The organism is Algoriphagus pacificus (assembly GCF_017254845.1).
Taxonomy (GTDB): Bacteria; Bacteroidota; Bacteroidia; order Cytophagales; family Cyclobacteriaceae; genus Algoriphagus; species Algoriphagus pacificus.
Window position 1 is genome coordinate 1 of sequence record NZ_JAFKCU010000008.1, and the last position, 57,671, is coordinate 57,671.

Annotated in this window: 49 protein-coding genes, 1 tRNA gene and 1 rRNA gene (1 of these 51 running past the window's edge); 31 read left to right on the plus strand and 20 right to left on the minus strand. The window is 39.8% G+C overall.

The window, feature by feature from the left end:
• Nucleotide 1 precedes the first annotated feature (1 nt).
• From rrf to J0A69_RS20945, 10 genes are all read left to right on the plus strand, one after another.
• A 5S ribosomal RNA gene (gene rrf, locus J0A69_RS20900) occupies nt 2–110 on the plus strand.
• Nucleotides 111–309: 199 nt separating this feature from the next.
• The gene (locus tag J0A69_RS20905; RefSeq protein ID WP_206588581.1) at nt 310–936 is read left to right on the plus strand and encodes a hypothetical protein; all 627 of its coding nucleotides are present in this window, start codon (nt 310–312) and stop codon (nt 934–936) included.
• Nucleotides 937–1,008: 72 nt separating this feature from the next.
• A complete protein-coding gene (locus tag J0A69_RS20910) occupies nt 1,009–3,438 on the plus strand; it encodes a heavy metal translocating P-type ATPase (protein ID WP_206588582.1) in 2,430 nt (809 codons plus the stop codon).
• A 1-nt stretch (nt 3,439) separates the two neighbouring features.
• Entirely contained in the window at nt 3,440–3,628 is a 189-nt protein-coding gene (ccoS, locus tag J0A69_RS20915; protein ID WP_206588583.1) for a cbb3-type cytochrome oxidase assembly protein CcoS, read from the plus strand.
• Nucleotides 3,621–5,753 (plus strand): cytochrome-c oxidase, cbb3-type subunit I, encoded by a 2,133-nt coding sequence (ccoN, locus tag J0A69_RS20920; protein WP_206588584.1) that lies wholly within the window; start codon nt 3,621–3,623, stop codon nt 5,751–5,753. The genes ccoS and ccoN overlap by 8 nt, the downstream gene beginning before the upstream one ends.
• A gap of 12 nt (nt 5,754–5,765) precedes the next feature.
• On the plus strand, nt 5,766–5,948 hold the full coding sequence (locus tag J0A69_RS20925) for a cbb3-type cytochrome c oxidase subunit 3 (RefSeq protein ID WP_206588585.1): 183 nt from the start codon (nt 5,766–5,768) through the stop codon (nt 5,946–5,948).
• On the plus strand, nt 5,945–6,868 hold the full coding sequence (locus tag J0A69_RS20930) for a cytochrome c (RefSeq protein ID WP_206588586.1): 924 nt from the start codon (nt 5,945–5,947) through the stop codon (nt 6,866–6,868). The genes J0A69_RS20925 and J0A69_RS20930 overlap by 4 nt, the downstream gene beginning before the upstream one ends.
• 48 nt (nt 6,869–6,916) lie before the next feature.
• Nucleotides 6,917–8,332 (plus strand): cytochrome c oxidase accessory protein CcoG, encoded by a 1,416-nt coding sequence (gene ccoG, locus J0A69_RS20935; RefSeq protein ID WP_206588587.1) that lies wholly within the window; start codon nt 6,917–6,919, stop codon nt 8,330–8,332.
• 12 nt (nt 8,333–8,344) lie between these two features.
• Nucleotides 8,345–8,773 (plus strand): FixH family protein, encoded by a 429-nt coding sequence (locus J0A69_RS20940; RefSeq protein ID WP_206588588.1) that lies wholly within the window; start codon nt 8,345–8,347, stop codon nt 8,771–8,773.
• Nucleotides 8,770–9,474 carry a sulfite exporter TauE/SafE family protein gene (locus J0A69_RS20945; protein ID WP_206588589.1) on the plus strand — a complete coding sequence of 235 codons (705 nt, stop codon included), beginning with the start codon at nt 8,770–8,772 and terminating at the stop codon, nt 9,472–9,474. Before J0A69_RS20940 ends, J0A69_RS20945 begins: the two co-directional genes overlap by 4 nt.
• On the opposite strand, the gene hemN is transcribed toward J0A69_RS20945, so the two are convergent.
• The 4 genes from hemN to J0A69_RS20965 form a co-directional block, all read right to left on the minus strand.
• Complete coding sequence (hemN, locus tag J0A69_RS20950) at nt 9,471–10,829, minus strand: oxygen-independent coproporphyrinogen III oxidase (RefSeq protein ID WP_206588590.1); 1,359 nt, start codon at nt 10,827–10,829, stop codon at nt 9,471–9,473. The two genes, J0A69_RS20945 and hemN, sit on opposite strands and share 4 nt — an antisense overlap.
• 114 nt (nt 10,830–10,943) lie before the next feature.
• Complete coding sequence (locus J0A69_RS20955) at nt 10,944–11,987, minus strand: vWA domain-containing protein (RefSeq protein WP_206588591.1); 1,044 nt, start codon at nt 11,985–11,987, stop codon at nt 10,944–10,946.
• On the minus strand, nt 11,968–12,864 hold the full coding sequence (locus J0A69_RS20960; RefSeq protein ID WP_206588592.1) for a hypothetical protein: 897 nt from the start codon (nt 12,862–12,864) through the stop codon (nt 11,968–11,970). Before J0A69_RS20960 ends, J0A69_RS20955 begins: the two co-directional genes overlap by 20 nt.
• Entirely contained in the window at nt 12,857–13,735 is an 879-nt protein-coding gene (locus tag J0A69_RS20965; RefSeq protein ID WP_206588593.1) for a DUF58 domain-containing protein, read from the minus strand. The genes J0A69_RS20960 and J0A69_RS20965 overlap by 8 nt, the downstream gene beginning before the upstream one ends.
• 106 nt (nt 13,736–13,841) lie before the next feature.
• Here J0A69_RS20965 and J0A69_RS20970 point away from each other — a divergent pair, with 106 nt between their 5' ends.
• Together J0A69_RS20970 and J0A69_RS20975 are read left to right on the plus strand one after the other, a co-directional pair.
• Entirely contained in the window at nt 13,842–14,201 is a 360-nt protein-coding gene (locus J0A69_RS20970; protein WP_317194893.1) for a DUF4296 domain-containing protein, read from the plus strand.
• The gene (locus J0A69_RS20975; protein ID WP_206588594.1) at nt 14,201–16,588 is read left to right on the plus strand and encodes an endonuclease MutS2; all 2,388 of its coding nucleotides are present in this window, start codon (nt 14,201–14,203) and stop codon (nt 16,586–16,588) included. Before J0A69_RS20970 ends, J0A69_RS20975 begins: the two co-directional genes overlap by 1 nt.
• Before the next feature lie 49 nt (nt 16,589–16,637).
• On the opposite strand, the gene J0A69_RS20980 is transcribed toward J0A69_RS20975, so the two are convergent.
• From J0A69_RS20980 to J0A69_RS21005, 6 genes are read right to left on the minus strand one after another with little or no spacing between them, the layout of a single operon-like run.
• Nucleotides 16,638–17,120, minus strand: coding sequence for a hypothetical protein (locus J0A69_RS20980; RefSeq protein ID WP_206588595.1), 483 nt, complete (start codon nt 17,118–17,120; stop codon nt 16,638–16,640).
• A gap of 57 nt (nt 17,121–17,177) precedes the next feature.
• On the minus strand, nt 17,178–17,798 hold the full coding sequence (locus J0A69_RS20985; protein ID WP_206588596.1) for an ABC transporter ATP-binding protein: 621 nt from the start codon (nt 17,796–17,798) through the stop codon (nt 17,178–17,180).
• A gap of 2 nt (nt 17,799–17,800) precedes the next feature.
• Entirely contained in the window at nt 17,801–18,580 is a 780-nt protein-coding gene (gene lpxA, locus J0A69_RS20990; protein ID WP_206588597.1) for an acyl-ACP--UDP-N-acetylglucosamine O-acyltransferase, read from the minus strand.
• A complete protein-coding gene (locus J0A69_RS20995; protein ID WP_206588598.1) occupies nt 18,577–19,971 on the minus strand; it encodes a bifunctional UDP-3-O-[3-hydroxymyristoyl] N-acetylglucosamine deacetylase/3-hydroxyacyl-ACP dehydratase in 1,395 nt (464 codons plus the stop codon). Before J0A69_RS20995 ends, lpxA begins: the two co-directional genes overlap by 4 nt.
• A 39-nt stretch (nt 19,972–20,010) precedes the next feature.
• Nucleotides 20,011–21,033: a UDP-3-O-(3-hydroxymyristoyl)glucosamine N-acyltransferase gene (lpxD, locus tag J0A69_RS21000; protein ID WP_206588599.1), complete on the minus strand. Its 1,023-nt coding sequence runs from the start codon at nt 21,031–21,033 to the stop codon at nt 20,011–20,013.
• A gap of 16 nt (nt 21,034–21,049) precedes the next feature.
• Nucleotides 21,050–22,282, minus strand: coding sequence for an HD domain-containing protein (locus J0A69_RS21005; RefSeq protein WP_206588600.1), 1,233 nt, complete (start codon nt 22,280–22,282; stop codon nt 21,050–21,052).
• A gap of 59 nt (nt 22,283–22,341) precedes the next feature.
• Here J0A69_RS21005 and porX point away from each other — a divergent pair, with 59 nt between their 5' ends.
• From porX to J0A69_RS21020, 3 genes are read left to right on the plus strand one after another with little or no spacing between them, the layout of a single operon-like run.
• Entirely contained in the window at nt 22,342–23,901 is a 1,560-nt protein-coding gene (gene porX, locus J0A69_RS21010) for a T9SS response regulator signal transducer PorX (RefSeq protein ID WP_206588601.1), read from the plus strand.
• 4 nt (nt 23,902–23,905) lie between these two features.
• Complete coding sequence (gene tsaE, locus J0A69_RS21015) at nt 23,906–24,337, plus strand: tRNA (adenosine(37)-N6)-threonylcarbamoyltransferase complex ATPase subunit type 1 TsaE (RefSeq protein ID WP_206588602.1); 432 nt, start codon at nt 23,906–23,908, stop codon at nt 24,335–24,337.
• A complete protein-coding gene (locus tag J0A69_RS21020; protein WP_206588603.1) occupies nt 24,327–25,538 on the plus strand; it encodes an alanine dehydrogenase in 1,212 nt (403 codons plus the stop codon). The genes tsaE and J0A69_RS21020 overlap by 11 nt, the downstream gene beginning before the upstream one ends.
• 1 nt (nt 25,539) lies before the next feature.
• Here the strand turns inward: J0A69_RS21020 and J0A69_RS21025 are convergent, their stop codons facing one another.
• Nucleotides 25,540–26,013 carry a response regulator gene (locus J0A69_RS21025; protein ID WP_206588604.1) on the minus strand — a complete coding sequence of 158 codons (474 nt, stop codon included), beginning with the start codon at nt 26,011–26,013 and terminating at the stop codon, nt 25,540–25,542.
• Nucleotides 26,014–26,216: 203 nt separating this feature from the next.
• Here J0A69_RS21025 and J0A69_RS21030 point away from each other — a divergent pair, with 203 nt between their 5' ends.
• The 5 genes from J0A69_RS21030 (at nt 26,217) to J0A69_RS21050 (ending at nt 33,009) form a co-directional block, all read left to right on the plus strand.
• Nucleotides 26,217–28,484 (plus strand): Rv1355c family protein, encoded by a 2,268-nt coding sequence (locus tag J0A69_RS21030; RefSeq protein WP_206588605.1) that lies wholly within the window; start codon nt 26,217–26,219, stop codon nt 28,482–28,484.
• A gap of 2 nt (nt 28,485–28,486) precedes the next feature.
• A complete protein-coding gene (locus J0A69_RS21035) occupies nt 28,487–29,191 on the plus strand; it encodes a hypothetical protein (protein WP_206588606.1) in 705 nt (234 codons plus the stop codon).
• A 1-nt stretch (nt 29,192) separates the two neighbouring features.
• Nucleotides 29,193–31,304: a sensor histidine kinase gene (locus J0A69_RS21040; protein ID WP_206588607.1), complete on the plus strand. Its 2,112-nt coding sequence runs from the start codon at nt 29,193–29,195 to the stop codon at nt 31,302–31,304.
• Nucleotides 31,297–32,382 (plus strand): hybrid sensor histidine kinase/response regulator, encoded by a 1,086-nt coding sequence (locus tag J0A69_RS21045; RefSeq protein WP_206588608.1) that lies wholly within the window; start codon nt 31,297–31,299, stop codon nt 32,380–32,382. The genes J0A69_RS21040 and J0A69_RS21045 overlap by 8 nt, the downstream gene beginning before the upstream one ends.
• An 87-nt stretch (nt 32,383–32,469) precedes the next feature.
• Complete coding sequence (locus J0A69_RS21050; RefSeq protein WP_184496148.1) at nt 32,470–33,009, plus strand: inorganic diphosphatase; 540 nt, start codon at nt 32,470–32,472, stop codon at nt 33,007–33,009.
• Nucleotides 33,010–33,030: 21 nt separating this feature from the next.
• On the opposite strand, the gene J0A69_RS21055 is transcribed toward J0A69_RS21050, so the two are convergent.
• Together J0A69_RS21055 and J0A69_RS21060 are read right to left on the minus strand one after the other, a co-directional pair.
• Nucleotides 33,031–33,489, minus strand: a complete 459-nt coding sequence (locus J0A69_RS21055; RefSeq protein ID WP_206588609.1) for a hypothetical protein — start codon at nt 33,487–33,489, stop codon at nt 33,031–33,033.
• The gene (locus tag J0A69_RS21060; RefSeq protein ID WP_206588610.1) at nt 33,476–34,081 is read right to left on the minus strand and encodes an acyl carrier protein phosphodiesterase; all 606 of its coding nucleotides are present in this window, start codon (nt 34,079–34,081) and stop codon (nt 33,476–33,478) included. Before J0A69_RS21060 ends, J0A69_RS21055 begins: the two co-directional genes overlap by 14 nt.
• A gap of 63 nt (nt 34,082–34,144) precedes the next feature.
• Between J0A69_RS21060 and J0A69_RS21065 the strand changes: the two genes are divergently transcribed.
• Nucleotides 34,145–36,073 carry an AAA domain-containing protein gene (locus tag J0A69_RS21065; protein ID WP_206588611.1) on the plus strand — a complete coding sequence of 643 codons (1,929 nt, stop codon included), beginning with the start codon at nt 34,145–34,147 and terminating at the stop codon, nt 36,071–36,073.
• A 37-nt stretch (nt 36,074–36,110) separates the two neighbouring features.
• Here J0A69_RS21065 and J0A69_RS21070 read toward each other — a convergent pair whose 3' ends face one another.
• The 5 genes from J0A69_RS21070 to J0A69_RS21090 all read right to left on the minus strand — a co-directional run bounded on the left by J0A69_RS21070 (nt 36,111) and on the right by J0A69_RS21090 (nt 43,509).
• A complete protein-coding gene (locus tag J0A69_RS21070; RefSeq protein WP_206588612.1) occupies nt 36,111–36,821 on the minus strand; it encodes an endonuclease/exonuclease/phosphatase family protein in 711 nt (236 codons plus the stop codon).
• 32 nt (nt 36,822–36,853) lie between these two features.
• A complete protein-coding gene (locus tag J0A69_RS21075) occupies nt 36,854–37,393 on the minus strand; it encodes a DUF4924 family protein (protein WP_206588613.1) in 540 nt (179 codons plus the stop codon).
• Nucleotides 37,394–37,576: 183 nt separating this feature from the next.
• Nucleotides 37,577–39,046, minus strand: a complete 1,470-nt coding sequence (locus tag J0A69_RS21080; RefSeq protein ID WP_206588614.1) for an efflux transporter outer membrane subunit — start codon at nt 39,044–39,046, stop codon at nt 37,577–37,579.
• On the minus strand, nt 39,043–42,234 hold the full coding sequence (locus tag J0A69_RS21085) for an efflux RND transporter permease subunit (RefSeq protein WP_206588615.1): 3,192 nt from the start codon (nt 42,232–42,234) through the stop codon (nt 39,043–39,045). Before J0A69_RS21085 ends, J0A69_RS21080 begins: the two co-directional genes overlap by 4 nt.
• 141 nt (nt 42,235–42,375) lie before the next feature.
• Nucleotides 42,376–43,509, minus strand: a complete 1,134-nt coding sequence (locus J0A69_RS21090) for an efflux RND transporter periplasmic adaptor subunit (RefSeq protein WP_236033061.1) — start codon at nt 43,507–43,509, stop codon at nt 42,376–42,378.
• A gap of 382 nt (nt 43,510–43,891) precedes the next feature.
• On the opposite strand from J0A69_RS21090, the gene lepA reads away from it, so the two are divergent.
• The 6 genes from lepA (at nt 43,892) to J0A69_RS21120 (ending at nt 50,686) form a co-directional block, all read left to right on the plus strand.
• Entirely contained in the window at nt 43,892–45,685 is a 1,794-nt protein-coding gene (gene lepA, locus J0A69_RS21095) for a translation elongation factor 4 (RefSeq protein WP_206588617.1), read from the plus strand.
• A 117-nt stretch (nt 45,686–45,802) separates the two neighbouring features.
• Nucleotides 45,803–46,165 (plus strand): four helix bundle protein, encoded by a 363-nt coding sequence (locus J0A69_RS21100; protein WP_206588618.1) that lies wholly within the window; start codon nt 45,803–45,805, stop codon nt 46,163–46,165.
• Nucleotides 46,166–46,232: 67 nt separating this feature from the next.
• Nucleotides 46,233–47,117: a bifunctional 5,10-methylenetetrahydrofolate dehydrogenase/5,10-methenyltetrahydrofolate cyclohydrolase gene (locus J0A69_RS21105; protein WP_206588619.1), complete on the plus strand. Its 885-nt coding sequence runs from the start codon at nt 46,233–46,235 to the stop codon at nt 47,115–47,117.
• A 79-nt stretch (nt 47,118–47,196) separates the two neighbouring features.
• Nucleotides 47,197–47,280 (plus strand) — tRNA-Leu (locus J0A69_RS21110).
• 286 nt (nt 47,281–47,566) lie between these two features.
• A complete protein-coding gene (locus tag J0A69_RS21115; RefSeq protein ID WP_206588620.1) occupies nt 47,567–48,109 on the plus strand; it encodes a DsrE family protein in 543 nt (180 codons plus the stop codon).
• 39 nt (nt 48,110–48,148) lie between these two features.
• Nucleotides 48,149–50,686 carry a hybrid sensor histidine kinase/response regulator gene (locus J0A69_RS21120; RefSeq protein ID WP_206588621.1) on the plus strand — a complete coding sequence of 846 codons (2,538 nt, stop codon included), beginning with the start codon at nt 48,149–48,151 and terminating at the stop codon, nt 50,684–50,686.
• 3 nt (nt 50,687–50,689) lie between these two features.
• Here the strand turns inward: J0A69_RS21120 and J0A69_RS21125 are convergent, their stop codons facing one another.
• The gene (locus J0A69_RS21125) at nt 50,690–52,090 is read right to left on the minus strand and encodes a sigma-54-dependent transcriptional regulator (RefSeq protein WP_206588622.1); all 1,401 of its coding nucleotides are present in this window, start codon (nt 52,088–52,090) and stop codon (nt 50,690–50,692) included.
• Nucleotides 52,091–52,176: 86 nt separating this feature from the next.
• Nucleotides 52,177–52,494 carry a hypothetical protein gene (locus J0A69_RS21130; RefSeq protein ID WP_206588623.1) on the minus strand — a complete coding sequence of 106 codons (318 nt, stop codon included), beginning with the start codon at nt 52,492–52,494 and terminating at the stop codon, nt 52,177–52,179.
• Nucleotides 52,495–52,853: 359 nt separating this feature from the next.
• Between J0A69_RS21130 and J0A69_RS21135 the strand changes: the two genes are divergently transcribed.
• The 4 genes from J0A69_RS21135 to J0A69_RS21150 form a co-directional block, all read left to right on the plus strand.
• On the plus strand, nt 52,854–54,737 hold the full coding sequence (locus J0A69_RS21135; RefSeq protein WP_206588624.1) for an amidophosphoribosyltransferase: 1,884 nt from the start codon (nt 52,854–52,856) through the stop codon (nt 54,735–54,737).
• A gap of 115 nt (nt 54,738–54,852) precedes the next feature.
• A complete protein-coding gene (locus J0A69_RS21140; protein WP_206588625.1) occupies nt 54,853–55,905 on the plus strand; it encodes a M42 family metallopeptidase in 1,053 nt (350 codons plus the stop codon).
• Between the two features lie 97 nt (nt 55,906–56,002).
• Complete coding sequence (locus J0A69_RS21145; RefSeq protein ID WP_236033063.1) at nt 56,003–56,992, plus strand: App1 family protein; 990 nt, start codon at nt 56,003–56,005, stop codon at nt 56,990–56,992.
• An 8-nt stretch (nt 56,993–57,000) separates the two neighbouring features.
• On the plus strand, nt 57,001–57,671 hold the 5' portion of the coding sequence (locus tag J0A69_RS21150; RefSeq protein WP_206588627.1) for a diacylglycerol/lipid kinase family protein. It continues 229 nt past the right edge of the window; 671 of the gene's 900 nt are visible here — the first part of the coding sequence; its start codon is at nt 57,001–57,003; its stop codon lies beyond the right edge, outside the window.

The window sequence follows — 57,671 nt, forward strand, 5'->3', positions numbered from 1 at the left end:
AGGCGGCCTAGCGCAGGGGTCCCACCTCTTCCCATCCCGAACAGAGAAGTTAAGCCCTGCAGCGCCGATGGTACTGGGGTTACACCCGGGAGAGTAGGTCGCCGCCACATTATTCTAAGCCCTTTGGAAACCCCAAAGGGCTTTTTGGTTTTAGAGGGGTTTTGATTCTATCTATATTTTTTTAATCCCATTTCCTTATATCTATTATTTTTTGGGAAATAAGCTAAGCTGATTTTTATCATATTCCTTAATGGGAATCATCATGATCTAGCATTTTTACATCCTATAGTTTTGGGAAAAGTTTTTTCCATGGAGACCAAAACTCGCTTTACAAATAAGTTTGAAATACCTGACCATTTTTTGAATGAGTTTTATAGCGAAACTCTAACTTCTTCATTTGATCCAAGATCCCAAAACATTCCTGACGGGACTGAAAATTCATTAGTTTCATTGATTGCTATAGATCTTAATCAAGTCCTAGAATGGTTGCTTGATCATCCCTTTCCCAGGGTTATGGAAAATGAACCTTGTGGGACTCCCGTATTACTTTACGTTTCTAATTTTTCTACCAAGCATATCCTATTCTATTATGATGGGACAGCTTCTTCGGTCTATCTGATTGACCATTTTTTGAAATTATTTAAAGACCTGATTAAAGAAAGTAAGGCAACCATTATTTCTCCGAGTTTTATCCCCAAATCAAGATTAAAAGAAGAGGAAGAAGTAATCTTAAAAGTAAGTCAAGCCACTAAGGAAACTTCATTTATCAAATTGAATTTTTCCAAAATAGGAGACTTCTGGTCTTATGCGACAAAGCATAAATGCACGATGCTTATCGTCAGTAAAAAGCATCAGTCTGACTTGTCAAAAATACTTTTCAATTTTTACAGCGCGGGGATTTGGGATGAAAATCTATCATTTTACTTATCTCTATAACTCATGTTATTTACTGACTTTAATCATGTTTTTATTGTAGTTAACCATTCTTTTTTATAAGAAATTTGAGTCATGATTAGCAGCCCAATACAAGACTCTATTACAAAATGCTACCACTGCGGTGAGGCATGTATTGACAATACAATCTGTTTTGATGAAAAGAAATTTTGTTGTCAAGGTTGCAAATTGGTCTATGAAGTTCTATCTGAAAATGATTTATGTAGCTATTATCAATTAGAATCTTTTCCAGGAGAGTCTCAAAAAGCAAAAAAATCCAGAAGCAATAGATTTGACTTTCTAGACGATCAAGATGTTCAAAATCAGTTGTTGGATTTTAATAGCGCTGACGAATCTCATGTTACTTTTTTGATACCCATGATTCATTGCGCTTCCTGTATCTGGTTGCTTGAAAATCTGGTTCAGATTAATTCTGGAATTATCTCCAGTAGGGTAGATTTTTTAAAGAAAAAGGTTCAAGTCAAATTTGATTCGAATAAAATATCTCTAAAAGAATTAGTTACCCTTTTATCCACAATAGGATACGAACCAAAAATTAATCTCGCAGACCAAGGAAGAAATTCAAAGAATACTTTAGATAAAAAGTTGATTACCCAATTGGCTGTTGCAGGCTTTTGTTTTGGGAATATGATGCTTTTCAGTTTGCCTGAATATTTTTCTGAAGCCCAATTACTTGGCAAAGGTTTTAAAGGATTATTCAATTATCTAAATGTAATACTGGCTTTGCCCGTTGTCTTCTATGCAGCTGGAAGCTATTATTCTTCTGCTTGGAACTCCTTAAAGCAAAGGAGAATCAATATGGATGTTCCCATTGTCCTGGGAATCATAGCACTATTTTTTTATTCCCTTTGGGAAATCTTCATTAATCAAAATGCCGGCTTTATGGATAGCCTTGGCGGCTTGATTTTCTTTTTACTCTTAGGAAAAGTCTATCAACAAAAGACCTTTTCTACCCTTGAATTTGAAAGGGATTACAAATCTTACTTTCCTATAGCAGTAACTAAGCTGGTTCAAGACCAGGAAAAAGTGGTTCCTATTTCAAAACTGGAAATAGGAGATTTGATCCTGATCAGGAACGAAGAATTAATACCTGCAGATTCTATTCTTCTGAGTCCAAGAGCAAATATTGACTACAGTTTTGTAACAGGAGAAGAGGTTCCTGTTTCTAAATCAAAGGGAGAAACCATCTACGCAGGTGGAAGACAATTAGGTGACCCCATTCTATTGTCTGTTCAAAAGATGCCTTCTCAAGGATATTTGACTGATTTATGGAATAATGATGCCTTTGATAAGGAAAAATCCGGTAATCTCGAACCTTTGGCAAATAAGATCAGTGGAGTTTTTACCTGGGCGGTTTTATCCATCGCTTTCTCAGCATTTATTTATTGGAGTCTCCAAGACTTTTCTCTAGCGGTCAAAGCTTTTTCCTCAGTTTTGATCGTTGCATGCCCCTGCGCATTGGCAATGTCTACACCTTTTACTTTAGGAAATACCTTAAGAATATTTGGAAAGGGTAAACTATACCTGAAAAATGCAAGTGTAATAGAGAAAATGGCTCAAGTAGACACGCTTGTTTTTGATAAAACAGGGACTCTCACTTCACCCGCCAACGCCAAAATAGAATTTATAGGAGAACCACTAACTCAGGAAACAAAAAGAATTCTGAAAGCAATGGTTTCAAAATCCACTCATCCTCTAAGTAATAGAATCAACCATTGGCTTGGCGGCATAGAATCAATTTCGATAGAAGATTTCAAAGAAATAAAAGGGTTTGGAATCAAGGGTATCTATCAAGGAGAACAAATAAGGCTCGGATCTTCTGAGTTTACAGGATTCCCATATCAGGTTGAATTAATAGATGGTAACCTTGTCTTTTTAACCATCGGAGAAATACCAGTAGGATATTTCCATATCCAATCAGGACTTAGACCTTGTGCTCCTAGCATTATGCAACAACTGGAGGGCGATTACAACCTTCACCTGTTGTCTGGTGACCAAAATCATGAACAGATTTCTCTGAGGGAAAAGTTAGGAGAGAAAGTTGAATTCAATTTTGATCAAAGCCCCAATGATAAGCTGGCATATCTATCTAAGCTGAAAAATCAAGGATATCACACCTTAATGGTTGGTGATGGACTGAATGATGCTGGGGCATTGCAGGCAAGTGAGGTAGGTATAGCAGTTACAGAAGAGGTAAGCCATTTTTCTCCTGCTAGTGATGCCATCCTTGATGCCTCAGTTCTGGAAAAGATCCCCGATTTCTTGGCCTTTGCCAAAGCCAATAGAACGATCATCAAAATGAGTTTCCTATTGAGTTTCGCCTACAATGTAGTAGGAGTAGGATTGGCTGTGCAAGGTCTTTTGAGCCCAATTATTTGTGCGGTGCTTATGCCATTGAGCAGTATTTCTGTTGTGGTTTTCACCACAGTCACCACCAACCTAGTGGCCCTAAAAAAAGGATTAATCAAACTAAAGCAAGACTGAAATGGAAGTGATATTTCTTTTGATAGGTGTCAGTTTGCTATTAGCAGGAGGCTTTTTATTCCTCTTTTTCAAGGCAATGAAAGGTGGCCAATTTGATGATGATTATACCCCTTCGGTGCGGATTTTATTTGATAGTCAGAAAAATAAAGTAAAAAAAGATCAACCAACAAAACCTAAGTCCTATGAATGATTCTACTTTAGAAACGTTCCACTACGACAATAAGATTGTCAAGTATTTTGGAGCAGCCACCATTATCTGGGGGCTAGTCGGGATGCTCGTAGGAGTCATTGCGGCAACGCAGTTATTCTTACCAGAAGCCAATTTAGGGAATCCATATACCACATTTGGAAGAATCAGACCACTGCATACAAATGCGGTCATCTTCGCATTCGTGGGAAATGCGATTTTCGCAGGTGTTTATTACTCCATGCCGCGATTGCTGAAGACGCCGATGTGGAATAAGTCACTCAGCTGGTTCCATTTTTATGGATGGCAACTTATCATTTTGGCAGCAGCCATCACACTTCCTTTGGGTTTGACTACTTCCAAAGAATATGCGGAGCTGGAATGGCCAATTGATATAGCTATTGCTTTGGTTTGGGTAGCTTTTGGTGCCAATATGATCGGGACTCTGATCAAAAGAAGAGAGCGACACATGTATGTGGCCATTTGGTTTTACATGGCGTCCTTCGTGACGGTTGCTGTCCTTCATATTTTCAACTCTCTAGCTTTACCAGTTTCATTCCTCAAAAGCTACTCGGCCTATGCAGGAGTTCAGGATGCGTTGGTTCAGTGGTGGTATGGACACAATGCAGTGGCATTTTTCCTGACAACCCCATTCTTGGGTTTGATGTATTATTTCCTGCCAAAAGCTGCCAATAGACCAGTTTATTCCTACAAACTTTCCATTGTCCACTTCTGGTCCTTGATCTTTATTTACATGTGGGCAGGACCTCACCATTTGCTTTACACAGCATTGCCAGAATGGGCTCAAGTCTTGGGAACAGCTTTCTCAGTCATGTTGATTGCACCCTCTTGGGGAGGTATGGTCAATGGCTTGTTGACTTTGAGAGGCGCGTGGGACAAGGTAAGTAATGAACCTGTCCTAAAGTTTATGGTTGTCGCATTGACTGCATACGGGATGTCCACTTTTGAGGGGCCGATGCTTTCTTTGAAAAACGTAAATGCGATCGCCCACTATACGGATTGGATCGTTGCTCACGTACATATTGGTGGCTTGGGATGGAATGGATTCTTGACTTTTGGGATGCTTTATTGGATGTGGCCTAGACTTTTCAAGACAAAAATTTATTCAACGAAGCTTGCGAATACCCACTTTTGGATGGGGACTTTGGGAATCATTTTCTATGCATTGCCGATGTACGTGGCAGCTCTGACTCAATTCTTGATGTTGAGAGAATTTGATGACATGGGAAGGTTAGCTTATGGAAACTTCCTCCAAACCGTTGTTGAATTAGTACCAATGTACATGCTGCGGGCATTTGGTGGTCTTTTGTATCTAAGTGGTGCTGTCATCATGGTTTACAATATGTGGAAGACAGCTAAGCAAGGAGTTTTTCAGGAAACTGAAGAAGATTCCGCACCTGCCCTTGCCAAAAATTACAAGCCTGCTGGAGAATTCTGGCACCGGGCCTGGGAAAGAAAGCCTGTGTTTTTCACAATCTTGGCAACTATCGCCATTGCAATTGGGGGTGCAATTGAAATCATCCCTACTATTCTGGTGAAGTCAAATGTACCTACCATCAGTTCTGTTAAACCTTACACTCCTTTGGAATTGGAGGGCAGAGACCTCTACATCAAAAATGGATGCGTGGGATGTCATTCACAGATGATCAGACCATTCCGGTTCGAAACCGAGCGATACGGTGAATATTCAAAAGCAGGTGAATTTGTCTATGATCGCCCATTCCTTTGGGGCTCTAAACGTACTGGACCAGATCTTCATAGAATCGGAGGAAAGTATCCTGATAGCTGGCATTATTTCCACATGATGGATCCAAGAAGCATGTCACCCGGATCTTTTATGCCTCCTTACCCTTGGATGGTAGAAAATGAAATGGATTATTCAGATTTACCGGCAAAGATCAGAACTCTTCAAAAGCTAGGAGTGCCATACCCTGAAGGATATGATCAAAAAGCTACTGAAGATCTAGAAGCGCAGGCAGCTAAAATCACTGCCAATCTAAAAGATGCCGGAGTCGAAGTCATGCCAAATACGGAAATCGTTGCCTTGATTGCCTATTTGCAGCGATTGGGTACGGATATCAAAGCTACCGCAAACAACAACCCTTAATCCTTAGCAATCATGTATAAAGAAGTTTTAAGATCAATAGAAAACATCGAAATCTACCCAGTGATTTCCTTGCTCATCTTCGTGATATTCTTTGTGGCGATGTTTTTATGGGTGGTGAAAGTGCCAAAAACCTACATAGACCACATGAAATCCTTGCCAATGGATGAGGATGAATTAACCAATAACGAGCCATGAAAAAAATATCAACCTTACTTATTGCATTTGCTTGCCTGATGGGATCAAATGCTGTTTTTGCACAAGCCGAAGAAGGTACTGTCTATAACAAACTAATGGAAATGGATGGGAATCAATTGACGCTATTGGTGATTATTGCTGTGATTTTGGGAGTAATTATTTTACTTCTGGTTTTGATGATTTACCTCATGTCATTCATTACCGCAGTATTCAAGCAGCAAAATCCTGCTTTGGCTCAGGAACCGAGCTGGTGGGAGTCTTTCAAAGAAAAATTCATCACTGGTGACGTGGAAGATGAAGCTGTTGAAAAGAAAGAGATGACAGACCATTCCTACGATGGCATCACTGAGCTCGATAATTTTATGCCTCCTTGGCTCCAATATGTGTTTTTGTTTACAGCTATTTTCGGAGTTGGTTATTTCATTAATTACTCAGTGTTGGGTTATGGAAAAACCGGCGTAGAAGAGTATGAGGAAGAACTTAAAATCGAGGCTATTGCGGCAGCTGAAAGGAAAGCGAATGCTGCCGCAGGCATTGATGAAAGTACGGTTGTTTATGATGAATCAGCGGCAGCTTTGGCTTCAGGTAAAACCATTTTTGAAGGGAATTGTGCTGCATGTCATGCTGCAGACGGAGGAGGAGGAGTTGGTCCAAATTTAACGGATGAATATTGGCTTCATGGAAATAAAATCAACGAGGTATTTTCTGTTATTAAATATGGAGTGATTTCCAAAGGGATGGTCCCATGGCAAGATCAATTGAGTCCTGAGGAAATCCAGAATGTTGCCAGCTATATCTTAAGCCTGAAAGGTACAACACCAGCAAATCCAAAAGCTCCACAAGGTGAAATCCCAGGAGCTAACTCCGAAATGGAAACTGTAGAAGTTGATAGTACTGCGGTCTTAGCAGCAATGAATTAATTACCTAGCCGGAGGGTAAAAACTCTCCGGCTGCAATTCGCCTTTCCTATGGCAAAGAAGAACCCACATCTTGCTCCAGAAAACTTTCGTGATGCTTTGGCCACAGTCCAAGAGGATGGGAAAAGAAATTGGGTCTATCCTAAGAAAGTTAAGGGGCTGTTTTATAAATATAGAACCTATTTATCCTGGGTGCTTTTAGGGATTTTGTTCGCAGGTCCTTTTATCAAAGTGGATGGAAGACCTTGGTTACTGTTTAATATTTTCGAAAGGAAGTTTATCATTTTCGGAGCAGTGTTTTGGCCGCAGGATACCTATCTATTGATTTTCCTGCTGCTGATTTTCTTCGTTTTTGTAATCCTTTTTACAGTGATTTTCGGTAGGGTATTTTGCGGTTGGGCATGTCCCCAAACGCTGTTTATGGAAATGGTATTCCGCAAAATAGAATATTGGATAGAAGGAGATGCAAATCAACAAAGAGCTTTAAATGAAGCTCCTTGGACAACTGAGAAAATCTGGAAGAAAAGCTCCAAAGCGACAATTTTTCTAGTTATTTCTCTGATGATAGGTCATCTGGTAATGGCCTATCTGATCGGGGTGGATGAGGTGATTCAGGTGGTTACTCAGCCACCATCAGCTCATATGGCAGGTTTCATTGGTTTGATTGCCTTCTCAGGGATTTTCATGTTCGTATTTTCTTGGTTCAGAGAGCAAGCCTGTTTGGTTGTTTGCCCTTATGGCAGATTGCAGGGTGTCCTTTTGGATAATAACTCCATCAATGTGATGTATGATTATGTGAGAGGAGAACCAAGATCTCCGATTCGGAAAAACCAAACAGAATTAGCCCCTAAGGGTGATTGTGTGGATTGCAGCTTATGTGTGCAGGTATGTCCGACTGGGATTGATATTCGGAACGGCATCCAGATGGAATGTGTCAATTGTACAGCTTGTATCGATGCATGCGATGAAGTAATGGTCAAAGTCGATAGACCCAAGGGTTTGATTCGGTATGCATCCCAAAACAGTATCAAAGAGGGTTTTCAAAAATTGATCACAGGAAGAGTCAAAGCCTATATATTCGTTTTAGTGATATTGATCGCAGCATTTGTCAGCCTGATTGCGACTAGAGAGCCTATAAATGGGACAATTACTAGATTTCCAGGAATGACCTATCAGATGAGGGAAGACGGTAAGGTGTCAAACCTTTATGAAATAACTTTGATCAACAAGACTTTTGAACCTCAAACAGTTCAATTAAAACCATTGACAGAAGGATTGGAATTGGAGATCGTAGGAGATACACATTGGACATTGGAGCCACAGACAAAATTTGAAGGGAGGTTTTTCTTAGTCAGAAATCAAGCGGATGTCACAGCGACACAGGAGAAGGTTGATTTGAGATTAAGTGCCGGAGGAGAAGAATTCGGTGAAATCAGGACCAATTTTATGGCACCTGTAAACAAATAAACATAAAGAACTATGAATTGGGGAAAAGGAATTTTGCTGTCAATTATCGGATTTATCCTGGTCATCATGACTATGGTAGTGATATCTGTTCGAATGGATGGGATTGAATTAGTGACTGAAGGATATTATGAAAAAGAAATAGTCTATCAAAACCAGATTGATAAAGAACAAGCCACACTAGACAATCAAAAGGATGTCATCAGTTACGATGGAATAGAAAGAGTGGTTTGGGTGGACCTACCGGGTGGTTCTAAAGGGACTTTGCATTTATTTAGGCCATCTGATGCATCGCTGGATCAAAAGGTAGAATTGGAAGGGAAATCTTCAGGGAGGATAGAAATACCTATCGGTGGCTTGAAATCAGGCTATTGGAAAGCCCAAGTAAATTGGGTGGAGAATGGAGTAGAATATTATCAGGAGAAAAAGCTAGACTTTAAATGATTTGGACTGCCTTTCTATTGGGTTTTTTAGGTTCCTTCCATTGTGTGGGAATGTGCGGACCTATTGCCTTGGCAGTAGGTGGAGCCAATAAGCAAAGATTTTTAGGGAATAAAGTCATCTATCATATCGGAAGGAGTCTAACCTATGCCTTGTTAGGCTTAATCGTTGGAAGTTTGGGCTTTTCCTTAGCCTTGGCAGGGATCCAACAAGGCATTTCCATCGCCATGGGAGTATTGATTTTAATTATGGCACTCAGCTTTAAAAAGTCAGAGAAGGTTAGCACTATCCCTGTTTTTTCAGCCTTTTTTTGCTGGATCAAAAGAATGCTTGGACAATCATTGAAATCAGGAAGGCCATCATCTTATTTTCTCACAGGCATACTCAATGGCTTGCTTCCCTGTGGGATGGTTTATATGGCTTTGGTAGCTGCTATCGGATTGCAAAGTCCTTGGCTTGGTGCTCAGTACATGTTTTTCTTTGGCATCGGAACTGTTCCTGTTTTACTAATGCTGATGATTTCAGGATCCATTCTTCAATTTCAGAAAAAATTAAAACTCCAATCACTGATCCCATATTTGGGAATTGTGATTGGAGTGCTGTTTATTTTTAGAGGACTCGGCCTTGGAATCCATGGTTTTAGCCCCGAGTTGCAGGTTTTTAACTATGGATCTCAGCGGGTGGAAATAACTATCTGCCGTTAAATAGCTTTACTGAAAATCTTGTTTTCATGTCCCGGTTGAGCAAGGCGCAAATCCAAATTTTTACACACCTGCCTGATAACTGCCATCCCTAAGTCCGTAACCTCGAGCAGTTCTTTGTCCATTTTCACCAGACCCTCCCATTCCATTTCTTTGAGGTTGAAAATCTGTTTTGAACCTAATTTCTCCCAAATCCCCGCCGGGATAAATGCCTCTTGCCGACAGATTAAATCAAGGATAATTTCACGAACCTGAATATCTTCCTGAGTCATTTTATGACCTTTTTGAATGGCTAATCCATCTTCCAAAATCTGGTTTTTATATTCCTCAATGCTTTTTTCATTTTGAGCATATCCAAAATACACTTCACTGATACTGCTGGCTCCGAGTCCTATCAAAAGCTTGGAAGGAGAAGTAGTATAACCCATGAAGTTTCGATGTAAGGTTCCATTTCTTTTGGCTTCACAAAGTGGATCTTCCGGTTTTGCAAAATGATCCATACCGATTTCTTCATAACCCATTTCCACAAGTTTTTCCCTTCCAAATTCATAAAGTGCTCTCTTTTCAAACTCATCTGGTAAGAATGCTTCAAAGCTTTTCTGAGCTGGGAAGGCGCTAGGTAAATGCGCATAAGAATAAAATGCGATTCGGTCAGGATTTAAGATTTTCACTTTCTCAAATGTCTCAGAAAGGTTTTCTTTAGTCTGATGAGGAAGCCCATAAATTAAATCAAAGTTGATAGAATGATATCCTATGTTTCTAGCATTTAAGGTAGCCTCAACAACTTTTTCGAAAGGCTGGATTCGGTGAATTGCTTTCTGCACTTGCAAATCAAAATCCTGAATCCCATAACTAACTCTATCAAAACCCAATTGATTCAATGCCTTGAGGTGATGAAAAGTGGTATTGTTGGGATGTCCTTCAAAACTGAATTCAGCATCTTCCATAACAATGGAATTTTCAAGAATTTCCGAAAGGAAATATTCTAAAGACTCTGGACTGAAAAATGTGGGAGTGCCGCCACCCAAATGGACACCTGACAATTTTGGCTTTTCTCCAAAAAGGGTCAAGTACATTTTCCATTCTGCCAAAACAGCATCTAAATATGGAATTTCAACTCCATGGTTTTTTGTAATCCGCTTATTACAGCCGCAATACGAGCACAGACTTTCGCAAAATGGCAAATGAATGTAGAGCGTGATTCCTTCTTTTTGCCCAAACTGGAGAAATGCTTTTTTTACGAGATCTTTCCAGCTTTCTGAGTTTACATTGTTTTCCCAGCCCGGTACGGTGGGATAGGATGTGTAGCGAGGTGCGGGTTTGTTATACTTTTCAATTAACTCTGCTGATAGTTTCATGCCACTTTCTTTATCCAAAAGTGAATGAATTTTCCTGGGGTTTTTGTGATCTCAATAAGTCAAAAACCTGATTAAAATCAGCTATTGAGAAATTCTTGAAACAGGATATGCGGATTAATCCAAAAGGAAGTTATTGAGGAAACTACTTTTCAAAAGCAACCAGACAAAGAACAACATCATGGCCCAGAATAAATAGATTCGGTAATAATCAGAGGTTTCTTTGTATCGGTTCTCAAGAATCTCCGCTTTTTCCATAGTGTCAATTCTCTCGAAAATACTTTCCAAAGTTCCTCCATCTGCAGCTCTAAAAAACTCACCATTTCCAATTTTTGCGATTTCTCTCAAAGTAGTTTCATCCAAGTAGCTTTCTACCATTTGAGGTCTACCAAAGAAATCAGTTCCATAAGGAACCATCCCATCTTTTCCGACTGCAATAGTGTAAATCTTGATATCCAAAGCAGAAGCAAGTTGTGCTGCGAATAAGGGATCAACATTTCCTGCGTTGCTTTCTCCGTCACTCAAGAGAATCAATACTTTTGAAGCAGACTCAGATTCTTTCATTCTATTGGTTGCCGAGGCAATGGCAGAGCCGATCGCAGTTCCTTTGGCTTCCATCATATTGAAAGATATGTCCTCTATCAAATCCGTCAATAGCTTGTAATCATTGGTTAGCGGAGCCAGCGAATATGCCTCTCCTGCAAAAACAACCATTCCGATTCTATCTCCAAAACGCCCATTGATAAAGTCAATGGCTGTACTTTTTGCAGCCTCCAAACGGTTGGGTTTGAAGTCCTGTAAATCCATGGATTCAGAAATATCCATGACCAAAACGATGTCAATACCTTCTGTGAATTGTTCTACACGCTCGTTGCTTCGCTGTGGTCTCGCCAGCGCAATGACAATCATAATCATGGAAAGGAAAAAGAATCCCGTAGGAATCAATCTTAAATAAGTCCAGGGATTATTTTTAGCGACGCTTTTTGGAAGGGATAATTCCAGAACAGGATTTTTCAGGAATTTGACAAACTTCCTGAAAAGCATAAAAGCTGGAATGATCCAAAGTAAATTCAGAATCCAGAGGTTAGCCCACTCGTAGGTTTGGAAGGTCTCAGGCAAAAACCAAGACCAGCTAAAAAACTCAGCTAGTTGCTCTTGCATGCTTCTCATGGTTTAGTTTTTCCAAATGCTTTTCTTTTGCTACTTGCAAAAGGTAAGTAGTCGCCTCTTCACTCCTCTCGGAGCTACCTGCGTAAATGATCATGTCAATGGCACGCAAAGCTCTAAATACCTCTTTATCTTCCATTTTCTCACCAATCTCACTCGAAGTCCACTCTTGGAATGGCTGCTTCGTGAGGTATTCCATATATGATTTCCACAATCCCTGAACCTCATCCGCAAGTTCCAAGGAAGGATTTTGGGTAAGGGCCTGAGTCTGTTTGATCCATTTCTTTTCAAACTGCTTCCAGCGTCTTCTTTCGTTTCGATCTTTCCACAGTTGCTTGATTCTGTCTGCAAACAAGAAGTAAAAAACAAGCAATAGTAAAAGGACGCCTCCGATAATTAGACCCGCAATGATCCAGTTGAAATCCTTTTCCAAAGGTTGGTAAACATTGTTTTCCTGAAAGACAGGTTGCTCCGGAATACTATCCAAAGTCAATTTTAGTTTTAACTCAGCTTCTAAAGGAAAATGGGTGATACTATCATACCGTGCTACTTCATACACCGGAAGCGTCAAGTAGACACTAGGTTCAAGGGAAAAGTTAGAAACGTAATAAACTGCGCTATCTAAGGTGATTCCAGCCAGTGTATTAGAAATGAAAGTTTTCTTTTCTAGAAGCACCAAAGGAGAATAGTCGTATAGGGAATCAGGAAAAATCAGTTGTTTTTGTTCAGGATATCTGGCTTTCAAAACATATCCTACTCGCTCTCCCAATTTCGCTGAATCCTGAAGGAAATAGCCACTAACTTCCACTTCTTGAGCCCAAGTAGCAAATGGCAACAGGAATAAAAAAAGAAGTTTACCGATCTTACCCACGTTTCATTCTTTTATTTCTGTACTTAAATAATTCAATGAGTGGAGCAACAATATCTTGGGTAGTGTCAATAGCGAGGTAATTGATCTGATTTTTTTTACAAATCTCTTTCAGGTTCACTCTTTCAGAAGTAAATGTATCAGCGATTTTTCTGGAAAAGCTTCCAAAAGCGGTATTTACCCAAGTAGTCTTTCCTTGCTCTTTGTCATAGATCGGAATAATCCCCAGTGCTGGCAATGCCGATTCTCTAGGGTCGGTTAACTGGATTGCTACCAAGTCATGTCTTTCTGCTAAAGCCCGGAAAGGTCTTTCATAACCTTCATCGATAAAATCAGAAATGACGATGATTACACTTCGTTTTTTGATCAGGTTAAGTGCGAAAGTAAACATCGAGTTCAGATCGGTTTTCAGGGATTTATTTTCATGTTCGAAAATTCCCCTGACCATTTTCACTCCTTGTTTTGGACCTTTTGCCGGTAGTATAAGATTTTCTTTTTGATCTGAATAACTGATTAGAGCGACTTGACTTCCATCAAATACACCTGCAAGAGTCAAAACCCCGGCGATAATTTTTCCCTGATCTATTTTTTTATTTCCAACTTGCCCGATATCCTGGCTGGCACTGATGTCCAATAAGAAATAAACACATTGATCTTTGTCTTCTCTGAAGGTCTTTACGAATGTTCCATGACCCTTAGCAGAAACTTTCCATTCGATCGTTCTGACGTCATCTCCGTATTGATAGGGACGCAAATCATCAAACTCCAAACCGGAGCCTTTGAAAAGAGATTGGTATTCTCCTTGCAAGTGGTTGTTTGCCACTTTTCGGATCATAATCTCATATTTTCGAAGCTTACTGAATAGTTGATTCATTCCGGGTGTTTTGAACCGCCTAAGTTATAGTACTAGGTTGAATTATAAAATTTGTGTTATATGAAGGGTGGAAGAAAAATCCGTTAAAAAACCATAATTTTGAACTGTGAAACGATTGATGATAGTTTGCCTTAGCCTTTTTTTATGGACAGGCTGCGGCGAAAAAGAAAAGCCTGAAGGACTGCTTTCTGAAGCAGAAATGGTCAACGTCCTGATAGATATACACATAACCGAAGGGATTGCCAGTGCAATACCAGTGTCTTACGATTCTTCGGGAGTTTTATACAGCTTAATGGAAAAAGAAGTCTTTATTAAACATCAAGTAGAAGATACGGTTTTTAGGGAAAGCCTTCGCTATTACCTTCAGTTTCCGGCCACAATGGATAAAATGTACGCGCAGGTACTGGATTCGCTCGCCTCTAAAGAGAATTTTGGAGTCAAAAAAGATGTAGGAGAACCTTTCTAATGCTATACCCTTCCAATTTAGAACAAAAGATAAATTTCATAAAAGTCAAAGAACTACTCAAAGAGGAATGTACTTCTCCTCTTGGGATGAGTTTTATAGACAAAATTTCATATTCCTCTGATTTCAATTTGGTATCCAAGCTTTTGGACCAGACAGATGAATTTTTTAAGATTTTAATTTCCGGGGAAGCATTTCCCTCTTCCAATTTTACAAACCTTCATCCTTACCTAGAGAAAGCAAAACTGGAAGGAGCATTCCTTGATCAGGAGGATTTTCATGAGGTAAAGCTTTCTTTATATACTTTGAAAGGCTGCATCAGCTTTTTCCAAAAATTCGGAGAGGAATACCCCGCACTAGGTCAATTGCTGGGGATGTTATTGGATTTAGACCTAGGCTTGCTGAAAGCGATTGAGCAAGTCATAGATGAGAAAGGAAAAATCAGAAATAACGCGAGTAAGGATCTTCAATTGATTCGAAACCAAATCATTTTTGAAGAAGGAAGGCTCCGAAAAGTCATGGAAAGGATTTTCAGGGAAGCCCGAGCAAAAGGACTGACTCCGGAAGATTCGGCTATGACTATCCGTGGAGGAAGAATGGTGATTCCTATCGCGGCAGAAAACAAGCGAAAACTTCGAGGATTTATCCATGATGAGTCTGCCACAGGTCAAACTGTTTTCATGGAGCCAGAAGAAGCATTGGATATCAATAATGAGATCCGCGATCTGGAATACATGGAGCGAAGAGAAATCATCAAAATTCTCACGCAACTGACAGATAAACTCCGTCCAGCCATTCCAGCACTTAGGAAAGCAACCAATTATTTGGGGTTGATGGATTTCATAAGGGCTAAGGCAAAATTTGCGCAGAAAACAGAAAGTGTAAAACCTGAGATCACCAAGGAAAGGCAGCTTACTTGGACTCGAGCCAGGCACCCAATTTTGGAATTGGCATTGAAAAGCCAAAACAAGAAAATCGTTCCTCTAGACGTGAAATTGGGAGGTCATGAACGTCTTTTGGTTATTTCTGGACCCAATGCCGGAGGTAAGTCTGTTACCCTGAAAACGGTGGCTTTATTGCAATACATGCTGCAGTGTGGATTGCTGATTCCTGTGCATCCAGATTCTAAAAGTTCTCTTTTTGATAACTTCTTTATAGATATCGGAGACGAACAAAACCTGGAAAATGATCTGAGTACTTACAGTTCTCATTTGATGAGTATGAAGCATTTCACGCTTTTTTCAAACAAGCGTACCATCCTTTTCATCGATGAGTTTGGAACAGGGACGGAACCGCAGTTTGGAGGAGCAATTGCTGAGTCTATTTTATTGGCTTTGAATAAGCTTGGGTCTTACGGAATCGTGACCACACACTATGGAAATCTGAAACAAATTGCCAATAAAAATCAAGGGTTGGTCAATGGTGCGATGCGTTACGATGTAGATAAATTGGAGCCGATGTACCAGCTTGAAATCGGTAAGCCAGGTTCTTCATTTGCCCTTGAAATTGCTTCCAAAATCGGCATTTCAAAGGAAATTCTTCAATATGCCAAAGATAACATCGGAGAAGAACGAGTGAGGTATGACAGGCTTTTGACACAGTTGGAAAATGAAAAAAACCAGTACAATAGCTTGTTGGCTGATGCCAAAGCCAAGGAAAGATTGCTCAAAACTCGTTTGAAAGAATACAATGAGCTAAAAGAGACTCTAGAGCTGACAAAGAAAAGATACATTCAAGAGGCTAAGCAAGAGGCTAAATCGCTTTTAGATCAAACCAATAAAAAAATCGAAGCGACTATTCGCCAGATCAAAGAAGGAAAAGCTGAGAAAGAAGCAACCAAACAATTGAGGCAAGAGCTAGAAGTTTTCAAAGCTGAAATAAAACCTGAGAAAGTTGCTCCAAAAGATCCTGAAGTTGTTGTAGTAGGAGGGAAAATAGCAGAAGGCGATTGGGTCAGATTAAAAGACAATGGAGCCATTGCCCAAGTGCTTCAGGTCAAGAATAAAGAAGTTGAGATATCTATTGGAGAACTTAAGTCCAATGTGAAATTGTCCAGACTGGAGAAGATTTCTCAGACTCAAATGAAAAAGGAATTGAAGTCGGTAGCAAGTCGGGGAAATTACAATACCAATGAAAAATTGATGGATTTTTCTCCCAATCTCGACCTAAGAGGAAAACGAGGGGAAGAAGTATTGCCAATGATCCAGACTTTTATAGACGAAGGATTTATGTTTGGTGTAAAGGACCTGAGAATTGTACATGGAAAGGGGGACGGAATCTTAAGAGATATCACCAGAAATTTGCTTAGAAACATGCCTCAGGTTGGCAGAATGGAGGATGAACATGCTGACCGAGGTGGTGCGGGGGTAACTCTAGTAACACTAAAATAGAAAAAGGGAGCTGATAGGCTCCCTTTTTCTATATTTCAGAATGTTGGATTTATTTTTTCAAGAGATTGAATTCATAAGACCCGGCAACTGCGAAAACACCATTGATCCTTGCTCCAGGAGCAGGAATGGTGAATAATAATTTTAGATTATCTCCGGTTCTAGTGAATGAGATCTCCCTTGTTGCAGCTGGTTTCGATCCTGATAAAGTAAATTTATCGAAGTTGGATCCTGCAAATAACCATGTTCCAGATGCATCAAATAAGTCATTGTTATTCTTACTGCTGTAGGTTTTTGAGGAACCCGCGTTTAGAATCAATTCAAAGTTTTGGTATAAATCAGTTACTGTGGTGCCATCTCTTTTAACAGAGCCTCCACCGGAAACTCCCCATGTCAAGGTGCCAGTTCCTGTTAAAGCCTCAATAGCTAGTTCTTCCGCCGTTTTTTGAACAGGTTTTGGCGCATCATCCCCACAGCTTTGCATCACAGCCAAAGACAACAAAAGCATTAAGATTTTAAATTTAGATAGTTTCATAACTAGTCAATTGAATCAAGAATTTTAAATATACGGAAGTAATGTGAAACCTAATACTTACTTATAATCCTCTAAACTTATTTTTTGAGTACAAAACTCATATTCCCTTGGCTCATTTGAGCATACCACAACAATTCTATCTTGAAGGTATTTTTCCATTAAGTCTTGATACCATTGGATTCCCTTTTTATCCAGATTGGAAGTGGGTTCATCCAAAAATATGAGTGGAACATCAGAAAATAACGCAAGACCTAATTTGACCCGCTGCTTCATTCCGGATGAAAACTGCGAAATTGATTTTTGCGCATGGGACTCCAAGTATAGGATTTCTATGATTTCTGAGATGGATAAGCTAGGAAGGCAAGTCTTGAATTTGAAATGAAATTCAAGTAGCTCTTTCAAAGAATACTCCTCTGGAAGCTCCATATAAGGAGCGGCAATAGTTAAATGAGAAAACCAGTCAGAATCAGAGACTGACTGGTTTTCAAGAGTATAATTGATTTTGCCCGAAGTCAATGGAATCGCTCCGCAAAAGCATTTTAATAAAGTTGATTTACCGGAACCATTTCCTCCTGTTACAGCCAAAGATTGGCCTGATTCAAGAGTTAAATTCAGGTTTTTAAAAATCCATTCGTATTGAAAGCGCTTGGTAGCCTCTTCAAGTTGGATTTTTAGCATAATTAATTGATATAGCCTTTCATAACACCTCGTTCTGATGAACGGATGAAATTTAGAATTTCATCTCTTTCTTTGGTGGCAGGGAGGTTGATTTCGATTTCTTCCAGAGCCCGGCTATTGTTCATGCTGTTCAAGAAAAGATATCTATAAACTTCCTGAATATGCGCAATTGATTCGCTGGAAAAACCTCTTCTTCTCAATCCCAAAGAGTTTACACCTGCATAGGAAAGAGGCTCTCTAGCTGCTTTGGTAAATGGAGGAACATCTTTTCTTACCAATGAACCACCTGAAACCATGGAATGCATTCCGATTTTTACAAATTGGTGGATAGCACTTGATCCTCCTACTATTGCCCAATCATCTATAGAAACGTGTCCCGCAATCTGTACGGAGTTTGCAATGATAACATGACTTCCAATCACACAATCGTGCGCAACATGGACATAAGCCATCAAAAGACAATCACTACCAATCACTGTGGTTTGCTTGTCAACTGTACCTCTACTAATTGTGACACATTCACGAATAGTAGTGTTATCACCAATTATAACAGTTGATTCTTCACCTTGAAATTTCAAATCCTGCGGAATTCCAGCAACTACAGCTCCAGGGAAAATTTTGCAGTTCTTGCCAATTCTTGCTCCAGGAAATATGGTGACATTCGGTCCTACCCAAGTATTATCGCCAATAACAACATTCTCATGGATCATTGTGAAAGGATCCACTCGTACATTTTCACCCAATTGTGCACTTGGGTCTACATGGGACATAGGGCTTATCATGATTCTTTTCTGGTTATGCTGGCTGTCATAACTGCTTCACAGACTAATGTGTTTCCGACATAAGCCTCTCCTCGCATTTTAGCAATGCCTCTCCTGATAGGAGCCAAAAGTTCACATTTAAAAATTAGAGTGTCTCCAGGTAATACCATTTTACGGAATTTACAACTTTCTATTCCTAGGAAGTAAGTCCAGTAATTTTCAGGATCATCTACAGTGCTCAATACTAGAATACCACCTGTTTGAGCCATAGCTTCTACTTGCATTACACCAGGCATCACAGGATTTCCAGGGAAATGGCCCATGAAGAAAGGCTCGTTTATGGTTACATTCTTTACACCAGCTACAACAGTCTCATCCAAATAAATGATCTTATCCAACAACTGGAATGGATATCTATGAGGTAAAATATTGCTGATTTGGTTGATGTCCATCACTGGAGGCAGTTTTGGGTCATAATGCGGGATGTGAGAAGACCCCGATTTCTCCATTGCTCTTTTTAGCTTTTTGGCAAAAGCCACATTCGCAGCATGTCCTGGTCTAGCCGCCAAAATCTGAGCTTTAAGCGGCCTGCCCACCAATGCCAAATCTCCTACAACGTCCAAAAGTTTATGTCTTGCCGGTTCATTTCGATAGCGAAGGTCTACATTGTTTAAAATGCCTTCCTTCTTGACCTCGACCTTTTGTTTGTTAAACATTTTGGCCAAGTGAACCAATTCTTTTTCTTCCACCACTCTGTCTACTACGACAATGGCATTATTTAAATCCCCGCCTTTGATCAGGTTGGAATTGTAAAGCATTTCTAATTCATGCAAAAAGCAGAAAGTTCTACAAGAAGCAATTTCAGGAATGAATTGACTGATGTCTGTAATCGAAGCATGCTGACTTCCTAAAACTGGAGAATTGTAATCCACCATGACAGTTACTCTATAATTGTCAGTTGGTAAGGCTACCATTTCCACTTCTCGGGAAGAATCTTTGTATTGGATACTTTCTTCTACTTCAAAAAATCTTCTCAATGCGTTTTGTTCTTCCAATCCAGCATCTTGCAAAACGTCTATAAATTGAATGGAAGAACCATCCATAATTGGAGGCTCAGGTCCATCAAGCTGAATCAAAACATTGTCAATTTCCATACCGACCAAAGCAGCCAAAACATGCTCCACGGTATACACACGCGCTCCATTTTGCTCTAAAGTAGTTCCTCTTGAAACATCGACTACTAAATCACAATCTGCATCGACAGTAGGACGACCTTCCAGATCAACTCTTTGGAACTTGATTCCATGGTTTGGTGGGGCAGGAAGGAATGTCATGTTGGAGATTACTCCAGTGTGCAAACCTACTCCAGATAGCTCCACCTGCTTTTTGATGGTATGTTGTTTTACCTTCATCTGATATTTTAAACTTTCAGGATGATTAAGGGTGCGAATTTACGGCTTTTTTTCTAGTTCTCTTAAACGGTTTTCGATGAGTTCCAGATTTTTGAAAATTGAATAGGATTTAAGGAAGCCTTTCATTTCCATGCCTATGTACCCAAAAAGTGTTTCTCCTTCTTTCTTAATCGATTTAGAAACACCGGTTTTGGCTCCAATTGTCGTTCTATCAGCGATTTTGATATGGCCGCTGATTCCAACCTGACCTGCTATCACACAGTTTTTACCGATTTCTGTTGAACCAGAGATTCCAGTTTGAGAAGCAATGACGGTGTTTTCACCGATGACTACATTATGAGCAATCTGAACCAGATTGTCAATTTTGACCCCTCTTTTAATTATCGTGGATCCCATCGTGGCGCAATCAATCGTGGTATTTGCACCTATACTAACATGATCTTCGATGATTACATTTCCAATTTGAGGAATTGGCTTATAGCTTCCATCAGGTTGAGGTGCAAATCCGAATCCATCAGAACCAATTACTGCACCTGGATGGATTTCACAATTACTTCCAATAACTGTATCAGAGCAGATTTTTGCTCCTGGATGGATAATTGAATTATCACCGATTTTTACTCTATCACCAATAAATACTTGGGGATGAATTTTTACTCCAGATCCAATTTTACAATGCTTCCCTATATGTGAAAAAACACCTCTGAACCCATTTTCACCCATTTCTGAGCTTTCATCTATGTAAGAAGGCTCTTGAATTCCAACCAAACTCAATTTGGAGAATTGGCTGTAAGCTTCGAGCAAGGTGGTGAAGCCGGAGTATGCGTCTTTTACTCGGATTAAAGTAGTTTTTAATTCTTTTGCGGGGGCAAAATTTTCTGAAACGATTACAGCTGTTGCTTCCGTCTCATAAATGAAAGATTGATATTTTTCATTCGAGAGAAAGCTGATGCCTCCCTTTTTTCCTTCCTGAATCTTATCTAATCTGTAGACTTTTTGGGTTTCATCTCCTTCTACTTTTCCTTGAAGGATGGACGCCACTTGTCCTAAAGTAAATTCCATATGTTGGTTGGACGAATTAGAAATTTGAATTTAAGCTTTTGGCTTTACATATATAATGTTTCTCGACGATTTTGCTCATGACCTTGATATTTGGAAGGTCAGCAGCCTGTGCAACGTCAATCACTTTTCCTTTCTTTGTCAAGATATTGATCCGGTCCTTAGCTAGGTATCCGTAATTGCTCACAGCACCATGCGAGAAGAAATACTCAAGATCTTCTTCCGAAATTTCCAGTTTTTTGATCGTTTTGAGCTTCATTTCTGCAATTTCCTCCTCACTAAACTGCTCATTTGTAAGCGTGATTTTGAAAAGGTCTCTTGTCAAAAACATATTGGAAATATTTCTCAAGACATAATCGGGATGCCGTTTCCAAAGTTTGACTGCTCCCCAAATATCCAAGTCATCCATTTCCAAAAACTGCTTTAGAATAGCCGGATTTTTTTGAAAATCCTCCATCGTATGGTTGTGATTCAGAAAGAAATCAAATTCATCAGTTATCGTAAATTGTTGACCAGCCTGGCGAAGCATCTTGGCACGTTGTATCAAATTGATGAGCATTTTTTCTGCACTGACTGTTGTCTTGTGCAAATAAACCTGCCAATACATAAGCCTTCTCGCGCTTAGAAAGTTTTCGATGGAATAAATTCCTTTTTCTTCAATGACAACCTGGTCATTTTTGACATCCATCATTTTGATTATCCTGTCTGCACCTATCGTGCCTTCGGAAACACCTGTGAAAAAACAATCCCGTTGCAAATAGTCCAGTCGATCAATGTCAAGTTGACTAGAAACTAGCTGGTGAAAAAACTTTCGCTCGTAAGTATTCTTAAATATTCTTAAAACCAACTCTAATTTTCCATCCAATTCCTCATTCAAAAGCTCTATAATCAACATGGATAAGCGCTCATGCGGGACATTTTTGAGAAGGCTATATTCCAAAGCATGAGAAAATGGCCCATGCCCGATATCATGCAACAGGATGGCTATCAGTGCTGCTTCGTATTCTTTGTTGCTTATTTCTGTTCCTTTTATGCGTAGATTATCGAGCGTAATGCTCATCAAATGCATTGCTCCGATGGCATGATGGAATCGAGTATGAAGTGCTCCCGGGTAGACAAAGTCAGTCAAACCCAGTTGTTTTATTCTGCGTAACCTCTGGAAATAAGGGTGATCTATGATTGTAAAAATCAACTCGCTCGGGATTGTGATAAATCCGTAAACCGGGTCGTTTAATATCTTTTGGCTTTTCAATGAGGCCTGATTTGATTGACTCAAAAGTAATTATAATTTTAAAAGAAACTGAACCTGATATGTCTCAAAAGTTCAATATACTCTGGGCAGATGATGAAATCGACTTGCTCAAACCCCATATTTTATTTCTCGAACAGAAAGGATATGAGATCACTACCGTCAATTCGGGGGTCGATGCCATTGATGAAGTAGAGGCTCATAATTTTGATGTGATTTTTTTAGATGAAATGATGCCAGGTATGACTGGTTTGGAAACTTTGCAGCAAATCAAAATCATCAAACCTCAGATTCCCGTGGTGATGATTACCAAATCTGAGGAAGAGCACATCATGAATGATGCGATCGGTGGCAAAATCGCAGATTATCTAATCAAGCCATTAAATCCCAATCAGATCCTGCTTTCTGTCAAGAAACTTCTTCAAAACAGACAGCTGATAGATGAGAAAACCACGCTGAATTATCAACAGGAATTTATGAAGATCAGTATGGCTTTTGGTGATGCTCAAGACCATCAAGACTGGTCTGATATCTACAAAAAGTTGATTTACTGGGAAATGCAAATTGATGCAACTGAAAACAAAAGCATGATTGAAGTGCTGGAAACCCAAAAAACAGAAGCTAATTCCTCTTTCGCCAGATTCGTCAAAGACAATTACATCGACTGGATGGAAGAAAAAAACAAGGATAAGCCCTTGCTTTCCCATCAAGTTCTAAAAACCAAAGTCTTTCCAAAAATCCAGCCCGGAAAACCTTTGTTTTTGATAGTCATTGATAATCTCCGATTGGACCAATGGGAAGATATTGAGCCTTTATTGTCAGCATATTTTAACGTGGAGCAAAAGGAGACATACTATAGTATTCTTCCGACTACTACTGCTTTTGCAAGAAATGCTCTTTTCAGCGGCATGATGCCGATGGACATGGCACGTTTTTATCCTAAATTCTGGGAGGATGAAGACTCCGACGAAGGGAAGAATAATTTTGAGGAGGATTGGTTAAAAATAAATCTGGAGAAAAACAGACTTTCTATTAGATCCTCGTATCAAAAAATCCTACAGACACAGCAGGGAAAAACTGCGGTGGAGCAGTTTCATCAATTGATGCAAAATGATCTGAATGTGCTGGTTTACAATTTTGTGGATATGATGTCTCATGCGAGAACAGACATGAAAATGATCCGGGAATTAGCACCTGATGAATCCGCCTACAGGTCTTTGACTAAAAGTTGGTTTGAGCACTCCTCTCTTTTTGAGTTGTTTAAGAAAATCCATCATGCTGGAGCTGATGTCATCGTAACAACTGATCATGGAACTAAGCGTGTCAATAAACCTTATCGAATCATTGGTGATAAAAATGTTACTACCAACCTTCGCTACAAGCAGGGCAAGAACCTGAATTTTGAAGGAGGAAAGGTGTTTGAAATCAAAAGACCAGAAGACGCGAAACTGCCGAGATTGAATGTTTCCTCCAGTTATGTTTTTGCCGTGGAGGATTATTTCTTTGCCTATCCGAATAATTACAATTATTATGTCAACTTCTACAAGGATACTTTTCAACATGGAGGTGTATCTTTGGAGGAAATGATCATTCCGATCATCCAGTTGTCACCAAAAAAGTAATTCATTGATTCAGTTTTCGTACGATAAAAGCGCTATTTCCACAGCAGCCAAAAAAGTCATAGATGTTGGAGGAGATGAAAAAATATGGGTTTTTCAAGGAGAGATGGGAGCAGGTAAAACCACTCTGATCAAGGCTCTAGCAGAAGAATTTAATATTTTGGATCAAATCAGCAGCCCGACCTTTGGGATCGTCAATGAATATCAGAATGATTCCGGTGAGGAATTTTATCATTTTGACTTTTATAGGCTAGATGATGCCACCGAGGCATTGGATATTGGAATAGAAGAGTATTTTTATAGTAAAAATTATTGCTGGATAGAATGGGCAGAAAAAATCGCCCAGTTTATTCCGGACAATTATTTTCTGATTAAACTTGAAATTTTGTCTCCGACAGAAAGAAAACTCACCCTTCAACACATCCAAGATGCCAGCTGAATTAAGTGAAATATCGGCAGTAGGTTTGATACCAAAAGAGTCCCCTGCGAAAGTCAGAAAGGACTCTAAATCATTGACTATCGGGATTCCCAAAGAAATATCTTCCCAAGAAAAAAGGGTTGTTTTAACTCCGGAAGCAGTTGGGATTTTATCCAATAATGGGTTGAGTGTCATTTTGGAAACCGGAGCGGGTTTGCAGGCAAAATTCAGTGATCAGGATTATTCTGATGCTGGCGCCAAAGTTGTCTACTCTAAAAAAGAGGCATTGGCTGCAGAGATAGTTCTAAAAATCGATGCGCCTACTTTGGAGGAATTAGAAGACATGTCGCAGGGTAGTTGCCTGATTTCAGCAATCCAACTGGGAAGGCAAAGCAAGGAGTTTATTGAAGCATTAAATGCTAAAAAAATCACGGCAGTTGCTTTTGAATACTTGGAAGACAAAGTGGGAGGGATGCCAGTGGTCAGGGCTATGTCTGAAATTGCCGGAAGTACTGTGATGCAGATAGCTGCAGAATATTTGTCCAGTGTGAATGACGGCAAAGGATTGATCATGGGAGGTGTGACAGGAGTGCCTCCAACGCAGGTAGTAATTGTGGGTGCAGGAACTGTAGCCGAATACGCAGCCAGAACGGCTCTTGGTCTAGGTGCCAATATCAAAGTTTTTGATAATCATATCTACAAACTGCGCAGAATCAAACAATTGCTGGGTCAGCAAATCTATACCTCGACTATTGATAATTTCAGTTTGAGTCAGGCCATGGCTGAAGCGGATGTTGTGATTGGTGCTTTGAGAGCTGAAAAGGGCCGAAATAAGATTGTGATTAGCGAAGAGATGGTAGCGAACATGATGCATGGAAGCATCATCATTGATGTGGGGATTGATCAAGGCGGTTGCATTGAGACGGCCAGAATGACTACTCACGACGAGCCGGTTTATAAGATCCATGATATCATTCACTACTGTGTGCCAAATATTGCTTCTCGGGTGGCAAGAACAGCTTCCTATTCTCTCAGCAATATTTTTACCCCAATTATTCTTCAGACAGCAGATCTAGGTGGAGCTGAAGAAATGATTTTTAATTATAAATGGTTTTTGAGGGGGGTATATACTTACAGGGGAAGTCTTACAAATGCCTATTTGGGGAGAAAATTCGGGTTATCCCACAAAGAGCTGCAGCTTCTATTAGCTGCGAGGTATTAGACTAGGAAAGTAAGTTTTGACGAAGCAAAAACTCCAATTGCTCATTTGCTTTTAAAAGCGCTTCCGTCAATTTTTCGTTTTCTCTACGAAGAGTGAAAATTTCGTAGGCATTTTTGATTACCGTTCTGAGATAATCTTCTTCCCAAGGCTTGGTAAGGTAATGGTAAACCTGTCCTTTGTTAATGGCATCAATTACAGCTTGGATATCAGTGTATCCTGTTAATAAAATCCGGATCGGATCTTTATAAATTGGAATAATAGATTCTAAAAACTCAACCCCAGTTTCTTCTGGCATCCTTTGGTCAGTGATGATAATTTCTATCTCTTCCTCCTCCAAAATTTTACGGGCTTCAACCGCAGAAATAGCTAAAAATATTTTATAATCCCTACGAAAAGTTGCTTTGAATGCCTGAAGATTATTTTCTTCATCATCTACATAAAGAATTTTTATTTTTTCCGTGGCTTTTTCTTCCATGTTGCAAAAGTCTAAAAATTAGTTAGGATGCAAGCATTAAAAATAATTTTTTTTATTTACAAATAAGCAATAGGCAGATTTATAAACCTCTATTTAATGAAATTTTTCAAAAAGTTTGACTCTAGAATTGAATTACAGCGATATTTAATTTGAAGTTTAGTTGAAAAACCTAACTTTACTCAGCTTTAATACACCCAACCTTCATGAATAAAATTTTTGAATCTGGTATTTACAACCAGGTTTATCCTATAATTCTCAATCCTAAAAATCATGATGATCAAATCAAACTGGATTTGCTTCTTCAAAACAATAATATCAAGGTCGTAAATACCCTTGATAATCAAATAATTGAACTTTTAAATGCTAAGAGCGGCGGGAAAAAGATCAATTCTGATAAGCATAACCAATTGCTAAAAGAGTTTTATGAAGTAAATGATAAAGATACTTTTGGAAACTGGATCTACTATCCCTGGAAGAATACATTGGTCAGACTTCTCCCCGAAGAGGATTTTATTCTAGTCAGAACGTCGAGAAATAACTATAAAATCACCCAACAAGAACAAAAAGAATTAGCTACAAGGAAAGTTGGGATAATTGGGCTTTCTGTGGGACAAAGCATAGCGCTTGCGATGGCTTTGGAAAGGAGTTTTGGTGAGTTGCGTATTTCCGATTTTGATACGTTAGATTTAAGTAATATCAATCGATTAAGGGCTTCTATAATTGATTTGAATGAAGAAAAATCAATTATAGCTGCAAGAGAAATTTGGGAAATTGATCCTTATCTCAATATTAAACTTTTTAGAGAGGGTATAAGTGAAGAAAACATTGATGATTTTCTTACCTCAGGAGGCAAGTTAGACTTGCTTATTGATGAATGTGATAGCTTTAATATTAAAGTATTAGCTAGAGAAAAAGCCAAGAAATATAAAATTCCTGTGGTCATGGAAACCTCCGATCGGGGAATGGTTGATATTGAAAGGTTTGACCTTGAGCCTGATCGACCAATTTTCCATGGTCATATGAAAGGAGTAAGTTATTCTGATTTGAAAGAATTAAGCGACAGGCAAAGGATTGCTATTGGGCTTAAAATTACCGGGATAAACACACTTTCTTCAAGGATGAAAGCATCCTTATTAGAAATGAACCAGACTATTACTTCCTGGCCCCAACTGGCTTCAGCTGTTTTTTTAGGGGGAGCTACAATTTCTCACATTGCTAGAAAATTATTGCTTGGAGCCAATTATCAATCTGGAAAGTGTTTGGTTGATATTGATGAGTTAGTAAAGCCAGAAGAAAATTCACAAGTAAAAGAGGTTGAAAAAGAAGCCATTTCATTTTCAGATTGGATGACCTTAATCCCTAATAACCTTCAACCTTCTTCTGTCAATATTCCTCAAAATGACTTGAGAGATATAATCGAGCATGCCAACATGGCTCCATCTGGTGGGAATGTCCAACCATGGCATTGGATCTTAGATGAGAAGTCTATTATTCATCTTTTTCATGACAAGACAAAGAGTGATTCTTTTCTTGATTTTTTAGGTACTGGATCTCTGATTGCATTCGGAGCTGCTCTTGAGAATTTAAGGTTGAAGGCTGCTTATTTGGGTTATGAGATAGAAATTATTCACCAAATCAATGAATTTGAGCAAGATTTAATCGCCTCGATTAGATTTATTTCAAAATCTCCATTACCATTAAAAGTGAAATACTCAGAGCTAGTAGAGGGAATTTCAAAAAGGTGCACGAATAGAAAAAATAACGAGAGAGTTGAAATTTCTGATCAAGTCATTTCTGAAATGGAAAATCTGGTTACAGATCTTGAATTAGGGATTAAGTCAAAAACTGACGATAAATCTCTACAGGAATTAGCTAGGATTATTGGAGAAATGGATCGTTTGAGATTATTGCATAAGCGAGGTTATCGCGATTTTATTAATGAAATCAGATGGACTGAAAAAGAAGCAATAGACACATCTGATGGAATCGATATAGAAACATTGGAGCTTGAAGGTGCGGATAGAGCAGCATTAGGATTACTTAGAGATGCTGCTGCGGTCGAATTGCTGAGAGAAAATAATCTAGGGACAGCTTTAAGCAAGATTTCTGATACAACAGTTCTTTCCTCCTCAGCTGTAGTAATGATTCAGGGAGCGTCTTTTGACCCAATTACTTACCTGAAAGCAGGGATAGCTTTGCAAAGGATCTGGATCAAAGCCAATTTAAATGACATTAGTATTCAGCCTATTTCAGCTTCTTTATTTATATTTCAACGCTTAAAAAGAGAAATCACCACTGGTTATAGTAAACTAAACCAAGAAAGGATTATTGAGTTATCAGAAGACTTGAATAAACTATTCAATGATGGCATTTCTTGTGAAAATTTATTTTTGATCAGGTTAAATAAAGTGCAAGAACCCAGTGTAAGGGCATACAGAAGAGATGTTTCTAATTCACTAACCATAATTTAAGAATGTTCACATTCAAAGCATTTAGAGCTGTAGATGAACCTGACATTTGTCGAATGTTCATAGAAGGGCATGCAAATGTGTTGAAGGATTATGGGGTGACAAAAGTGACCTCTTCAAATAATGAATGGAAAGACAATCCATATGTGTTTGTGGTGACTGTTCATGATGATTTGACTGGGAATGTTGTCAGCGGTTTAAGAATACATATCGCTCATGAAGATTATCCTCTTCCATTAGAAGGAGCCATCAGCCAAGTAGATACTAATATCAGTAAAATAGTGGCTGAATACCGGGAGTTGGGAACAGGAGAAATTGGTGGTTTGTGGAATAGTAGAGCTGTTTCAGGATATGGAATAGGTGCTTTGTATTTGTCAAGAGCTTCGCTTGTGATTGCAGAACAGTTAGAGATCCCTTCTTTATTTGCTCTATGTGCGGAATATACACTAAAGCCTACCCTTCAAAAAGGCTTTGAAATTGAAACAAAAATCGGGAATAAAGGGACGTTCTTCTATCCAAAACTTGATCTTGTGGCAACATTGGCAGTTTCAAAGGATGTGAAAGGTTTGCCCCTGGCATTGAAAGAGGAGAGAGATTTTATTTTTGATTTAAGAAAAAACTTACAGTGTGAACGTCTAGAAATGACCCCAAAAGGTGAAATTAAAATCACCTACGATCTCAAAATTTCAAATCCAAACTGGAGAATTTAATATGTTAGTATTTTTTGCGTGGCTTTCCTTTAGTCTATTACAAATTAACCCTATCGTCATTGGTAATGAAAGCGTAGATCTCAATAGATATGAGTATTTGATTTTGGATAAAAATCAAAATTTGGGTTTGACTGATGTGATGAATTCACAGGAATTTGAAAAAATCGACAACAGTTCGATCAATTTTGGTATTAATGATGATTTGGTTTGGCTTAGATATGATTTGATAAATACCAGTGAGGAAAATCTCAAATATTTATATATAAATAACCCTTCGTTAGATAGTTTGGAGCTATTTATTGTCAAGGATCAGGAGGTCTTGCAAACTTATTATGGAGGTAGACTTGTAGATTATTTTTCAAAATCAATCTCTTCGAAATCTATCATTTTTGATATAAATCTTCCTAAAGATGAGCCTGTCACGCTTTACATGAAAGTAAAAAGCGTCAACAAAAAGATTATTACTTCAACAGTTAGTGACTTGGATTTTGTGAATTCACTTATCAATAAAGAGAATATTCTTTTTGGGATTTTTACAGGGATTATTGCAGGTCTCTTCTTCTATAATCTGTTTTTATACTTTTCAGTAAGGGATAAAATTTATCTGATTTATGTGATTCATACACTTTTTGTTTGGCTCGCGCAAAGCTCCATATTAGGTTATACTCAAGAAATTTTCTGGCCAAATTCAGTTTGGCTAAACCTCAGATCAGGAGTGATTTTCTCCTCTTTTGTAAGTATTGCAGGAATTTGGTTCTTGAGAGAATTCTTATTCACAAAATCCTTTATCCCGAAAATCGATAAAGGATTCTACTTCATCTATGGAGTGTATGGTTTCATTCTTTTCAATGCATTTTTCTTTTCAATAACTATCAGTTATCAAGTATTACTTGTTACCCAATCGATTGTTGTGATGTTTGTTCTATTCGCAGCAGTTTTGATTGTAAAGCAAGGATACAGGCCGGCAAGGTATTACCTGTTGGCTTGGTCGATGTTTATGGTTGGTATTTTCATTTTTGTTTTAAGTGAAATGGGAGTCATCGCCACCACTAACCTTACTGCTTATGTAATGCCTTTGGGCTCAGCTTTAGAGGTGGTTTTGCTTTCATTTGCTCTTGCTGATAGAATTAATATCCTCAAAAAAGAGAAAGAAAAGGAGCAGGCGGAAAGGCTGGAAGTTTTGAAAGAAAATGAGATTCTGGTCCGTGAGCAAAACACGATTCTTGAGAAAAAAGTGAAGTTGAGAACGGATGAATTAGAACATGCGCTGAGGAATCTTCAGAATACACAAAGTCAACTAGTTAGTCAGGAGAAAATGGCTTCCTTGGGTCAATTGACAGCTGGTATTGCGCATGAAATCAATAACCCGATCAACTTTGTAAGCTCCAATATCACTCCTCTAAAAAGAGATATTAAAGATATCATGGAGGTGATTGAATTCTACAGAGAAGCTGGTCAGAAAGAGTTTTCGGAAAACTCAAAGAAAAAAGCGAAGGAATTGGAGGAAGATCTTGAGTTGGATTATGTCTTAGACGAGGTAGATCAGCTACTGAAGGGGATGGAAGATGGAGCCCGAAGAACTGTGGAGATTGTAAAAGGCTTGAGGATTTTCTCCAGAGTAGATGAGCAGGATATCAAAAAGGTAGACTTGCATGATGGGATTAACAGTACTATTATTTTGTTGAACAGCACTATTCCTGGAAAAATACGGATCGTGAGAGAGTTTGGTGAATTACCGATGGTAGAATGTCTAGCAGGTAAAATCAACCAGGTGTTTATGAACATTATCAACAATGCAGTTCATGCTTTAAGTGATAACATCGATGATATAAAAGACCCGCATATTACACTGAGAACGAAAGCTTTTGAAGAAACTGTCAGGATTGAAATTGAAGATAATGGCCCAGGAATGCCAGAAAGTGTAAAACAACGTATATTTGAACCATTCTTTACTACAAAAGCGGTAGGAAAAGGGACAGGTTTGGGTCTGTCAATTGTTTATTCTATTATTGAAAATCACAAAGGAACCCTCGAAGTAATAACTGAGCAGGGAGAAGGTACAACTTTTATTATTACCCTTCCTATATACCAAAGTACTCCAAGATATGAGTGATAAAATCCATGTGCTCTACATCGATGATGAGGATAATAACCTTAAATCGTTCCGGGCAACTTTAAGAAAAGACTTTAAAATTTTTACTGCAATTGATGCGGAGGAAGGGTTGCGTCTTGCCCAGGAAGAGGAAATTCATGTGGTAATAGCGGATCAAAGAATGCCAGGAATGACTGGTACAGAATTCTTTGAAAAAATGGTCAAGATCAATCCTGATCCGATCAGGATTTTGTTGACAGGATATTCTGACATCGCTTCGGTAATTGATGCGATCAATAAGGGTGAGGTTTATAGGTTTATCGATAAGCCATGGAATATTGAGCAGATCAAAAATTCCATCAAAAATGCGGCTGATATTTACTTCATGAGAATGGAGCTCAAAGAGAAAAATATCAAGTTGAAGAAACTTCATTCTGAAATGAACCAGTTTGTTTACAGTCTTTCTCATGAGTTGAGAGGACCGCTGATGAGTATCTCAGGAGTTTCTAAATTGGCAAAACTGGAAGTAGAAGATCCCCATATTCTGGAATATTTTGAAATGATCGATTCAGCGACAGTGAAGCTGGATGATTACATTTATAAGATGTTGGATTTCTATAGATCCACTAAAATAGATCATAAAGTCGCTTCTATTGATTTTAAATCTATCGTGGATCAACAAATGGAAGCATACAACGCCAAATTTGATTTGAGCCATTTCCATGTGGATATTCAGATAAATCAGCAAGAAGAATTCTTCTCAGATGATGCAAAAATCAGAGTGATCCTGAATAATCTTTTTAGTAATTCTGTGCAGTTCCAAAAGCACGATCCAGGTCTTAAATCCATTTCTTTGACAATAGATGTACTTGACAATCAAGCCATCATCAGAGTAGAGGATAACGGAATTGGTATTGATGCTAAACACCATCCTGAAGTTTTCAACCTTTTTACCAGAGCTACTCAGAAAAATGTCGGCGTAGGACTGGGACTTTACATGGTCAAAGAAGCTGTGGAGCAAATGGGAGGTAGAATTGATTTGGACTCAACTCTCAATGTAGGTACCAGCATTACGATCACTTTGCCTAATATGAATTAAGAAAGAAAGGCGGTCATTTTACAGGTAAAATGTATCTTTGCTGCGGATTAGGGGGAGACCCACTTTTTATTAACAAATTCAAAAAATATGATTAACCCTTGGCACGACGTCAATATCGGGAAAAATGCCCCTGAAACTGTAATGGGCGTGATCGAAATTCCAAAAGGAAGTAAAGGCAAATACGAGCTTGACAAAAAAACAGGGATGCTATACCTGGACAGAGTCTTGTTCTCAGCAGTTCATTATCCAGCCAATTATGGATTTATTCCTCAGACATTCTGTGAAGATCACGATCCTTTGGATATCCTGATCATTTCTCAGATCGATATTCCTTCCATGTGTTTGGTCGAAGCGAAAGTCATCGGTGTAATGAGAATGGTTGATGGTGGTGAAGCTGATGATAAAATCATCGCTGTAGCTGCGGGAGACCAATCCGTGAACTATATCAATGACATCGATGAATTGCCACCTCACTTGATGAAGGAAGTTCACCGTTTCTTTGAAGACTACAAAAAGCTTGAAAACAAAGAAGTAAAAGTGGAGGATTTCTTGGGTAAAGAAGACGCTATGCGGATCATCCAGGAAAGTGTGGAGCTTTACGATAAAAACTTCCGTACTGCACGATAAAATGAAAGCCTGAGAAATTTCTCAGGCTTTTTTATTTTTCACTTGCTGTTTTGCAGCTTTTTTCATGAGATACTTGACCATTTGCGAATAGGACTCATGCTCATGATTAGAGATTGAGATTGATTGCTTGTCTGCGAAAGCTATGGTCAGTTGTTTGAATTCTTTTTTGTTGGCCAAAATGGTTTCCTCCTCCCAAGCTAATATCTGATTGACCGGATAGGTTTTTTCATAGCGTCTGATTGGAAGTTTTACCACGATTTGGTCTTTTCCGGCAGCGATAAATCTATAGCCAGCTAAAAGTTTTATCAGGATCATCAGAATCACCAGTGTCAGTAAAGGAGCGGCAATCAAGTAAAACCAGAGTCCAAAACTTCCCACATAGGCAAAGTCCCTTAAAATGAACACCAATCCAGCTATCAGGAAAAGGACAAGAATGCCCAATGAGAAATAGGTGGATAATTTTGGCTTAATCAGAATCATGGAGTGCTTGGATTTCTTCGAGTTTTTGCTTTGCAAAAGTCCTCAAATCTTCGAAAAAAGCGAAGAAAATCACCTCAAATTCATTTTCTCGCTCCAATAATGATAAATGGGCTTGTTCCATTTTGGAATCAAATCGGGTCCTTTTGGATAGTCCAGTCAGAGAACTTTGGATCCCTTCAATCTCTGCATATCTCAAAAGCCAATTGTCCTTTTTCATCCAATAAAATAGATTTCCGAACCGATCTGGAAAAAAAGCCTCATACCTAGTGACTTGCTCATATACCGAAAAGGTGAACTCCTCCAGCGTTTGATCCGAATATCTGTTCCAGTTTTTTCCCAAAAAATAATCAAAGAAAATATCTGTAATCACTGTAGCATAATGCCCAAAAATCGGTCTCAGGTAAGTTTGTCCCGCTCGGACTAAAGGATGAGAATCCGTAAAGCGGTCAATTTCTCGATGAAGTAGAATTCCCTGTTGAATGCCTTTTGGGAACCGCACCATCATTTTTCCTTTGACAAAATCTCCAATGAAATTGCCAACTAGAATTTCTTCCTGATGAAAGGAAAGATAGGCATGGGCCAAATAGTTCATCCTTGCTTTTTGAATAGAAAACTTAATCTGATTTGATTAGTTTCGACCCTAAAATAAGCATTGATGGACAAAGTCACAGAGGAATTAAAGAAAGACCTGAAACTTTTAAAGCTGGAATGGCAGGAAGACTTGGCTCAGTACAAACAGAAATTTCTGAATTCCTCCATTACTGAAAAGAAAAAAGAAGGGATCACCTGGCATCCTGTAATCTTGAAAAAGAGTAAGATCGGTATGGGAGAAAGATTGCTTGTGGAGATTGAGCGAACAGATTCCAATCAATCCTCTGCTTTTTCTTCTGGAAAATCAGTCTCTTTTTTTACTACCCAAGACAGCTATCAAAGTTCGGAACATCGCGTAAACGGAGTAATCAATTTTGTCCGCAACAATGCAATGACTGTCACCCTTCAAGTGGATGAAATTCCTGATTGGATGGAAGGAGGACGTCTTGGGGTTGACTTGCTTTTCGATGAGGCAAGTTATCGGGAGATGGAATTCGCACTCAAACGAGTAATTTCTGATGAAAATAAACGAGTAGCCGAACTGAAAGAAATCCTGTTAGGCGAAAAGTCACCTCTGTTTTCCGGGAAATCCCAGAAGTCAATTGAGCATTTGAATGACTCTCAAAATAAAGCCTGTGAATTAATTGCTCGGGCCAAAGATGTGGCTGTAGTGCATGGTCCTCCGGGAACAGGCAAAACGACCACGTTGATCGAAGCTATCGAACAATCAGTGATTGTAGGGCAATCGATTTTGGTCTGTGCACCTAGTAATGCGGCGGTTGATTTATTGGTGGAAAAGCTGATCGATCGGGGAATTGAAACCCTTAGACTGGGGCATCCAGCTAGGGTGGAGGAGAAGATTTTGAATCAGACCTTGGATGCCAAAACTGCTTTTCATCCAAGCTATCGGGATCTGAAGAAACTTCGAAAAGAAACAGATCAATACCTCAAACTAGCCAAACAATACAAAAGGAATTTCGGACCAGAGGAAAGAGCGCAGCGAAAGCTGATGTATGCAGAAGTATCCCGAATCAGGGAAGCTGCCAAGTCTCTGGAGGAATACATTCAATATGACATTTTTCAGAGGACCAAGGTCTTTGCAAGTACACTGGTAGGGGCATCTTCTTACAATTTGAAGGGGATGGAATTTGATGTTGTCTTTATTGATGAAGCTGCACAGGGACTGGAAGCTGCGACTTGGATTCCAATTTTGAAGGCCAAAAAAGTGGTTTTTGCCGGGGATCATTGTCAGCTTCCTCCAACGATCAAATCCTATCAGGCTGCTCAGGAAGGATTGGCAGAAACCTTATTTGAAAAAGTGATTGCCAGAAAATCCCAAGTTTCGCAGATGCTACAGGTTCAATATCGGATGCCTGAAGCGATTATGGGCTTTTCTAATGATCAGTTTTACAAAGGGGAACTCCAAGCAGCAGATAACACAAAATCCCATGTTTTTCCTGGAGAAGAAGCCAATCCTATTGAATGGATCGATACGGCTGGAGCAGGGTATTTGGATCAAAAGGAGCAGGAGAGCTTAAGTACCTGCAATCCTGAAGAGGCTGCTTTTACTTGCCGCTATTTAAATGAGATAATAAAACGAATCGGGATTGCTAATTTCAAACAAGAAGGTTGGACAATTGGCCTGATTGCACCTTATGGAGCGCAAGTCCGTTTGTTGAGATCCTTGATTTTAGAGGGTTTTGATTATCCCAATTTAAGAGCCTTTTCAGACTTGATCACTATTGATACAGTGGATGGTTTCCAAGGTCAAGAGCGGGATCTGATGATGATTTCTCTGACCCGGTCCAATGAAAAAGGAGAGATTGGATTCTTGGCTGATACAAGAAGGATGAACGTCGCTTTGACCCGTGCAAAACGAAAACTGGTTCTGATCGGCGATAGTAGCACCTTGGCTCAAAATCCCTTTTTCGATCAGTTACTTCAGTATTTTGAAAGCCATCAGGGATATAAAAGCGTTTGGGAGTTTTTATAATGAATTGAAAATTGAAAGATTGGAAGATTTAAAAATTCTAACACGAAAACTCACAAATCATTGGTAAGTGATCGCTATATTTTATCCAATCTTCAACTTTGCCTAATTCTATCTTTTCTAGCTTTTTTCTAAACTCAGAGCTACCAAAAATATAATCAATATGGTAATGTTTGTTTAGGTTCTTTTGAAGGAAAAATGTGGGTTGAAGTTCGTTTCCTTGAGATTCTTGGCCTATGCTGTGATAGAAGCTTGTTATGTTTAGTTTTTCCAGTTCTTTAACAACCTCACTATGATTCCATGCCCTTTTTGGTTTGTCCCAAATCGAGTTACTATTGAAGTCTCCTATAATTAATGAGTTATTGAATTTCTGTTTATGAAGTTGAAAATATTTCCAGAATTGACCAATATATCCGTAGGTAGGAGATTTGTTGTAGTGGGTCCAGACAGCAATTAATTCAAACTCAGAATTAACATAAAATGGTAAAAAATGCTTTACTGGATTTCCTTCGTACTGATTTGTCCAATAAAGTGGAGTAAGTTTTATACCTTTTTTTGCAAAAACACCTAGCCCTTTATGTTTACTGTCACCAATCCAAAGATGGTTTTTTGCCCATTCTAAATATTCAAGATGGACAGTTTCTATTGGATTCTCACATTCTTGAATTACATAGATATCAGCATCAAACTCATCTAATAAGTTGAATTTTTTCCTAAAGGCTCCATTGCAATTCCATGTGACAATCTTCAAATTTTTCAATCTTTAAATATTCCAATCCAGTTTTAATTCTTCGATAGCTTTTCTCTTTCTCGATAATTATAGCTTAAAAAGCTCAACACATCCCCAAAAGCTTCTGCAGATTTCAATTGCTGATCAGTCACTTTTTTGCCCAAAAGCCGACAAAGTAATAAGCCGTAAATCCCATTCAAGCAGATCTGGATTTCATTTCCCATATCCTGACCTTCTGCCTGCATCACTGCTTCAATAATAAAAGGCTTGGTTTTATTATAGATCTCAAAATAGCCTGCATCAGTTTTTAGCAGCTTCCAGTGTATTTCTGCCAATGAAGCAACCAACTCATTCAGTTCTTTTAAATGTCCTTTTTCCAGAATATTCTGTTCTTTCATTTTCTGTAAAAGGTCAAGATACCAAGTCGAAATCTCATTTCTTTCTTCTTCGGAAACAGGATATTTAGAGACGACAAAGGTTTTGATTTCTTCTGCATTTCCCTGATAGGAGCGAATCAGATCCTCCATTTGGTACATGTAGATGATATATTCAGCAATGTTTGTTGACTTCTTGTTTTCGGCTACGGATTTCATGGCGCAAAGGTAAAAAAAGATTGGTTTTTGTCTTCTGTGCTTTCCAAAAGCAAACTAATCCTTGAAAAGAATTTTGTGTTTGCAAGCAGCATTTTCACGCTGAACGTTGTCGAAGCGTCCTCGACTCCGCTCGGACTGACAGACCATTTTTAAAGGAGAAATAATTCCGTAAACTTACTCCTCTTAATTGCCTTCAACCTGCCAACCACCGCCAAGACTTCTATATAATTCTACTTTAGCCAAGGCTAATTGCATTTTCAATTGCACTACCTCCAACTGGTTTTGCAAAGCATCTTCTTGCGCATTGATGATTTCCAGGTAATTGGCGAAGCCACTTTCAAATAGCAAAAAGGCATCGGTCATCCCTTTGGTGGTTGTTCTCAGCCTTTCCTGGGCAATTTCATATTCCTCCTGAAGCTTTTCGATATTCACCAAAGCACTGGATACTTCCATCACAGCTGTATTTACTTTATCCCTGAAATCCAATTCCGCGATTTCACGTTGTTTGATCGCAATTCTGTGATTGGTCTTCAGTTTTCTGTTTTGGAAGATCGGTTGAAACAAGGCTCCATTGAGTAATGCAAATCCAGAACCCACCGGGTCAAAGACGGAACCAAATGCCATGGAATTCAAGCCTGCTCCGGCATTGATAGTCAAAGATGGGTATTTCATAGCCTGGGTGATTCCGACACGGGCATTGGTGGCAATAAGTTCATATTCAGAAGCTGCAACATCCGGTCTGTTTTGGATCAATTCTATTGGAACACCCGTGGTGTATTCATGATCTAATGAAAGCTGATCCAACACCCCATTTAATTCCAAAGCACCGGGAGTCTGCCCAAGCAGGTTATTTAAGCGGTTTTCTTGGATGGTATAGGCTTTTTCCAATTGTGGAATCAGAGCCTTGGCTCGCAACATCTGTGATTTGGTTTGCTGAATCGCCAAAGAAGTGTTTTCCCCCGCATCATACTGTAACTCCACAATTTTCAAGGTGTTCTGGCTGAGGTCGTAGTTTCTTTTTGCTACGGTCAACTGGGATTTCAGCATCAGGATATTGAAATAGGTGGAGGCAATCTCCGAAACCAAGGCAGTTTGCACGGCTTTACGGAATTCTTGGGTCTGCATGTATTTGGCTTGGGCAGCCTCTTTTTGCCAACGTAATTTCCCCCAGATATCCACTTCCCAACTTGCCTGAAGTGTCACCGCATAGGCTAAATTTTCAGTATACAAAGTCGTCGGAACACCATCAGGATGGTTCCTTCTGGATCGGTTAGAACCGTAATTATTATAATTTTCAGAATAATACTCACGGGTCAATCGAGCCGGATTTGAATTCAGACTTGGTAAGAAATTAGCTTTTGACTGCAAAAAGCTTTCATTCGCGATTTCTATTTGCTTGGCTGTTTTTTGCATATCAAAGTTGCCCACCAAAGCGGAGTCAATCAATGCGTTAAGTGTTGAATCCTGAAAGAACTCTTCCCAGTTGATAGAAGCAATGGATTGATCCCCGACAAACACACTGTCCTGGATTTTTTGACCTCCATAAAATGTCACAGGAAGATTGGTTTCTGGTCGTGTATAGTTTTCACCTACTTTGCAGCCCGCTGCAACCAGAATCAAAAAGAGGTATATTTTTTTTTTGGTATGGTTCATTGTTCTGCTAATTCTGCTTTTTTACTAATCTTCAAAGTGAATCGATCCTGCAGTTCCTGGAAAACATAAGAAAGGACTGGAATGAATATCAAACCCAACGATATTCCGAAAATCATTCCGCCAGCAGTTCCGATACTGACTGACTTGGTACCTTCTGCGGAAGATCCCACAGAAAACATCAAAGGAATCAAACCGGCTGTAAAGGCAAAAGATGTCATCATTATCGGTCTTAATCTCAATTGACAGGCCTCGATTACTGCCTCTAAAACTGGCAATCCGGATCTTCTTTTCTGCGCCACGAATTCCACGATCAGAATGGCATTCTTTGCTAAGAGACCTATCAACATGATCAATCCCACCTGCACATAGATGTTATTGTCTATTCCTGCTAGGTTGATGGAGGCGAAAACCCCCAAAATACCAGCAGGCAAAGAGAGGATCACAGCCATAGGCAGCCAGAAACTTTCGTATTGTGCGGCAAGAATAAAATAGGTCAGAATAATACTGATGATGAAAATGATGGTGGTATCGGAACCTGATTTCTTTTCCTCAAGACTCATCCCCGTCCATTCAAAGCCCAAGTTGGCTGGAAGTTTATCCTCGCTGAATTTCTCAAGCATTTTCATAACATCCCCGGTACTGTAGCCTTGAGCAGGAGTGATGTTGATCCTTGCGGCATTGTATAGGTTGTATCTAAAAACCGTTTCTGGGCCGTAAGTCTGCTCCAAGCTCACAAATGAACTCAGCGGTACCATCTCATTCTTATCGTTTTTTACCATGATAGAATTGATGGCATCGGGAGTTTCTCTGTATTGGATATCCGATTGCATGTATACCATATACTGGCGGGTAAAGCGGTTGAAATCACCAACTCTTGTTCGACCGAAATTAGACTGAATGGTAAACATCATGTCTTTCACACTTACTCCAAGGGCTTTTGCCTTTTCGTAATCGATGTTCAATTTAAACTGTGGGAAATTGGTGTTGTAGGATGTAAATGCTTTTTCGATTTCTTTCTGGCGGGAAAGCTCTGCAACAAATTCGCTGATTAACACTCCAAATTCCGCCAAATCCCCATCGGAATAATCCTGAAGCACGATCTGAACTCCATCAAAATTCCCGAAGCCCTGCACGGTTGGTCTTGGGTACATATTGATTTTTGCCTCATTTAGGACACTTAGTTTTTGAGTCAAATGCTTGACTACTTCTTTGATATTGGAAATTTCGCCACGCTCAGAAACTTCCTTGAGTTTGATGTAACCCAATCCTGTAGAGGCACTTTCCGAATCATCCACGATGTTGTAACCTGAAACAGTGTTGACACTTGCTACGGCTGGTTCTTTATGTAGAATAGAGTCGGCTTCTCGTAACAGTTGGTTGGTCCTGTATAAGGAAGAACCTTCCGGCATGGTCAATGAGAAAATCAAGAAATTATCATCTTCTGTAGGGATGAAGCCTTTGGGAGTTGTCGAAGCCAAAAGAAAAGTCAGTCCCGATACCACTACCAAACCGCCTATTGCCCACCATCTTTTAATAATGGCCCATTTTACAAGTCTGATATATTGAACAGTGAATTTGTCAAAAACCTTATCGAATTTTCTAAGGCCAACTGTTTTAAAGAATTTGAATTTGTAAACACCTCTAGAATCTTTGATTTTACCAATCAGGTTGTCCTTTTTAACCTTTTTCTTCTTTTTCTTTCCAAGAATCAAAGCACTCAAAACAGGCACCAGTGTCAATGCATTGACTGCTGAAATTAAAACTGCAAAGATGATCGTAAAGGCAAACTCCTTGTAGAAAACACCAACCGGTCCATCCAAGAAACCAGCAGGTAAGAAAACCGCTGCGATCACAATCGTGATGGAAATAATTGCCCCGGTGATTTCTGACATCGCGGAATTTACAGCATCAATTACATGCATGCCATGATCGTGGATTTTTTCATAAATCGCTTCGATCACCACAATGGCGTCATCGACCACAATCCCGATGGCTAGTACGATTGAAAACATACTCAACACATTCATTGTAGCCCCGATGGCTTGTAAGAAAAAGAAGGTTCCGACCAGAGAAACAGGAATCGAAATCGCTGTAATCAACGTGGCTCTGAAATCCTGCAAAAAGATGAATACCACCAAGAATACCAGTACAAAAGCCTCGATCAAAGTCTTTTTCACATGATGCATGGACTCATCAATTTGATCACGCACACTGTATGTGATCCTATATTTCATTCCGTCGGGAAAAGCTTTGGCTTGTTCCTCCATGATTTCCCGAACTGCCTTATCGATTTCCACTGCATTGGCACCTTGTTGCTGCACGATGTCAATAGTCACGGCAGATTTCCCATCCAATTTGTTCTCACTGGCGTAGTTGGAAGCACCAAACTCCAACCGTGCCACATCTTTCAGTCTCAACTGGGAGCCATCTTCTTCAGATTTGATGACGATATTTTCATACTCTTCAGGCTCACTGAAACGACCAGAATGTTTCAAAACGATCTCAAAAGTTTCTTCAGAATTTTCTCCAAATCTTCCAGGAGCTGCCTCAAAACTCTGATCTCTGACTTCATTCAGCACATCTCTTGGAGTCAGGCCATAAAGCGCCAATTTCTCAGGATTCAACCAGATTCTCATGGCATAATCTCTGGACCTCAAGATGGATGCTTCCGCAATACCGCCGACTCTCTTGAGTTCCCTTCTGATTTTCATCCGGGTATAGGCATTAAGGAAAGTTTCATCATAAGCTCCGTTTTCGCTGTAGATATTGATGGTCATCAAGGAACCTTTCAGTCTCTTTAAAACCACTATACCTGCTTCTCTAACCTCAGAAGGGATTTGTTCCATTACCTTGGAAATCCGGTTTTGGATCTCGACAGCAGCTACATTTGGATCAGTACCTGGCTCGAAATAGACTGTAGATCGTCCTCGCCCTGAGTTAGTTGCAGTGGAGTTGATGTAACTCATGTTTTCTGCCCCATTAATAGCCTCTTCCAATGGCAATAGAACCGAGTTGGCAACGGTCTCAGCATTGGCGCCTGGGTAGTAAACCTGCACGCTGACACTAGGAGGTGCGATTTCGGGGAATCTTTCCACTGGAAGCAACCGCATACTTGCAGCACCAGCCAATACCAATAAGATGGATATCACCAATGCTAAAACAGGTCTTTGTATAATGTTTTTAATCATGAGTTCATCAGGAATTACCTCGATCAAAGCGGGAAAAAACAAAATAGAATCCCGTTCCTCTTCATTTAGAAAAGGATAATCGATCAGAATTTGATCTTAAAGCCGCTCCGAAACATGAAATGAATCAGAGCGGTTAGAGAATTATTTTGGGTTGTTTTCTGTAAGGAGGCGTCCTTGCTCCAGTGGTTTTACCAAAACGCCATCACTCAATTTGTCAAGTCCGGCAGTTACGATGCGATCATTCGCTTTCAAAGTCTCTCCACTGACTATAAAGTCATTTCCTGACCTTCCTTCTATTTTGATTTCCTTTCTCGCCACGGTATTATCCTCGTTTAAGACATAGATAAATCGCTTGTCTTGAATAGAGGTTGTAGCAGATTGAGGAACAAGAATCGCATTTGGATAAATCTGTTCCATCAGGATTTTACCGGTATTTCCGGTTCTCAATAAAGTGTCTGGATTTTCAAAATGTGCTCTCAAGGTGATGGAACCTGTGGAACGATTGATCTGACCAGAATTGGCGTCGATTGTACCCACTTTGTCATAGACACTTCCATCAGCTAAAACCAGTTTCACGTCTGGGTTCATCTTTCTGGAAGTAGAATCTTTTTTCATTCGCTCAAAGTAGAGGTAGTCCGACTCACTCATAGAGAAGTAGACATAAATCTCGCTGACATTGGATAAAACCGTCAGAGGTTCTGAATCTGATTTTTTGACCACGTTTCCGATGGATTTCGGGATTCTTCCCATCAAACCATCTACAGGGGCTTTAATAGTGGTAAAGCCCATATTTATCCGCATGTTTGCTGCTTCCGCCTCGGCTTTCGCCAAAGAAGATTGTGCTACTTCATAATCGGCCACAGTGGTTTCCATTCTTACTTCGGAAATCACCTCATTCTCGATCAAAGGTCTCAAGCGCTCAATCTCAGTTTTTGCCTTTTTCAGTTTAGCCTTTTCAAGCTCCACATTGGCAAGGGCGTTCTTAAGGTCTTCCATGTAAGGCTGGCTGTTGATCTTAAAAAGGACATCACCTTTGTTGACATATTGGCCTTCATCTACATAGATCTGCTCCAGAATTCCTTCTACTTGGGGTCTAATCTGAACGTTTTCCACGCCTTCGATCGAACCTAAATATTTATATGAAATCGCTGCAGGCTCTTCAGTCAAAGTCAAGACTGGAAGTGGGATGCCTTCTTCTTCAACCTCCTCTTCAGCACAGCTGAAAAATCCCAAACTCAGGAATATTCCCAATACTAATGGAGAAAAGGTTTTCATCTTTTTTATAATAATTGGTAGGTTTTCCATGTTTAATAGGTGTTGATTCCTAATTTTTTTGGTTTTCGAAAACCATTCAGAAATAATCATACCATGGGATTAAAGGAGAGTTTTTTGGTAGGAATGGCTGATTTTCAGGTGATAAGGCTTTGAAACTAATTTCAAAGTGGGTAAAAATTGATGAAAAGTGGGGAATTTCTGTACAATTTCAGGGTGAAAAGTGCCTCTTCGGTTTCAAAATGGGGAAGAGATCGTACTCCCTCCGAAAAAGGCTAATACTGATTTAACATTTTTTAAACAGATCCCGTCTAAAATTCTGCTTTCAAGAAAGGCTGAAAAATAAAAAGCGATAAGCCTAATTTTTACTACTTTTGCCCCCAGAATGGATATGCAAAAAATAAGGAATTTCTGTATCATCGCCCATATTGATCATGGGAAGAGTACACTAGCGGATAGATTACTGCAAGAAACGCAAACGGTCGCTGACCGCGACATGCAGAATCAGTTGTTGGATAATATGGATTTGGAGCGGGAGCGAGGTATCACAATCAAATCACATGCGATCCAAATGAAGTATACCCATGAGGGTGAGGTTTATACTTTGAACCTGATTGATACTCCGGGGCACGTGGATTTTTCATACGAAGTTTCCAGATCAATTGCTGCCTGTGAAGGTGCATTGCTGATTGTGGATGCTTCCCAGGGTATCGAAGCTCAGACAATCTCTAACTTATACCTGGCTTTGGGCCATGATCTGGAGATCATTCCAGTTTTAAATAAAATTGACCTTCCTGGCGCAGACCCAGAATCAGTTGCGGATGAAGTGATTGATTTGATTGGCTGTGACAGAGAAGATATTATCCTAGCCTCTGGAAAAACCGGAATCGGGGTAGATGATATTTTGAAGGCGGTTGTAACTAGAATTCCTGCACCAAAAGGAGATCCGGATGCACCTCTTCAAGCGATGATTTTTGACTCTGTTTACAACCCATTCCGTGGAGTGGAGGTTATTTTTAGGATTTTCAACGGTACTTTCAGCAAAGGCGATAAAATCAAATTTGTCAATACCGGAAGAGAATACGAGGCGGATGAAATCGGAATTTTGGGCTTGAACCAAATACCTCAGCAAACCATGAGCGCAGGTAACGTAGGCTACCTGATTTCAGGGGTGAAAGTTGCCAAGGAAATCAAAGTAGGGGATACGATTACCCATATCAAGCGTCCTTGTGAAAAGGCGATCCAAGGTTTCGAAAACGTAAAACCTATGGTTTTTGCGGGGATTTATCCTGTGGAAACTACCGATTACGAGGAACTTCGCGCTTCAATGGAAAAACTCCAATTGAACGATGCTTCCTTGGTTTGGGAACCAGAAACTTCCATGGCTTTGGGCTTTGGATTCCGATGCGGTTTCTTGGGAATGCTCCACATGGAGATTATTCAAGAGCGTTTGGAGCGTGAATTTGACATGACAGTGATTACCACAGTTCCTTCGGTTCAGTTCAAAGCTTTAATGACCAATGATACCTATCAGCTGATCAATGCACCATCCGATATGCCGGATCCTACTAGGATGAAGCATATCGAAGAACCTTATGTGAAAGCATCTATTATCACAGCAGCTGAATATGTCGGAGCTGTGATTACCCTTTGCATGGAAAAAAGAGGTCAAATCAAAAATCAGGTTTATCTGACAGCAGAGCGAGTGGAATTGACTTTCGACATGCCTTTGGCAGAGATTGTATTTGATTTCTTTGATAAGTTGAAAACCATTTCCAGAGGATATGCTTCTTTGGATTATGAGCTAATTGGATACCAAGTTTCCCATATGGTGAGACTGGATGTGATGCTAAATGGAGAGCCAGTTGATGCGCTTTCTGCAGTAGTACACAGAGATAAAGCTTATGAGTGGGGCAAGAGACTTTGTGAAAAGTTGAAGGAGTTGGTGCCAAGACAGATGTTTGAAATTGCTATTCAAGCGGCTATCGGAACCAAGATTATTGCCCGTGAAACAGTTAAAGCCCTTCGTAAAAACGTATTGGCGAAGTGTTATGGTGGTGATATTTCCCGTAAGAGAAAACTTCTTGAAAAGCAGAAAAAAGGAAAGAAACGCATGAGGCAAGTCGGTAACGTCGAAGTACCTCAGGAGGCGTTTATGGCGGTGTTGAAGCTAGATTAATCGGGTTAGTGAGGTTAACTTCTTTATTCGATATTGAATATTCGATATTCATAATTTTAAGTTATTGGGTATTCCCGAATAGTTAGTAAAAAATAATATTGATTTAAAAAGAGTGTCATGGAAAGAAAATTTGATTTGGAGGATCGATTAATTGATTTTGCCTCTGAAATCATTTCTTTTACAGACACTATGGTGAGTTCAAAAGCAGGTAATCACATGAGTAGCCAATTACTAAGAAGTGGTACCTCAACTGCTTTAAATTACGGTGAAGCTCAATCAGGAGAATCAAGGCGTGATTTTATTCATAAGTTGAAAATAGTTTTAAAGGAACTCAGAGAAAGCAGAGTTGCACTAAAAATTATTGCTAAATCCAACTTACACCATGATCTAGGTATTGTCAAAAAATTGATAGACGAGTGTAATCAACTGATTTCAATCTTTGTCAAAAGCGTTGAAACTTCAGAAAGGAAGAATCTTTAAAACAGAATATCGAACATCGAACATCGAATAAAGAATGTTGAAGTTTGGTACAAAAAACAAATTTATAATGGCCACACTTATAGACGGAAAACTCACTTCATCTCAAATCAAATCAGAAATTGCTGCTCGCGTGAGTGAAATCAAAGCCGAGGGCGGAAAGACTCCTCATTTGGCTGCGATTCTGGTAGGAAATGATGGCGCTAGCCAAACCTATGTAGGAGCAAAAGTAAAAGCTTGTGAAGAATGTGGCTTTGAGTCAACTTTGGTTCGATTGGATGATACTGTTTCTGAAGAAGAACTGCTAAAAGTCGTGGAAGACATCAACGAAAATCCTGAAATCGATGGATTGATCGTACAGCTTCCTCTACCAAAACATATCTCAGTTGAGAAGGTGACGAACAAGATCAAGCCCGAAAAAGATGTGGATGGTTTTACTCCTGCCAATGTAGGACGTATGGCGCTCAACTGGCCTGCTTATGTGGCGGCAACTCCTTATGGAATTGTGGAGCTTTTGAAAAGGTATGAGATCGAGACATCAGGTAAACACTGTGTCGTAATCGGAAGAAGCCATATCGTGGGTAGCCCAATGAGTATTTTGATGGCGAGAAACGGATATCCAGGAAATGCTACAGTGACTTTGACACATAGCCGAACCAAAAATCTGGAAGAAATCGCCAGAACTGCTGATATTCTAATTGTGGCATTAGGCAAGCCTCATTTCGTAACTGCGGATATGGTGAAGCCAGGAGCCGTGGTCATCGATGTGGGAATCCACAGAATCGAAGATGAGACCAAGAAATCCGGTTTCAGATTGGTAGGTGACGTGAAGTTTGAGGAAGTGGCAGAGAAAGCTTCTGCAATCACTCCGGTACCAGGAGGAGTTGGTCCGATGACCATTGCTTCTTTGCTATACAATACCTTGTTGGCAGCAGAAAAGAAAGTTTACGGTTAAACGTTAAAAATAATTGGAAAAGCTTCGTGGAAGGGGTTGCTTCGAATAGGCAAGCTTTCTACTTTTGCTGACCCTAACCGCGCACGTGGTGAAACTGGTAGACACGCCATCTTGAGGGGGTGGTGCATTAAGTTGTGTGGAAGTTCGAATCTTCTCGTGCGCACAAAAAGCTCTGGAGCAATTCAGGGCTTTTTTGTTTTTAACCGCAGAGCCCGCAGAGTATTTCTCAGAGCGCATAAAGGATTATTTTGGATATTTTACCAGAGGGAGCTTGTTTACTGGGAGGCTTGAAATCTCTTCTAAATAGATAAGATTGCTTTGTGCCTTTGCGAGAGACTATTAATTCAAATAGATTAACTCTCATCAGGAAATCTTAAGTAGAAAATTCCACCAATGGCCTCTTTTTTACCCTCTAAAATCCCTACTTTTTCGGGCTAATTCCATTTCCTATGAATCGACTATTGAAAGCGGCTCTTTTCTCCGCTGCCCTTTTGCTTACCCATTTGACATTTGCACAATCCGCTCAGTTTCCTTTGGTAAAAGGCTTTGGTGGAATCTATGAAGTTCCTGATGCGACAGAACGTCCGGATCCTTCTTTGGAATATAAAATCATTGTTGACATGTCCACAGGGGCAGATGATCCCAAACAGATCAGCAGATGGGTGGATAATATTGCAAGATTGATGAACCTTCATGGCTTGGCAGGTGTCCCCCAGGAAAGAATGCATGTGAAAGTTGTGGTTCATGGCGGAGCTATTTTCACGATTTTGAATAACGAAGAATACCAAAAGCGTTACGAAGTAGACAATCCAAACCTTCCGGTATTTCAGGCTTTGAAAGATGCCGGTGTTGATATCTATGTTTGCGGTCAATCCATGCGTGCGAGAAGCTTGACTAAACCTCAGATTTCCCCATTGGTTGAGATAGCTCATTCAGCTTTGACTACCATCACCACCTACGTGCCTCAGGGCTACACACTCCTGAAATTCTAATACTTGGAATAATTATTGGTAATTTTGGGGGACAGACTTATGAAAAAAAACAGTCCTTCCTCCAAAACCGCTAGTAAAGTCGTTATCGGCTTTTTCTTTGCTGCAATCTTCCTGATTGGGGTGGCAGGTCTTACTTATTATACCCTGAATCGGTTGGTTGATACTGTGGAAGAACTTGCCCAACCTAATCAGAAGCTGAATGTCTTGAATGAACTTCAGGCTGAGATTTTTCAGATTTCCCAGATTGAGAGATTTGGTCAGGAAGGGGATTTCAGGGTTCAGGATTCTTCCATTCAGTCCCTAGATGCCAAATTGGAACAATTGGATGAGTTGGCGGCAGATGATTCTGAGCGAGAAAATATCCAGAGCATTCGAGAAAATCTAAGCACTTTGATTGCAGGTTACTTGGATCTGTTTGAAGTGAAATCCAATCTTGCTAGCAGAAATTTTTCCAGAGAGGCACTTCGAAAAGTAGAACTTGGTATCCGTCGAAGAGCAGCCGATATCGAAACTCAGCCACTCCGGACCTTGCAACCGAGAGATATCATCTTGCAGGAGCTGGAAGAGCAAAATGCCACCAGACAAGAGCTACCGACAGGGCAGGAGTTACAGAAAAGCAGAGTTACTGCTGAGAATGTAGCAAGAGAAGAAGATAAGCTTGTCAATTATTTACGAAATCTTCAAAAGCAAAATACAAATGGGGGGACTACTTCCCAGCCAGCAACTTTGGATAGTATCCTCTACAATATCCGGGGTGTGATATCCCGAATCTATCGAGAGGAATCTGCCCAAAGGCAAAAGTTGGCGACTCTAGAAGCCGAACTTTCCCAAAAACAAAGTGAGATTATCGGTACCATTCAAGAGCTCGTCGGAACCTTGCAAAAGCGTGTTTTGGAGGATTCAGATTCTCAGAACAGTGCTGCTTTTGGCCTGGCAAATGATGTGACTTTCTTTTTGCTTTTAGTAGTCGGCTTAGCGGTATTGGGGTCGGCATTGCTAGTTTACTCCATTCTGAAAGAGATTAGACTCAACCGCACCTATCAGGAAAACCTGGTTATTTCACAACAGAAGTCAGAGCAGCTTGCGAAATCAAAGCAGGAGTTTTTGGCGAATATGAGCCATGAGATCAGAAATCCACTTCATGTCATCCAAGGTTATCAGTCTGTGTTGGAAAAATCCGAATTGGATACGGCGCAGCAATCCTATCTGAGAATGATCGGCTTTGCATCCCAGACTTTGATGGAAATCGTGGACGATGTCCTTGACTTCTCCAAGTTGGAAGCAGGAAAGTTGAAACTGGAAGCGATGCCATTTGATCCGGTTACTCTTTTTGGCTCTCTTCAGAAATTTTATGAATTGCAGGCAGATGAAAAGAAACTCAAATTCCATTGGTCATTGAGTTTGCCAGAAGATAAATGGCTGCAAGGAGATCAGTTGCGGATCAAGCAGATTTTGAATAATCTTTTATCCAATGCATTTAAGTTCACTGCGGAAGGGGGCATCTATGTGAGGGTAAATTGGGAAGAAAATATACTATCTGTGGAGATACAGGACACTGGAATTGGCATGAGTCCGGAGGTTTTGGACAAAGTGTTCCTGGAATTCGACCAGGCAGATAACTCTATTTCGAGAAAATTCGGAGGAACAGGCCTCGGCTTGGCGATCGTTCACCGACTAGTCAACCTCATGGGAGGACATATAGAAACAGAGAGTGAAGAAGGAGTTGGTACCAAATTCCGTATTGCTATTCCAATGGAAACTGCAGCTTCTCAGGTGGCAGATGTGAGTGCTGAAGAGTTTAATTACATCGATTTGACTGATAAAACAGTTTTGTTGGTAGACGATGATAAAGTTGGGTTGAGATATTTAGAGACGATTTTCTCCTATTTTGGAGCGAATGTAATTGCCTATCCAGGCGGCGCGAGCTTCCGGGATGAATTTGAGGAAGTAGCTATTGATTTGGCAATCATTGATATACAGATGCCTGAGTTTTCAGGTTTTGATGTTGTGAAAGCTATTCGGAGTTATCTAGGCTACAAGAATCTTCCTGTCCTTGCCATGACAGCCAATGTCTTTGTAGAGGAAAAAGAGAAAATGATGCAGGAGGGGTTCAATGAATTGCTCTTCAAACCTTTCCAAGAAAAGGCCTTAGTGGCTCGTTTGAGCCGGATTTTCCCTGATCGTGGCACCAAAGGTCAGCCGATGGATCCTGAAGTAAATACAGATCAGCATGAGCTTTTTGACCTGAAAGACATGAGAAGATTCTGTATGGGAGACGAAGATCTTCTGATGGACATTCTCAAAGATTTGATCAAGGATACCCAAAATGACATGTCCAAGCTGAAAAAAGCACGCTTGAATGATCGCTGGGATGAAGTTTTGGAGATTTGCCATCAACTGGGAAGTCGCTTGGGACAGATCAAAAGTCCAGGAGGTGAACTAGCCAGAAAAGTAGAAAACAGCCTCAAGTTAGGTTCTCATAATGGGCTGGGAGATGTGCTGAATCTCCTTGATATTGAGGTTAAAAAGTTATTAGCAGCTCTCTCGGAAACTGTTTATTCTCCGGAGAGCCACTAGGTATCAATCCAATCCGTATTTCTCCATTTTGCTGTAAAGGGTTTTCCTGTCCATGTTCAAAATCCGAGCTGTTTTGGATTTGTTGAATTTGGTGTCGTTCAATACTTTTTGAATCAATTCTTTTTCTTGTTCCACCCATTTAGACTTGTAGTCTTTTGGAGAGGGGAGATCTCCGCCTGCGGAAAGTGAGCTGGAATATCCTCCCTGAGATCCAATTCCAGCAGCTGTAGGCTCATAAAGATCTGTTGGCAAAGCGTCTTTTTCCACCAAAACTCCTGAAGTGAGAAGCACTGCTCTTTTTATGATATTTCGAAGTTCACGTAGGTTGCCCGGCCAATCGTAAGCCAAGAAAATCTCCCAAACTTCTGATGAAAACCCTTTCACAGACTTATTGAGACGGGAATTGCTTTCATCTAAAAATTGCTGTGCAAAATCTTCAAGATCCTCTTTTCTTCTTCTTAAAGGAATGGCCTGAAGGGTAAATTCATTTAATCGATGATATAAATCCTCTCTAAAATGCCCGTCTCCAGACTGTAAGATCAGATTGTCATTGGTTGCAGCGATGATTCTGACATCGATTTGTATCTCTTTATTTCCGCCGATTTTTCGGATGGTTCTTTCTTGGATTGCTCTGAGTAGTTGGATTTGAACTTCATAACTGAGGTTACCGATTTCATCCAAGAATATGGTGCCGCCATGGGCTGACTCAAAATGTCCTGTTTTATGGTCTAATGCTCCTGTAAAGGCTCCTTTGACGTGTCCAAATAATTCACTACCAGCGAGTTCCTTTGGTAGTGCGCCACAGTCAATGGCTATAAATGGTCCATCTTTTCTCGTAGAAAGATCGTGGATTCTTCTCGACACAAATTCCTTCCCAGTTCCGGTTTCTCCTAAAACCAACACGCTTAAATCAGTTGGAGCAACCAGCTGAATATGTTTTTCGAGTTTTTCAGCTTCTGCCGAGCTTCCAATTACATAGCTGCTTTTGGCTACGGAACTCTCTTCTGTCTTTGGAGAGGAAGTCTGTTTTGGACCATCAGAAGCTTTAGCAGAAAGAGATTCTTTTACTGTAGCTAGAAGTTCATCCGGGTTGATTGGTTTGGTAATGTATTCGAAGGCACCCAATTTCATTGCTTTGATAGCAATACGGATGTCTGAATAATGGGTAATCAAAATAACCTGTGTCTGAGGGAATTTTGATTTCGACCATTGTAATAATTCCATCCCAGTGCCATCAGGAAGCCTGAAATCGGCGATGATGAGGTCAAAGGAATTGGTGTTTAAAATTTGCTGTGCATCTTTTACTTTCACACAAGTTTGAACTGCATACCCGTTTTTTTCCAAAAAGGTTTTTACAATTCTAGAGTAGGTCAGGTCGTCTTCGACTAATAAGATTTGCTTCATGTAGAAATAAAGATTGACAATACAAATTAACGAAAAAAGCATCGGACAGCTGCCCGATGCTTTTATTAATATAAGGGATTGAGCAACTATTCTTTTATCTCATTTCCTTCTTGGTCGTATTTCTTGGTCAGTTTTTCTTCTGTACCATCGTCGAATTTAACCTCGAAGTGGAACTTGCCATCTAGCTGAGTAATTTGGAAAGCCTCTGCTATTGGGAGAGCCTTCACTGTTTCATCGGCGGCGATGGTAGCTTTTACTGCATCTGGTAAAGCCTCTGCTTCAATCTTTACTCTTTCTTGTTGAATCGCAGATTCAGATACAATAACATTTTCATTAATCAGTGTAGGCGTAGCCATTGCTATGCCAGACACGAATAGTGCGGACATTAAAAGAACCTTTTTCATGGTAATAATTGGTTTAGTGCTTTGAATTTATTGAATGGTTAGAGTCCGGACTCCTAAATCCAAAACTTGATGTTTCGAATCTGAAACATTTAGTGCGAAGCCTGTGCCAAGAGCTTTTTTCGGCTTCAGAGCCATTTTATTGATGAATGTCAAAAGTTTTTATGGGGAGATATCCCTCAAGCTGTTCCAAAGAAACCTTAAATACTGGGGCAAAATCCTGCCTATCTCTTTTATTTCGCGGCTTTATATATTTTGGGCTCTTTCACAAAATATAAAATCATATAATCGAACTTTTTTTAAGAAAAATTCTTTTAGAAACTAGTAACTTTGAACCTTCTAAATAACATTCGCCAGAATCCATGAGTGACGCCATCAAACACGAATGCGGTATAGCAATGATTAGGCTGCGCAAACCTGTTCAATATTATATTGACAAATACGGTACTGCAGCCTACGCAGCAAACAGGCTTTATGTGTTAATGCAAAAGCAAATCAATCGAGGTCAAGATGGCGCAGGAGTCGCCAACATCAAGATTGGTACAGATCCAGGCACAAGGTATATCAGTAGGTACCGCTCTGTAGAGCCCTCTGCCGTCAATTTTATCTTTGACAAAATCAATAAAAAGTACAAGAAAGCTAAGAAAATCGGAGGTCATGATGCATTGTCAGATGCAGAATGGCTGAAGGAGAATATTGCTTTCACAGGGGAAGTTTGGCTTGGACACCTTCGCTATGGAACACATGGTGAAAACAGCATCGAGACTTGTCACCCTTTCTTGAAGCAAAACAACTGGAGAAGCCGGAACTTGGTGATGGCTGGAAACTTCAACATGACCAATGTGGAGGAGCTCTTCAGTAAGTTGGTTCAACTAGGTCAGCATCCAAAAGAAAAAACGGATACTGTCACAGTGATGGAGAAAATCGGTCACTTCCTAGATGAGGAAAACCAAAGAATCTTTGACAAATACAAGCATCAGTACTCTAATGAGCAAATCACACATGTGATAGAGAATGAGTTGGATGTTGCTAGAATCCTAAGAAGATCTTGTAGAGATTTTGACGGAGGATATACCATGGCAGGGATGATCGGAAACGGGTCCGCTTTTGTAGTTCGCGATCCATCAGGTATTAGACCAGCCTATTATTATGCTGATGATGAGGTAATCGTCGTGGCTTCAGAAAAGCCAGCTATTAAATCGGCTTTCAATATTGATTTCAAATCCATCCAAGAGATTAAGCCAGGTAATGCATTGGTGATCAATAAAGATGGATCATATGCGGAATCTGAAATTCTACCAGCAAGAGAAAAGAAATCATGCAGTTTTGAGCGAATTTATTTCTCTAGAGGAACGGATCCAGCAATCTATCAAGAGCGAAAAGATCTTGGTAAAGCGTTGATTCCTCAGATTTTGAAAGCTATTGACTTCGATCTGAAAAACACGGTTTTCTCTTATATCCCAAATACTGCAGAGACTGCATTCCTTGGAATGATTGAAGGCTTGGAAGATTATCTAAGTGCAAAAAGAAGAGAAGTTTTCCTTGAAGGGAAACCTCACATGGGAGAATTGGATGAGCTTTTGAATTTCAGACCTAGGGTTGAGAAATTGGTGAGCAAGGACGTGAAGTTGCGAACATTCATCACCAATGATGATGATCGTGATACAATGGTTGCCAATGTATATGACACTACTTTCGAAGTGGTGAAACCTGGAGTCGATACCTTGGTTGTGATTGACGACAGTATTGTAAGAGGTACTACTTTGGAGAAAAGCATCCTTACTACCTTGGATAAATTGAACCCTAAGAGAATCATAATTGTCTCTTCTGCTCCTCAGATTCGATTCCCGGATTGTTACGGAATTGACATGTCTAGAATGAAGGAATTCATTGCTTTCAGAGCAGCTTTGGCTTTGCTGAAAGAAAGAAAAATGGAAGATATTCTGGACAAAATCCATGAATCTTGCTTGAGCCATCCTAATTCTTATGAGAATTTTGTGAAGGAAGTTTACAGTCAGTTTACGGATGATGAGATTTCTTCCAAGATTGCTGAGATCGTTTCTTCTGACAATATCAAAGCGGAAGTTCAAGTGATTTTCCAGACTGTAGAAAATTTACATAAGTGCATTCCAAACCATATCGGTGACTGGTATTTTACTGGAAATTATCCTACGACAGGAGGAACTCGAGTGGTAAATAAATCATTTGCCAACTTTATGGAAGGTAAAACTGTAAGAGCATATTAATCTCTGAAAAGAGAAATCTCATAATTAAAGGGCACAAAGCATTTCTTTGTGCCCTTTTTCATTTCATTCCTGCCGGAATGATATATTAGTGTTTCAAAAAAAAAGTAAGTAAAACATGGACATAAACGTATCCCTTTTAAAAGAAATCTGTGAAATAGCCGGTGCTCCGGGATTTGAAAAACGAGTGAGGGATCTTGTAGTTGAATTGGTAACCCCATTGGCAGATGAGGTGAAAATTGACAATCTCGGGAATGTGATTGCTGTCAAAAAAGGAAAGAGAAATCCGGAAAATAAGCGTGTGATGGTAGCAGCTCACCTGGACGAAATCGGATTTATCGTTACCCATATTGATGACAATGGCTTTTTGAGATTCCACACCTTGGGTGGATTTGACCCAAAAACATTAACTGCTCAACGAGTGATCGTACATGGAAAAAAAGACCTTATCGGGGTCATGGGAAGTAAACCTATCCATGTGATGTCAACCGAGGAGAGAAATAAACTTCCTAAGACAACAGACTTTTTCATTGACTTGGGGATGCCAAAATCAGAAGTTGAAAAATACATTTCTATTGGAGATCCTGTGACCAGAGATCGTGAACTTATCGAGATGGGAGATTGTGTGAACTGTAAGTCAATAGACAATCGGGTTGCGGTTTTTATCTTAATCGAAACGCTCAAAAAACTGGAAAATCCTGCCTATGATGTCTATGCTACTTTTACTGTCCAAGAGGAAGTAGGCCTTCGCGGTGCCAATGTGGCTGCACATGGAATCAACCCTGATTTCGGGATTGCTTTGGATACGACCATTGCCTTTGATGTCCCTGGGGCTCAGGCACATGAGAAAGTTACAGAGCTTGGAAAAGGTACTGCTATCAAAATTATGGATGCAATGACGATCTGTGATTACAGAATGGTAGGGTTCATGAAGCAAACCGCTGCAAAGGAAAAGATCACATGGCAGCCTGAAATCCTCACTGCCGGAGGAACAGATACAGCTGGAGTACAGCGAATGGGCAAACAAGGAGCTATCGCGGGAGCAATTTCAATTCCGACTCGACATCTTCATCAAGTGATTGAAATGGCTCACAAGCAGGATATAGCTGATTCCATAGCTTTGCTCAAAGCCTGTCTGGAGCAAGTTGATCAATATGATTGGAAACACTGATTTACCATTCTGAATTTTGCTAGCCTCACTGAGTTTTCAGTGGGGCTTTTTTTATGCTAAAAAACTGATGGTCTTCTTTTTGCAACTTTTGAAGATCATGAGTACACAAAATCTGACACAAAAAAAGCTGGTAAATCTGGATAGAATCCGAGTTGAACCATTTCTGGCCTTTGGGAATGAGAAAAAAATCTTTGTCAAAGGCCGTGTAATCAGTTCCTATAAGAGAAAAAGACCTTCTTCCAGAAAGTCCTGGTTGAAGAATATCATTGCTACAATCAAAAGATATTCGGTTACAAGTATTCCAGATGCCTTGGTTGAAATCCATTTTCATCAGCATCGATTTGAGGTGACAACGGATGAAGATGGGGTTTTCGAGAAACAGATTGAGGTAGAAAATCCCAGTCCAAAATCCATTGAACATGTGAATTTCAAGGTTCTGAGTCCGGTAGCTAAAAAAAACTCAACCTGGGTTAGCAAAGAGGTAAATAGATACAATGAGCCGGTGGGAGTCATTTCAGATATTGATGACACCGTACTTATTTCACACTCCACTCAATTAGGAAAAAAGCTTTGGCTTTCCATTTCAAAGAACGCCTACACAAGAAGACCGCTGCCAGGTGTTTCGAAGTTTTACCATGAACTGACACATAGAGGAGAAGTTCCCATTTTCTATGTTTCCAGCAGCGATTGGTCGCTTTATGACTTAATTCGGGACTTTTTGAGGTATAGAAATATCCCTATTGGCCCGACCCTGCTGAAAGACAAGCATATCAACTTAAAGAATGTCTGGAAATCCGGAGGAGGAAGTCATGACCATAAACTGGAGAAAATCAGAAACATATTTTCGATCTATCCCAAGATGAAATTCTTTTTGATTGGAGACAGTGGTCAGCATGATCCTGAGATATATGCTAAAATCATTCAGGAGTTTCCCAGCCGGGTCAAAGCAGTTTTTATCCGTTTGGTAGGAGAATTGGAATCAGATAGGAAAGAGAAATTAGCGAAAATTATCGCCCTTGATAATTTCTTCTTTATAGAATCATCCGAAGAAGCCATCGAATTGGCTAAGAAAAACCACTTTATTTAATAAACACCATGTCACAAGTCTGTTTATTTATTTTCAATCCAATATCAGGAGACAACGCATACCAAAAAGAAGAGATTTTGGAGATGCTTGAACTTAAAATGCCAAATTTTCAAACTCATTTGTTTGTAACTACTGGCGAGAATGATAGTGATAAGATCAAATCAGAATTTGATCGGGTCTCACCCAATCTAGTTATGGTGGGTGGAGGTGATGGTACCGTCAAGCTTGTAGCGATGAGTTTGAAACAAGAGCAGGTGCCAATTTGCATTGTTCCTTTTGGTTCTGCCAATGGACTGGCCAAATGTATGGGAATAGATACTATCGAGGATGCTTGGGAAGCTATCCGTGATTTTCATGTGCAGGATGTCGATGCGATTCGAATCCGGGATGAAATCTGTCTTCACCTTTCTGATTTTGGTTTTAATGCAAATCTGGTCAAGAGATTTGAGGAGAAAGCTGGAAGAGGAATGTTGGCTTATATTCAGAGTTCCATCTCAGAAATTTTCAACGCGGAACCACATAGATACCTCCTTGAAATAAATGGAGAAAAACATGAAGTTGCCGCGAAAATGCTAGTGATAGCAAATGGTGACCGCTATGGAACCGGAGCTTTGATCAATTGCAAAGGGAAATTATATGATGGAAAATTTGAGATAATTGCCCTAAATCCAGAATCTGC

What these genes read in the sequence shown, in the direction of transcription:
- J0A69_RS20905 (WP_206588581.1), top strand. Translation starts at nt 310, where the DNA reads ATGGAGACCAAAACTCGCTTTACAAATAAGTTTGAAATACCTGACCAT.
- J0A69_RS20910 (WP_206588582.1), top strand. Translation starts at nt 1,009, where the DNA reads ATGATTAGCAGCCCAATACAAGACTCTATTACAAAATGCTACCACTGC.
- ccoS (WP_206588583.1), top strand. Translation starts at nt 3,440, where the DNA reads ATGGAAGTGATATTTCTTTTGATAGGTGTCAGTTTGCTATTAGCAGGA.
- ccoN (WP_206588584.1), top strand. Translation starts at nt 3,621, where the DNA reads ATGAATGATTCTACTTTAGAAACGTTCCACTACGACAATAAGATTGTC.
- J0A69_RS20925 (WP_206588585.1), top strand. Translation starts at nt 5,766, where the DNA reads ATGTATAAAGAAGTTTTAAGATCAATAGAAAACATCGAAATCTACCCA.
- J0A69_RS20930 (WP_206588586.1), top strand. Translation starts at nt 5,945, where the DNA reads ATGAAAAAAATATCAACCTTACTTATTGCATTTGCTTGCCTGATGGGA.
- ccoG (WP_206588587.1), top strand. Translation starts at nt 6,917, where the DNA reads ATGGCAAAGAAGAACCCACATCTTGCTCCAGAAAACTTTCGTGATGCT.
- J0A69_RS20940 (WP_206588588.1), top strand. Translation starts at nt 8,345, where the DNA reads ATGAATTGGGGAAAAGGAATTTTGCTGTCAATTATCGGATTTATCCTG.
- J0A69_RS20945 (WP_206588589.1), top strand. Translation starts at nt 8,770, where the DNA reads ATGATTTGGACTGCCTTTCTATTGGGTTTTTTAGGTTCCTTCCATTGT.
- hemN (WP_206588590.1), bottom strand. Translation starts at nt 10,829, where the DNA reads ATGAAACTATCAGCAGAGTTAATTGAAAAGTATAACAAACCCGCACCT.
- J0A69_RS20955 (WP_206588591.1), bottom strand. Translation starts at nt 11,987, where the DNA reads ATGCAAGAGCAACTAGCTGAGTTTTTTAGCTGGTCTTGGTTTTTGCCT.
- J0A69_RS20965 (WP_206588593.1), bottom strand. Translation starts at nt 13,735, where the DNA reads ATGAATCAACTATTCAGTAAGCTTCGAAAATATGAGATTATGATCCGA.
- J0A69_RS20975 (WP_206588594.1), top strand. Translation starts at nt 14,201, where the DNA reads ATGCTATACCCTTCCAATTTAGAACAAAAGATAAATTTCATAAAAGTC.
- J0A69_RS20980 (WP_206588595.1), bottom strand. Translation starts at nt 17,120, where the DNA reads ATGAAACTATCTAAATTTAAAATCTTAATGCTTTTGTTGTCTTTGGCT.
- J0A69_RS20985 (WP_206588596.1), bottom strand. Translation starts at nt 17,798, where the DNA reads ATGCTAAAAATCCAACTTGAAGAGGCTACCAAGCGCTTTCAATACGAA.
- lpxA (WP_206588597.1), bottom strand. Translation starts at nt 18,580, where the DNA reads ATGATAAGCCCTATGTCCCATGTAGACCCAAGTGCACAATTGGGTGAA.
- J0A69_RS20995 (WP_206588598.1), bottom strand. Translation starts at nt 19,971, where the DNA reads ATGAAGGTAAAACAACATACCATCAAAAAGCAGGTGGAGCTATCTGGA.
- lpxD (WP_206588599.1), bottom strand. Translation starts at nt 21,033, where the DNA reads ATGGAATTTACTTTAGGACAAGTGGCGTCCATCCTTCAAGGAAAAGTA.
- porX (WP_206588601.1), top strand. Translation starts at nt 22,342, where the DNA reads ATGTCTCAAAAGTTCAATATACTCTGGGCAGATGATGAAATCGACTTG.
- J0A69_RS21020 (WP_206588603.1), top strand. Translation starts at nt 24,327, where the DNA reads ATGCCAGCTGAATTAAGTGAAATATCGGCAGTAGGTTTGATACCAAAA.
- J0A69_RS21025 (WP_206588604.1), bottom strand. Translation starts at nt 26,013, where the DNA reads ATGGAAGAAAAAGCCACGGAAAAAATAAAAATTCTTTATGTAGATGAT.
- J0A69_RS21030 (WP_206588605.1), top strand. Translation starts at nt 26,217, where the DNA reads ATGAATAAAATTTTTGAATCTGGTATTTACAACCAGGTTTATCCTATA.
- J0A69_RS21035 (WP_206588606.1), top strand. Translation starts at nt 28,487, where the DNA reads ATGTTCACATTCAAAGCATTTAGAGCTGTAGATGAACCTGACATTTGT.
- J0A69_RS21040 (WP_206588607.1), top strand. Translation starts at nt 29,193, where the DNA reads ATGTTAGTATTTTTTGCGTGGCTTTCCTTTAGTCTATTACAAATTAAC.
- J0A69_RS21045 (WP_206588608.1), top strand. Translation starts at nt 31,297, where the DNA reads ATGAGTGATAAAATCCATGTGCTCTACATCGATGATGAGGATAATAAC.
- J0A69_RS21050 (WP_184496148.1), top strand. Translation starts at nt 32,470, where the DNA reads ATGATTAACCCTTGGCACGACGTCAATATCGGGAAAAATGCCCCTGAA.
- J0A69_RS21055 (WP_206588609.1), bottom strand. Translation starts at nt 33,489, where the DNA reads ATGATTCTGATTAAGCCAAAATTATCCACCTATTTCTCATTGGGCATT.
- J0A69_RS21060 (WP_206588610.1), bottom strand. Translation starts at nt 34,081, where the DNA reads ATGAACTATTTGGCCCATGCCTATCTTTCCTTTCATCAGGAAGAAATT.
- J0A69_RS21065 (WP_206588611.1), top strand. Translation starts at nt 34,145, where the DNA reads ATGGACAAAGTCACAGAGGAATTAAAGAAAGACCTGAAACTTTTAAAG.
- J0A69_RS21075 (WP_206588613.1), bottom strand. Translation starts at nt 37,393, where the DNA reads ATGAAATCCGTAGCCGAAAACAAGAAGTCAACAAACATTGCTGAATAT.
- J0A69_RS21080 (WP_206588614.1), bottom strand. Translation starts at nt 39,046, where the DNA reads ATGAACCATACCAAAAAAAAAATATACCTCTTTTTGATTCTGGTTGCA.
- J0A69_RS21085 (WP_206588615.1), bottom strand. Translation starts at nt 42,234, where the DNA reads ATGATTAAAAACATTATACAAAGACCTGTTTTAGCATTGGTGATATCC.
- J0A69_RS21090 (WP_236033061.1), bottom strand. Translation starts at nt 43,509, where the DNA reads ATGAAAACCTTTTCTCCATTAGTATTGGGAATATTCCTGAGTTTGGGA.
- lepA (WP_206588617.1), top strand. Translation starts at nt 43,892, where the DNA reads ATGGATATGCAAAAAATAAGGAATTTCTGTATCATCGCCCATATTGAT.
- J0A69_RS21100 (WP_206588618.1), top strand. Translation starts at nt 45,803, where the DNA reads ATGGAAAGAAAATTTGATTTGGAGGATCGATTAATTGATTTTGCCTCT.
- J0A69_RS21105 (WP_206588619.1), top strand. Translation starts at nt 46,233, where the DNA reads ATGGCCACACTTATAGACGGAAAACTCACTTCATCTCAAATCAAATCA.
- J0A69_RS21115 (WP_206588620.1), top strand. Translation starts at nt 47,567, where the DNA reads ATGAATCGACTATTGAAAGCGGCTCTTTTCTCCGCTGCCCTTTTGCTT.
- J0A69_RS21120 (WP_206588621.1), top strand. Translation starts at nt 48,149, where the DNA reads ATGAAAAAAAACAGTCCTTCCTCCAAAACCGCTAGTAAAGTCGTTATC.
- J0A69_RS21125 (WP_206588622.1), bottom strand. Translation starts at nt 52,090, where the DNA reads ATGAAGCAAATCTTATTAGTCGAAGACGACCTGACCTACTCTAGAATT.
- J0A69_RS21130 (WP_206588623.1), bottom strand. Translation starts at nt 52,494, where the DNA reads ATGAAAAAGGTTCTTTTAATGTCCGCACTATTCGTGTCTGGCATAGCA.
- J0A69_RS21135 (WP_206588624.1), top strand. Translation starts at nt 52,854, where the DNA reads ATGAGTGACGCCATCAAACACGAATGCGGTATAGCAATGATTAGGCTG.
- J0A69_RS21140 (WP_206588625.1), top strand. Translation starts at nt 54,853, where the DNA reads ATGGACATAAACGTATCCCTTTTAAAAGAAATCTGTGAAATAGCCGGT.
- J0A69_RS21145 (WP_236033063.1), top strand. Translation starts at nt 56,003, where the DNA reads ATGAGTACACAAAATCTGACACAAAAAAAGCTGGTAAATCTGGATAGA.